53 protein-coding genes, 2 tRNA genes and 2 pseudogenes are annotated in these 56258 nt (G+C 63.3%); 19 read left to right on the plus strand and 38 right to left on the minus strand.

The window, feature by feature from the left end; translation table 11 throughout:
- Positions 1 to 209: 209 nt before the first annotated feature.
- From Q1K70_RS00415 to Q1K70_RS00425, 3 genes are all read right to left on the minus strand, one after another.
- On the minus strand, positions 210 to 2240 hold the full coding sequence (locus tag Q1K70_RS00415; protein ID WP_300154199.1) for a methyl-accepting chemotaxis protein: 2031 nt from the start codon (positions 2238 to 2240) through the stop codon (positions 210 to 212).
- Positions 2241 to 2704: 464 nt separating this feature from the next.
- Positions 2705 to 3007, minus strand: coding sequence for an SH3 domain-containing protein (locus Q1K70_RS00420; protein ID WP_300154202.1), 303 nt, complete (start codon positions 3005 to 3007; stop codon positions 2705 to 2707).
- A 124-nt stretch (positions 3008 to 3131) separates the two neighbouring features.
- The gene (locus tag Q1K70_RS00425; protein ID WP_300154204.1) at positions 3132 to 3479 is read right to left on the minus strand and encodes a hypothetical protein; all 348 of its coding nucleotides are present in this window, start codon (positions 3477 to 3479) and stop codon (positions 3132 to 3134) included.
- A 253-nt stretch (positions 3480 to 3732) separates the two neighbouring features.
- On the opposite strand from Q1K70_RS00425, the gene Q1K70_RS00430 reads away from it, so the two are divergent.
- The gene (locus Q1K70_RS00430; RefSeq protein WP_300154208.1) at positions 3733 to 4383 is read left to right on the plus strand and encodes a redoxin domain-containing protein; all 651 of its coding nucleotides are present in this window, start codon (positions 3733 to 3735) and stop codon (positions 4381 to 4383) included.
- Positions 4384 to 4654: 271 nt separating this feature from the next.
- The gene (locus Q1K70_RS00435) at positions 4655 to 5698 is read left to right on the plus strand and encodes an acyltransferase family protein (protein ID WP_300154210.1); all 1044 of its coding nucleotides are present in this window, start codon (positions 4655 to 4657) and stop codon (positions 5696 to 5698) included.
- Positions 5699 to 5808: 110 nt separating this feature from the next.
- Here the strand turns inward: Q1K70_RS00435 and Q1K70_RS00440 are convergent.
- The 3 genes from Q1K70_RS00440 to Q1K70_RS00450 all read right to left on the minus strand — a co-directional run bounded on the left by Q1K70_RS00440 (position 5809) and on the right by Q1K70_RS00450 (position 6897).
- A tRNA-Leu gene (locus tag Q1K70_RS00440) sits at positions 5809 to 5924 on the minus strand.
- A gap of 246 nt (positions 5925 to 6170) precedes the next feature.
- Entirely contained in the window at positions 6171 to 6593 is a 423-nt protein-coding gene (locus Q1K70_RS00445) for a type II toxin-antitoxin system MqsA family antitoxin (RefSeq protein ID WP_300154213.1), read from the minus strand.
- Position 6594: 1 nt separating this feature from the next.
- Complete coding sequence (locus Q1K70_RS00450) at positions 6595 to 6897, minus strand: type II toxin-antitoxin system MqsR family toxin (RefSeq protein ID WP_300154216.1); 303 nt, start codon at positions 6895 to 6897, stop codon at positions 6595 to 6597.
- 516 nt (positions 6898 to 7413) lie between these two features.
- Between Q1K70_RS00450 and Q1K70_RS00455 the strand changes: the two genes are divergently transcribed.
- The 3 genes and pseudogenes from Q1K70_RS00455 to mobC all read left to right on the plus strand — a co-directional run.
- Positions 7414 to 7701 (plus strand): transcriptional regulator, encoded by a 288-nt coding sequence (locus Q1K70_RS00455; protein ID WP_300154219.1) that lies wholly within the window; start codon positions 7414 to 7416, stop codon positions 7699 to 7701.
- Positions 7698 to 9089 carry a DUF3987 domain-containing protein gene (locus Q1K70_RS00460; protein WP_300154221.1) on the plus strand — a complete coding sequence of 464 codons (1392 nt, stop codon included), beginning with the start codon at positions 7698 to 7700 and terminating at the stop codon, positions 9087 to 9089. The genes Q1K70_RS00455 and Q1K70_RS00460 overlap by 4 nt, the downstream gene beginning before the upstream one ends.
- A 346-nt stretch (positions 9090 to 9435) precedes the next feature.
- Positions 9436 to 9516 (plus strand): annotated as a pseudogene (gene mobC / locus Q1K70_RS00465) (plasmid mobilization relaxosome protein MobC); the annotation flags it as partial.
- A 17-nt stretch (positions 9517 to 9533) separates the two neighbouring features.
- Here the strand turns inward: mobC and Q1K70_RS00470 are convergent.
- The gene (locus Q1K70_RS00470) at positions 9534 to 9971 is read right to left on the minus strand and encodes a hypothetical protein (protein WP_300154335.1); all 438 of its coding nucleotides are present in this window, start codon (positions 9969 to 9971) and stop codon (positions 9534 to 9536) included.
- Between Q1K70_RS00470 and Q1K70_RS00475 the strand changes: the two are divergent.
- The 6 genes and pseudogenes from Q1K70_RS00475 to Q1K70_RS00500 all read left to right on the plus strand — a co-directional run.
- Positions 9885 to 10292 (plus strand): annotated as a pseudogene (locus Q1K70_RS00475) (relaxase/mobilization nuclease domain-containing protein); the annotation flags it as partial. The gene Q1K70_RS00470 and the pseudogene Q1K70_RS00475 overlap by 87 nt on opposite strands.
- A 100-nt stretch (positions 10293 to 10392) precedes the next feature.
- Positions 10393 to 10923, plus strand: coding sequence for a hypothetical protein (locus Q1K70_RS00480; protein ID WP_300154223.1), 531 nt, complete (start codon positions 10393 to 10395; stop codon positions 10921 to 10923).
- Positions 10924 to 10926: 3 nt separating this feature from the next.
- Positions 10927 to 11205, plus strand: coding sequence for a hypothetical protein (locus Q1K70_RS00485; protein WP_300154226.1), 279 nt, complete (start codon positions 10927 to 10929; stop codon positions 11203 to 11205).
- A gap of 229 nt (positions 11206 to 11434) precedes the next feature.
- Complete coding sequence (locus Q1K70_RS00490) at positions 11435 to 13441, plus strand: AAA family ATPase (RefSeq protein ID WP_300154228.1); 2007 nt, start codon at positions 11435 to 11437, stop codon at positions 13439 to 13441.
- Positions 13434 to 14102, plus strand: coding sequence for a hypothetical protein (locus Q1K70_RS00495; protein ID WP_300154232.1), 669 nt, complete (start codon positions 13434 to 13436; stop codon positions 14100 to 14102). Before Q1K70_RS00490 ends, Q1K70_RS00495 begins: the two co-directional genes overlap by 8 nt.
- A complete protein-coding gene (locus Q1K70_RS00500) occupies positions 14095 to 15180 on the plus strand; it encodes a hypothetical protein (RefSeq protein WP_300154234.1) in 1086 nt (361 codons plus the stop codon). The genes Q1K70_RS00495 and Q1K70_RS00500 overlap by 8 nt, the downstream gene beginning before the upstream one ends.
- A gap of 34 nt (positions 15181 to 15214) precedes the next feature.
- Here the strand turns inward: Q1K70_RS00500 and Q1K70_RS00505 are convergent, their stop codons facing one another.
- The 6 genes from Q1K70_RS00505 to Q1K70_RS00530 all read right to left on the minus strand — a co-directional run bounded on the left by Q1K70_RS00505 (position 15215) and on the right by Q1K70_RS00530 (position 19852).
- On the minus strand, positions 15215 to 16522 hold the full coding sequence (locus Q1K70_RS00505) for a hypothetical protein (protein ID WP_300154237.1): 1308 nt from the start codon (positions 16520 to 16522) through the stop codon (positions 15215 to 15217).
- 489 nt (positions 16523 to 17011) lie between these two features.
- On the minus strand, positions 17012 to 18037 hold the full coding sequence (locus tag Q1K70_RS00510) for an integrase (protein ID WP_300154238.1): 1026 nt from the start codon (positions 18035 to 18037) through the stop codon (positions 17012 to 17014).
- 25 nt (positions 18038 to 18062) lie between these two features.
- On the minus strand, positions 18063 to 18686 hold the full coding sequence (locus Q1K70_RS00515; RefSeq protein ID WP_300154241.1) for an HAD family hydrolase: 624 nt from the start codon (positions 18684 to 18686) through the stop codon (positions 18063 to 18065).
- Positions 18687 to 18751: 65 nt separating this feature from the next.
- Positions 18752 to 19243 carry a hypothetical protein gene (locus Q1K70_RS00520; RefSeq protein ID WP_300154243.1) on the minus strand — a complete coding sequence of 164 codons (492 nt, stop codon included), beginning with the start codon at positions 19241 to 19243 and terminating at the stop codon, positions 18752 to 18754.
- Between the two features lie 53 nt (positions 19244 to 19296).
- A complete protein-coding gene (locus Q1K70_RS00525) occupies positions 19297 to 19641 on the minus strand; it encodes a hypothetical protein (protein WP_300154246.1) in 345 nt (114 codons plus the stop codon).
- 124 nt (positions 19642 to 19765) lie between these two features.
- Positions 19766 to 19852, minus strand: a tRNA-Leu gene (locus Q1K70_RS00530).
- An 83-nt stretch (positions 19853 to 19935) separates the two neighbouring features.
- Here Q1K70_RS00530 and Q1K70_RS00535 point away from each other — a divergent pair.
- The 6 genes from Q1K70_RS00535 (at position 19936) to Q1K70_RS00560 (ending at position 27077) form a co-directional block, all read left to right on the plus strand.
- Positions 19936 to 21261 (plus strand): alkaline phosphatase family protein, encoded by a 1326-nt coding sequence (locus Q1K70_RS00535; RefSeq protein ID WP_300154249.1) that lies wholly within the window; start codon positions 19936 to 19938, stop codon positions 21259 to 21261.
- On the plus strand, positions 21240 to 23411 hold the full coding sequence (locus tag Q1K70_RS00540; protein WP_300154252.1) for an ATP-dependent helicase: 2172 nt from the start codon (positions 21240 to 21242) through the stop codon (positions 23409 to 23411). The genes Q1K70_RS00535 and Q1K70_RS00540 overlap by 22 nt, the downstream gene beginning before the upstream one ends.
- Before the next feature lie 39 nt (positions 23412 to 23450).
- On the plus strand, positions 23451 to 25604 hold the full coding sequence (locus tag Q1K70_RS00545) for a SpoIIE family protein phosphatase (RefSeq protein WP_300154255.1): 2154 nt from the start codon (positions 23451 to 23453) through the stop codon (positions 25602 to 25604).
- A gap of 13 nt (positions 25605 to 25617) precedes the next feature.
- Positions 25618 to 25791 carry a hypothetical protein gene (locus tag Q1K70_RS00550; RefSeq protein ID WP_300154258.1) on the plus strand — a complete coding sequence of 58 codons (174 nt, stop codon included), beginning with the start codon at positions 25618 to 25620 and terminating at the stop codon, positions 25789 to 25791.
- Positions 25792 to 25906: 115 nt separating this feature from the next.
- Entirely contained in the window at positions 25907 to 26317 is a 411-nt protein-coding gene (locus Q1K70_RS00555) for a response regulator (RefSeq protein ID WP_300154261.1), read from the plus strand.
- A 22-nt stretch (positions 26318 to 26339) separates the two neighbouring features.
- The gene (locus tag Q1K70_RS00560) at positions 26340 to 27077 is read left to right on the plus strand and encodes a DUF2231 domain-containing protein (protein WP_300154264.1); all 738 of its coding nucleotides are present in this window, start codon (positions 26340 to 26342) and stop codon (positions 27075 to 27077) included.
- Between the two features lie 68 nt (positions 27078 to 27145).
- Here Q1K70_RS00560 and Q1K70_RS00565 read toward each other — a convergent pair whose 3' ends face one another.
- From Q1K70_RS00565 to Q1K70_RS00595, 7 genes are all read right to left on the minus strand, one after another.
- The gene (locus Q1K70_RS00565) at positions 27146 to 28822 is read right to left on the minus strand and encodes an ATP-binding protein (RefSeq protein ID WP_300154266.1); all 1677 of its coding nucleotides are present in this window, start codon (positions 28820 to 28822) and stop codon (positions 27146 to 27148) included.
- 194 nt (positions 28823 to 29016) lie between these two features.
- On the minus strand, positions 29017 to 29967 hold the full coding sequence (locus Q1K70_RS00570; protein ID WP_300154269.1) for a UbiA family prenyltransferase: 951 nt from the start codon (positions 29965 to 29967) through the stop codon (positions 29017 to 29019).
- Position 29968: 1 nt separating this feature from the next.
- A complete protein-coding gene (locus tag Q1K70_RS00575; protein ID WP_300154272.1) occupies positions 29969 to 30970 on the minus strand; it encodes a cytochrome d ubiquinol oxidase subunit II in 1002 nt (333 codons plus the stop codon).
- A gap of 29 nt (positions 30971 to 30999) precedes the next feature.
- Positions 31000 to 32373 carry a cytochrome ubiquinol oxidase subunit I gene (locus tag Q1K70_RS00580; RefSeq protein WP_300154275.1) on the minus strand — a complete coding sequence of 458 codons (1374 nt, stop codon included), beginning with the start codon at positions 32371 to 32373 and terminating at the stop codon, positions 31000 to 31002.
- A gap of 19 nt (positions 32374 to 32392) precedes the next feature.
- Positions 32393 to 32995, minus strand: coding sequence for a class I SAM-dependent methyltransferase (locus Q1K70_RS00585; protein ID WP_300154277.1), 603 nt, complete (start codon positions 32993 to 32995; stop codon positions 32393 to 32395).
- 88 nt (positions 32996 to 33083) lie between these two features.
- A complete protein-coding gene (locus Q1K70_RS00590; protein WP_300154280.1) occupies positions 33084 to 33773 on the minus strand; it encodes a ubiquinone/menaquinone biosynthesis methyltransferase in 690 nt (229 codons plus the stop codon).
- 16 nt (positions 33774 to 33789) lie between these two features.
- Positions 33790 to 35172 carry an MATE family efflux transporter gene (locus Q1K70_RS00595; protein WP_300154283.1) on the minus strand — a complete coding sequence of 461 codons (1383 nt, stop codon included), beginning with the start codon at positions 35170 to 35172 and terminating at the stop codon, positions 33790 to 33792.
- 150 nt (positions 35173 to 35322) lie between these two features.
- Between Q1K70_RS00595 and Q1K70_RS00600 the strand changes: the two genes are divergently transcribed.
- Together Q1K70_RS00600 and Q1K70_RS00605 are read left to right on the plus strand one after the other, a co-directional pair.
- The gene (locus Q1K70_RS00600; protein WP_300154286.1) at positions 35323 to 35754 is read left to right on the plus strand and encodes a hypothetical protein; all 432 of its coding nucleotides are present in this window, start codon (positions 35323 to 35325) and stop codon (positions 35752 to 35754) included.
- 54 nt (positions 35755 to 35808) lie between these two features.
- Entirely contained in the window at positions 35809 to 36945 is a 1137-nt protein-coding gene (locus Q1K70_RS00605; protein ID WP_300154289.1) for a ParA family protein, read from the plus strand.
- 193 nt (positions 36946 to 37138) lie between these two features.
- Here the strand turns inward: Q1K70_RS00605 and Q1K70_RS00610 are convergent, their stop codons facing one another.
- The 18 genes from Q1K70_RS00610 to Q1K70_RS00695 all read right to left on the minus strand — a co-directional run.
- The gene (locus Q1K70_RS00610) at positions 37139 to 37963 is read right to left on the minus strand and encodes a polysaccharide deacetylase family protein (RefSeq protein ID WP_300154292.1); all 825 of its coding nucleotides are present in this window, start codon (positions 37961 to 37963) and stop codon (positions 37139 to 37141) included.
- A 59-nt stretch (positions 37964 to 38022) separates the two neighbouring features.
- Positions 38023 to 39168 (minus strand): lytic murein transglycosylase, encoded by a 1146-nt coding sequence (locus tag Q1K70_RS00615; RefSeq protein WP_300154295.1) that lies wholly within the window; start codon positions 39166 to 39168, stop codon positions 38023 to 38025.
- Positions 39165 to 40127 (minus strand): hypothetical protein, encoded by a 963-nt coding sequence (locus tag Q1K70_RS00620; RefSeq protein ID WP_300154297.1) that lies wholly within the window; start codon positions 40125 to 40127, stop codon positions 39165 to 39167. Before Q1K70_RS00620 ends, Q1K70_RS00615 begins: the two co-directional genes overlap by 4 nt.
- 16 nt (positions 40128 to 40143) lie before the next feature.
- Positions 40144 to 40623, minus strand: coding sequence for a hypothetical protein (locus Q1K70_RS00625; RefSeq protein WP_300154300.1), 480 nt, complete (start codon positions 40621 to 40623; stop codon positions 40144 to 40146).
- A 112-nt stretch (positions 40624 to 40735) separates the two neighbouring features.
- Complete coding sequence (locus Q1K70_RS00630) at positions 40736 to 41077, minus strand: carboxymuconolactone decarboxylase family protein (RefSeq protein WP_300154303.1); 342 nt, start codon at positions 41075 to 41077, stop codon at positions 40736 to 40738.
- A gap of 118 nt (positions 41078 to 41195) precedes the next feature.
- A complete protein-coding gene (locus tag Q1K70_RS00635) occupies positions 41196 to 41756 on the minus strand; it encodes a lytic transglycosylase domain-containing protein (protein ID WP_300154306.1) in 561 nt (186 codons plus the stop codon).
- A 46-nt stretch (positions 41757 to 41802) separates the two neighbouring features.
- Positions 41803 to 43191 carry a hypothetical protein gene (locus Q1K70_RS00640; RefSeq protein ID WP_300154309.1) on the minus strand — a complete coding sequence of 463 codons (1389 nt, stop codon included), beginning with the start codon at positions 43189 to 43191 and terminating at the stop codon, positions 41803 to 41805.
- Positions 43192 to 43333: 142 nt separating this feature from the next.
- Positions 43334 to 45019, minus strand: coding sequence for a hypothetical protein (locus tag Q1K70_RS00645; RefSeq protein WP_300154311.1), 1686 nt, complete (start codon positions 45017 to 45019; stop codon positions 43334 to 43336).
- A gap of 8 nt (positions 45020 to 45027) precedes the next feature.
- On the minus strand, positions 45028 to 45561 hold the full coding sequence (locus tag Q1K70_RS00650) for a prepilin-type N-terminal cleavage/methylation domain-containing protein (protein WP_300154314.1): 534 nt from the start codon (positions 45559 to 45561) through the stop codon (positions 45028 to 45030).
- A 1-nt stretch (position 45562) separates the two neighbouring features.
- A complete protein-coding gene (locus Q1K70_RS00655) occupies positions 45563 to 46018 on the minus strand; it encodes a type II secretion system protein (RefSeq protein WP_300154316.1) in 456 nt (151 codons plus the stop codon).
- Positions 46015 to 46530, minus strand: coding sequence for a prepilin-type N-terminal cleavage/methylation domain-containing protein (locus Q1K70_RS00660; protein WP_300154318.1), 516 nt, complete (start codon positions 46528 to 46530; stop codon positions 46015 to 46017). Before Q1K70_RS00660 ends, Q1K70_RS00655 begins: the two co-directional genes overlap by 4 nt.
- 67 nt (positions 46531 to 46597) lie before the next feature.
- Positions 46598 to 48715 (minus strand): pilus assembly protein TadD, encoded by a 2118-nt coding sequence (locus Q1K70_RS00665; protein WP_300154320.1) that lies wholly within the window; start codon positions 48713 to 48715, stop codon positions 46598 to 46600.
- 93 nt (positions 48716 to 48808) lie between these two features.
- Positions 48809 to 49183 (minus strand): type II secretion system protein, encoded by a 375-nt coding sequence (locus Q1K70_RS00670; protein ID WP_300154323.1) that lies wholly within the window; start codon positions 49181 to 49183, stop codon positions 48809 to 48811.
- A 79-nt stretch (positions 49184 to 49262) separates the two neighbouring features.
- Entirely contained in the window at positions 49263 to 49646 is a 384-nt protein-coding gene (locus Q1K70_RS22115) for a prepilin-type N-terminal cleavage/methylation domain-containing protein (RefSeq protein ID WP_366521632.1), read from the minus strand.
- Between the two features lie 191 nt (positions 49647 to 49837).
- The gene (locus tag Q1K70_RS00680) at positions 49838 to 51148 is read right to left on the minus strand and encodes a sigma-54 dependent transcriptional regulator (protein WP_300154326.1); all 1311 of its coding nucleotides are present in this window, start codon (positions 51146 to 51148) and stop codon (positions 49838 to 49840) included.
- A gap of 131 nt (positions 51149 to 51279) precedes the next feature.
- Positions 51280 to 52509, minus strand: a complete 1230-nt coding sequence (locus Q1K70_RS00685) for a type II secretion system F family protein (RefSeq protein ID WP_300154327.1) — start codon at positions 52507 to 52509, stop codon at positions 51280 to 51282.
- 24 nt (positions 52510 to 52533) lie between these two features.
- Positions 52534 to 54240: a type II/IV secretion system protein gene (locus Q1K70_RS00690; RefSeq protein WP_300154330.1), complete on the minus strand. Its 1707-nt coding sequence runs from the start codon at positions 54238 to 54240 to the stop codon at positions 52534 to 52536.
- A 24-nt stretch (positions 54241 to 54264) separates the two neighbouring features.
- On the minus strand, positions 54265 to 56258 hold a 1994-nt coding region (locus Q1K70_RS00695), incomplete at its 5' end, for an AAA family ATPase (protein ID WP_300154332.1).

Below are 56258 nucleotides of genomic sequence, written 5' to 3' on the forward strand. Positions count from 1 at the left end.
GGCCGGGCGGTGCTGGCCGGCTTTGCGGCCTGCGTCGCCCGGCCCATTTCCCAGACCACAACGACCGACGCCCCGCCGCCTGCCGTTCCCACCTGCCTCCCCGCCCGCTCCGTCGGGGGGGACCGGGGGGGATCATCCCCCCCGGCCGCCGGAGGCATGCCTTTCTCCCCTCGCCTCGCCTCGCCACACCACGCCCCCGGGGCGCGCCGCTAGGCGTTTCGCAGCTTGGCGATGATCTGGTCCATGTCGCCGGAGAGATCGGCCAGGGCGTGCACGGCCTGGGCGGATTCGTGCATGCCGGAGCTCGTGGTTTCGACCACGTCGCTGACCTCGTTCATGGCCCGGTTGATCTCCTCGGCGGCGGCCGACTGCTGTTCGGCGGCGGCGGCGATGCCGGCCACCTCGCGGGCGCTGGCCTCGGCCAGGGCCAATATTTCGCGCAGCACGTCGCCGGACTTGCCGGCCAGGGAGGTGGCCTCGGACACGGCCGAGGCGGCCTGGTCCACGTTGTGGATGTTGCCGGCCACGGACTGCTGGATGCTGACCACGGCCTGGCCCACTTCCTTGGTGGCGGTCATGGTCTTTTCGGCGAGCTTGCGCACCTCGTCGGCCACGACCGCGAAGCCGCGCCCGGCCTCGCCGGCCCTGGCCGCCTCGATGGCGGCGTTTAAGGCCAGCAGGTTGGTCTGGTCGGCGATGTCGGAAATGACGGACATGACGCGGCCGATGGCCTGGGTCTGGTCGCCGAGGGCCCGCATGGCCTCCTTGAGGGTGGTGGACACGGCGTTGACCCGGTCGATGGAGCGCATGGATTCCTCGACCACGTTCGCGCCGGACGAGGCCTTGGCCTTGGTGTCCTCGGCGGACTGGGCGGCGCGGGAGGCGTTTTTGGCCACATCGAGGACGGTGGAGGTCATCTGGGCGATGGCCTCGACCACTTCGCGCAGGCGGTCGCGCTGGTGGTCGGCCCCGTCGCGCACGTGCTCGACCTGGTTTTCCAGCTGTCCCGAGGCGGCGATGATGCTTTCGACCACGAGCCCCAGGTTCTCGGCCGCCTCGAGCATGCCCTCGCGCTTGGCCGCCTCGGCCATGCCCCGGGCCTTCTCGGCCTCCTCGCGGGCCACCTGGGCGCATTTGGCTTCCTCGCCCGCCTCCTGGCTCATGGCCTCGGCCTCGGCGATCTTGGTCTTGAGGCCCAGGACCATTTTTTCCAGGGCTCCGGCCAGATCGGCCATTTCGCCGGAGAACCTGCCCTCGGGCCGGGCGTCGAGGTCGCCGCGCGAGACCTTGCGGGCCACGTCGATGATGCGCCGCAAGGGCGAGGTCATGCCCCGGGCGGTGAAGAAGCCGACCACCAGCACCACCAGGGCCACCACGCTCGAGGCGGCCAGGGCGGAATAGAGGATGGTGCGCTCGGTGGCGGCGATGGCCGCCCGGTCGCGGCCGATGAAGAGCATGCCCGCGATCTTGCCGTCGGCTCCGGTCATGGGCCAGTAGGCGGTGTTGTAGTCGCGGCCGAGGATCTTGTTGATGTTGAGGAAGCGGGAGCCCTTCTGCAGCACGGTCTCCAGGACCAGGGGATTGTCCATGCGCGTGCCCACGGCGCGCTTGCCGTCGCGTTCGATGGTGGTGGCCACGCGGGTGTCGCCGTAGAAGATGGTGCACTCCACGTCGAGCACCTTCTTGATCTCGTCCACGAAGGCGTTGCTGGAGGAGAGGTTGATGCCGGCGGTCACGCTGCCGACGATCTTGCCGCCCTCGGACACGGGCGCGCCGGCGCGCAGGGAGAACTTGACGGCCGTGCCCTCCTCCATGCCGATGGATATCTGGCCCTTGAGGGCCTTTTGCACGTTGATCTGGTTTTTCACGGAGTCGCCGACCTTGTCGGAATGGCTGCGGGCCACGACCACGCCCTCGGCGTCGGCGATGGTCACGAATTCGATCTTGAGTTCCTGCTGGGCCTGCTTGGCGATCTCGGTCAGCTTGACCCGGTCGCGGGCCACGATGGCGGCGGCCACGTCCGGGCGGGAAGCGAGGAGGAAGGTAACGCCCTTGACCTCCTGGCTGGTCTCCTTGAGCATGTAGTCCACCGCATCGGCTTTGCTGTTGATCTCCTGCTGGCTCATGTGATTGAGGCCTTCCGAGAGGTACAGGTGGACGGTGAGGGAGATGGCCAGGGTAAGGAGGCCGACGGTGAAAAGGAGCAAGGCGATGATCTTGCCGGTCAGCGTCAGTCGCATGGGCACCTCCGAATTCCCGGCACGACAGTCGGGAATGTTTTGTGAAAAAAAACACTTGCGGCGAACGGTTACAAATTGACAACATTATACGTAAAAATCAAACTCATGCCTAGCATTGGAGGCCTGGAGAATCGCGATTTTTGATAATTTTCAGAAAGAAAATTTTTTTTTTCACAAACCGCGGCCGGCCGGCCGCGTCACAAGAAGGAAACCCTGGCCGCAAGCTCGCCCGCCGCGAGCCCTCCGATTGCCGGGAGGGCTCGAGCAGGAAGGCCGAGGGGACTCGATCCGTCTGGAAATAAGGAAAATTGCCGCGGCGGTCAGACAGAGATCAGGAGAAGGCAGCCGGCGACGCCACACTCGCCTTGCCTCGCGCAACAAATACGACCGTGTGTTTCAAGAAAAACTAGTCATATTATTCTGGTGTCCTCGAACAACGCATGCGCTGCCTCGAGGACATGACGCTAGCGCCCGACGAAGCGGGCCAGCACGTAGCCCCGGCGGCCCGTGGCGAGATCGCGCACCTCGTACCAGCCGTTGATCTCGGGCGTGAGCACGGCCACCTTGTCTCCGGCGTGGAGGTCTTCCACCACCGAACAGGACTGGCTCGGGCACTCCAGCAGGTTGAGCAGCGCGGCCCGCACCGTCTGGACCGTGGCCGCATCGACAGGGGCGTCGGCGCGCTCGCGTCCGGCGCAGCCGCCCAGCAGGCCCAGACCGGCGACCAGGAACAACGCCATGGCAGGGCGGCGCATCTTGCCAATCATATTCCCTCCTTGGCTCGCCTTGCCGGCAGGCGGCAAGGGATTGCGACATTTCCGAGAACAGGAATCATTCTTATTGCCGAACGGGATAAAAAAGATCATATTAGGCCCAGGATCGGCCCGACGGCTAGTTGCCTTCGTAGGTGCGCATGCGCTTTTCCCGCTCCCGCCGCGCGTCCTGGGACGGGCATTGGCATACGGCCCGGGCGGCGTCGTAGGGGCTGTCCGCGGACACGCCGCCGGGGCCGATGTAGACGAGCTTGGCCGGGTCCGGCTGGCTCAGGGGATACTGGCCCGGATTGGCGGCGCACGAGCCGCAGATGACGGTCCAGGCGTTGTACGCGTTCATGGCCACGCGGGCGACGCAGCAGTCGCCGTAAGGATCGACCTGCTGGGCCGGCGCGGGCGACGGCCAGAGGCAAACGGCGGCGGCCGCGACCGCGATCGCCAGGTGAATACGGACCGGCTTGAGCATGTCTCCTCCCTACGGGCGAGCCCGGGATACGGCGTGTGTCAAGGCTACCGGGTCCGGCGTGGCTTGTCCATACGGCGACGCGCCAACGGACCCGTGCGAAAAAACGGCTTGATCCGGCTCCAAACGGCCGGGGAAGGCCGCTGCCGGAAGAGGCGTGCCGCGCGTCTTGCCTTTTGTACCCGGGCGGTCCATACACTGGTGCAATGCCCCCATCGGGTTTTGCCCGACAACCTTAACAACGAGGTCTCACCCCATGCACGATCACGATCATGAATACGACGAGGAATGCTGCGTCGAGGTGACCGAGGCCGCCGTCGGCCAGGAAACCGTCGACTTCACCATGAAGGTCTACGATCCCGCCGAGGGCTTCTTCGGCGAGATGTCCACCGAGGAGATCAAGAAGGCCGGCAAGTGGATCGTGCTGGTCTTCTATCCGGCCGACTTCACCTTCGTCTGCCCCACCGAGCTGGCCGACCTGGCCACCAGGCACGAGGAGCTGGACAAGATGGGCTTCGAGATCTTCTCCGTGTCCACGGACACCGAGTTCGCCCACCTGGCCTGGCGCAACAGCGAGAAGCTCCTGGAGAACGTGCGCTTCAAGATGGCGGCCGACCCCACCGGCCAGATTTCCCGCTATTTCGGCGTCTACGACGAGGAGACGGGACTGGCCCTTCGCGGCACGTTCATCATCAATCCCGACGGCGTGCTGGTTTCCAAGGAGGTCAACTTCTACAACCTCGGGCGCAACGCCGACGAACTGGTGCGCAAGTGCCAGGCCAGCGTCCACCTGCGCGAGCACCCGAACGAGGCCTGCCCGGCCAAATGGACCCCCGGGGCCAAGACCCTCACGCCCTCGGAAAAGCTCGTGGGCAACGTCTACGAATCCTTAAGCGGAATGCCCTAGCGCGGCCTCCCTTGGGCGGCGCGGCCGCGTCGTTCGAGAGAAAGCCGTCCGGCGGATGCCTCGGCGGCGAAACATGCCCGCGCGTGTTTCGCGCCATGGCCCCAAGGCAAAGCCCGACTTCACCAAAGCCCCGCCCCCGCCACGCCGGGGGCGGGGCTTTTTTCGGTACGCGCCGGCGCGGCCGTTTGACCGCGAGGCCGCGATGGACTAGTGCACGGCCGGATACGGCGCGCCAAACGGCCGCGGCGACGCGGCCAGGGCGATCGGCTCCATGGAACGCACTCTGCCGCTCCCCGAAGAAAAGCGCGCCCTCCCCGCCATGTCCCATGCATCGCCCCGGCACCACGGCATCGACCTGCTCAAGGTCGTCTGTTGTTTTTCCGTCGTCCTGCTGCATGCCCTCGTCTACAGGGTCGAGAACTACGACGGCTCGCCGTCGTGGATCGTAGCCAACGTCCTGAGTGCCGCCACGCGCGAAGCTGTTCCCGTCTTCTTCATGATCAGCGGCGCGTTTCTGCTGCGCCGGGACGTCGTTTCGCTCAAAAGCTACTTCACCGACGTCGCCAGGCGGTACGGCATGGCCCTGCTCGGCGGCCTCGTCGCCTACAAGCTGCTGGCCCTGGGCCAGGGCGACGCCAGCCCGCTGCTTTCCGGCGTATTGTACAACGTCCGGCTGAGCATCGGGTTTCATCTCTGGTTCATGTGGACCTTCCTCGGACTGGCGCTGGTCGCGCCGCTGCTGCGCCCCATGGTGGCCGCGCCGCGCAACCTGTGGCTTTTCCTTTGCCTGTGGCTGCTTTTCTGCTTCGCCGAGCCCTGGCTGCACGCCATCGGCTGGAACCTGCCCGTGGACAACATGCTTTTCGTGCGCCACACGGGCTACTTCGTGGCCGGCCACGCCCTGTTCCGGCAAGCGCGCCGCCTGCCCTGGGAACTGCTCGCCTCCGGGGCCGTGGCCGGCGTCGCGGTCACGGCGGCCCTGACCGCGGCCGCCACGGCCGCGCGCGGAGCCCTCGACCTGCGCTTCTACGAAGGCCCTTCGCCGTTTCTCGTGCTCTACAGCGCCTGCGCCTTCCAATGGGCGCGCCAACAGGAGCGCGTTCCCTTGCCGGAGACGTTGCGCCGCCTCTCCGGCGCGACGTTTACCGTCTACATCTACCACGTCCTGGCCCTGTCCCTGCTCTCGCGCCTTATCGGCCCGACGACCTTGCCCATGCGCATCTTCGTCCACACCCCCCTGGCCTTCGCCGCCTGCCTGGCCCTGCACTTCCTCGGCCGACGCACGCCGGGGCTGCGCCTGTTCTTCAAGGGGTAGCGGGCGAAGAGGAGCGACGGAGGAGACTTCGCCGCACCCGCTCGTAATGCAACAACTTGCGTAGTGCATAAAAAAAGGGCTGCCGAACGCATCGACAACCCATTGATTCCTGGTGCCCGAGGCCGGAATCGAACCGGCACGCCCCTCACGGAGCAAGGGATTTTAAGTCTCAAAAATCGCTCAATTTTAACCATGCGTTACCACAAATATTCAAATAATATCAGGCAGATGAACACTCACGAATTTTCATGGAAATGCACGTTTTTCCAGACCGAGTGGAGCAAAATTGGAGCAAATTGGAGCAACTTTTTTTGCTCCACCGACGAGAAATTTGCATTGCTTCCGGCCTTGGCGGAATGATCCTCCAATCCCGGGGAGAGCTCGCGGCTGGCCGGCAAGCACACTCCGTAGTGTGCACTGCGACGCCGTTCCCTTTCTGCAGGAGGATGAAAAAGGAGGACGCCAAGAAGCATCAGCAGGAAGGGCGCCCCTGATTTTCCCGAAGGATCGTGAGCGCGTCAGGCACGGCGTCCAGCACCTTCAACAGGTTGGTCACGGCCCGGCTGGTCAGGGCATCCCCCTTCTCATACTTGGTGAACGCTTTCGGGCCGCCGCCGATGAGGTCGCCGGCCGCCGCCTGGGTCAGCCCGAGCTTTTTGCGGATGCGCTTGACCTGCGGGCCGTCCAACAGCCCCTCGCACCTCGCCTTCATGGCGTTCAGTGCCCGGTCGGAGACCTTCATGTCCGCACGGGTATAGAGGCCTTCCCCGCATGTCGGGCAATACCATCCGGGCATGGCGACAGTCATTGCCTGTCCCTTGTAGGAAAATTCCACCGGCCTCACGTCACGGACCATTTCAGTTCCGTCCTCGTGGCACATGGGATTGGTTTCCATGCTATTTCTCCTTGAAAGAGAGCAGATCAAAGGCCGAAATTCTTCCAGCCATAAATTTCACGTACAAAATCCCGGCGGATGTCGGCACATGATACACATCCTGCCAGGCCGCGTTGTCCGCGTAGGCGGTCATGGATTTGTAAAAGTGCCTGCGGCTCATGCTCTCAATGACCGCCATCATGCCATCGTAATCGAAGCCGAGGCGTTGGGCTGCCTGGGCGGCGGTTCTCGTCACGGCGACCTCGCCCCTTCTCGCCGCATCCTGGAAAGAGCCCAGGTCATACGTCGGCTTTCGCTTTTCCATGAGGAAAAGTTACCATAAAGGTACTTTCTGTCAAGGCCATCGGCCTCGGCCGGGGCAGGGGCATTGTCGCCGCAGCCTCCCCCCGCGCCCGCGCAAATAACGACTCCTGACATTGGCGCGTAAACCGTCCCAGCCACCTCGCAGCCTGAAGCCTCCAAAGGCGCACGTCTGACATCCGCAAGGGGGGGGGTAGTCTCCGCTGTTTCAAAACCAGCCCCCTCCTCCCCGTCGGCAGGCATCCTGACGAGCGAGAATAGATCTAAATTATTTAAATAAAAGGAAAATAAAATTCAAAATTTTCCCCTCACCTCGCTATCCATCAGAAATATTTAACTTTCCGAAAACGACTTATACGGCAATCACCTTCAACTATACCATACAATGACATTCAGTGACACAACTACACTCTACGTTGACATACATTGACATAACTGCATTTCAGTCAACTTGACACTATTTTCAGAATCGTGTTTATGCCTGGGTACTCACAATTTGCACAGACACCGAGGAGTACTCATGGTCAAAAAAATGTTTTACTACATCGAAGACATGTCCATAATTCTTGGAAAAACTCCAGCATCAATCCACGGGCATCTCGCCCGAAAGCAGTTCGACGCTGTGCCGCAGCCTATAAAGTTGGGTCGCCGCCTCGCCTGGAACCCAGCTCTCGTTGAAAATTGGATCCAGGAGAAGACCGATCGAGCCGGCGGAAAAGCGAATCCCCAACGCAACCTCGAAAAGCCCCCCACTAAACGGCGCGGACGACCGCAAAAATCGGAACGGAAAAATGGGGATGAGCAATGAGCAGCGCAATCCGGGGGCTGCCCCGGGCTCAGCTGCAGATCGGTGCCACAACCGACGATCCTGATGACCTTGCCCTCAAGGAATGGCCTCGATTCTCGTTTGACGCCTGCCCAGGCATCCTGGGCGAGTTCGTGCGACTGGCGACACGCGACAGCGAAGCCGATCCGGCGGCGGTCTGCATCACCGCGTTGGTGCGCTTCGGGGCGGAGGTTTACGGCTACGCGCCCAATCGAGGCCCACACCTCTATGTGGGCGAAACCATCCACCCACCGCGACTCTTCGCCGTCATCTGCGGCAATTCCAGCAAGGCCCGCAAAGGGACCTCCCGGCATCCCGTGACAAAGCTCTTTGAGCGGAAACACTGCCTGCCCATCGACCTGAAGACATGGGGCGTCCCTTTGCCCGCCAGGGAGAGCGGCGGCCCGCTCTCCACAGGGGAAGGCCTGGCCCACCATGTGCGCGACGAAAGCGACGAGGAGCGGGAACGAAGGCAGCGACAGAACCCCGCCGAACCGGTCCGCGAAAAGGGAGACAAAAGGCTCGTCATCATGGACGAGGAGTTAGCAAGCGCCTTTGCTTGCATCAAACGGGAAGGCAACACACTCTCCATGGGCATCCGTAGTTTCTGGGACTCCGGCGACTATGCCCCCCTGACCAAGAACAATCCCGTCCTGGTGCGCGGCGCGCATATCAGCATCATCGCCCACATTACCATGCAGGAACTCGCCGTGTGTTTGGGCGAGGTGCAGGCCGTGAATGGCTTCGGCAACCGTTTCCTCTGGATATGCGCCCGGCGCTCGAAACTGGTTGCCCTGCCTTCACGGATGCCGGACGCCGAGCTTGCGCCCTTGCAGCGTGAGCTCTGGCGGTGCGTGGGGCATGCGCAGCAACGCGGCGTCATGACCATGACAACAAACGCCCTGGAGCTCTGGCGACACGTCTACCCAGAGCTCTCTCAGGAGCACACGGGACTGGCCGGGAGCATAATCAACCGGGCCGAAGCCCAGACCCTCCGCCTAGCTCTCCTCTATGCGCTCTTGGATGCTCAGGGGAAAATCGAGGAGCCCCATCTGCAAGCGGCCCTTGCCATGTGGCGCTATGCCCAGGATTCGGCGCGCTACATCTTCGGAGACCGGGCGACGGACCCGCTGGAAGATAAAATCCTGGAAGCGCTCAGGGCCGGCCCGCTCACGGCCACCGAACTGAGCAGCGTCCTGAGCAGGCATGTCCCCCGCGACCGCCTCAAACCCCTGCTGCAGCAACTCGAAGCACAACAGCGCATTACCATCACCAAGGTCAAAAACGCGGGCCGTCCCCGGATCACTCTGGCCCTGCGCGAATTAAGCGAAAAAAGCGAATTAAGCGAAAAAAGGCGGAGTCTCGCGTGAACCTTATTTCGCTTATTTCGCTTTATTCGCCATCAGTATGTTGCTGCGGAAAGCCCGCGCACATCGGCGGCATGTCCGCACCGCCAGCCTACCCTCTGGGGCCACACGCTGTCGCGGTGCCCCCAGCGGGGCTGGCGGGTGGGCTACACCCCCCTCGACCCCTGCCAAAGGCATCAAGGCCGGTGACGCCATGAAAGGAAAAGCCCCAAACCGCACAGCCTGGATCAAGCTTCGCGTCACCCCGGCTGAGAAGGAAGCGATCACGGCTAAGGCGCAAGCCCAGGGCCAGACCGTGACGGATTTCATCCGCCAACGCGTCCTGGATTACCGCCTTCGCCAAACACCCATGGAGAAGGAGCACGTTCGCCAGCTCGCCCGGGCGGGGGCGAATCTGAATCAACTGGCCAGGTGGGCCAACACGTACAAAAGCCGGGCAGAGGCCATTCAGGTCTTGGCAGTCCTCTTGAGCATCGAGAGGTCCCTCAAACGCGGCCCAGATGCGGGAGAAGACGAGCGGCAAAAATCCTCTTCCTCCATGGAGTCAAAAGCTTTCAGGGAGACGCCATGTACATGAAGGTCTTCCCGCACGGGCAGGGGGCCGGGGATGGGCCGACACGCTACCTGGTGCGTCTGGACTACCCGGACCGGGACAAGCATCCGCCCGTGGTGCTGCGCGGCGATCATGAGCTGACCCGAGACCTGATCGACTCCCTGGACACCAAATGGAAGTTCACGGCCGGGGTCCTTTCCTGGCATCCGGACGAAGTCGTGACGCCCAAGCAGGAAACGCGCGTCATGGACGACTTCGAAGCCGTGGCCTTTGCCGGTCTGGAGCCGGACCAGCGCAACATCCTCTGGGTGAGGCATCACCATGCTGGGCATCATGAGCTCCATTTCGTCATCCCACGCGTGGAACTCTCAAGCGGCAAGGCCTTCAATCCCTGCCCGCCCGGCTGGCAAAAACACTTCGACGTGTTCCGGGACCTGCACAACCACCGCGAAGGTTGGGCCAGGCCGGACGATCCGGCCAGAGCCCGCCTGCGAACGCCGGAACACGCGGACCTGCACAAAGCCCGTCTGATTCGGTGGGGGGCTACGCCCGGCAAGGACGAACGCGCGGAGGCCAAGGACGCCGTTCACTCCTTCCTGCTCATGAAGATCGAAGAGGGACAGGTCACAAACCGCTCCGAGCTTCTTGCGGCGCTTCGGGAGGCCGACCTGGAGATTAACAGGGCGGGCAAGGACTACATCACCGTCAAAGACCCAGCCAGCGGCGAAAAGCTTCGCCTCAAAGGGGGAATCTATGCCGAACACTGGCAACTCGCTGGCCTCCCTGGCCGAGCGCATGCGGGCCAAGACCGAACAGGACCGGCAGGAGCTCGAAGCCCTGACCCGGCACCAATTCGACGCCTTGAGCAAGAGCTTGCGGCAGTCGTCGGCCGCCGCGCTCAATACAACCGAAGCCGCTATCCAGGAAAAGCTTGGGACGTTGGAAGAGAGCATCGTCTCACGCTGCCAAACCCTGAGCTGGACCTTCGGCCGAAAGTGGCTGCAAGCTCTGCTCTTGAGCATGGCCCTACTGGCCGGGGCGGCCTTGGGCGGCTGGGGCGTGATGGCTATGCTCACACACAGGCTCACGGCATTACAGGACGAGATTCAGAGCCTCAATGCGAACAAAGCCGACCTGGAGAACACCGTCGGACAACTGGAAAAGCGGACCTGGGGATTGAAACTCCTGGAGAACCAGGATGGACGGTTCATTGTTCTGCCGCCGAAGACATCGGCTCACACAGGCTGGACGGTGGGAAAACAGCAAGCTGTGAAAGTGGAGTAGACTATGACCGAGATCGAAAGCATACTCACCGCCACATTGATCGCGTTGGAACAGGAGATTCGCCAGAAACAAGAAGCGCAGGCAAAGGCTATTACCGAACAGGAGCTATCACTGACGGCTCACACAGACACCTTACGCCTCCTTCAGAAACAGGTCAGTCATTTAAGCATTCAGCAACAAGAATATACACAGCACTTAGAACGCTTGATCGATATATACAAGAACTTTGGGCAGCTATTGAGGTGGTTGGAAAAGATCAACTCCAGAGAGAAAAACGATTAGAAATGCAGATTATTGAAAACACCGAATATCATTAACATTTTAAAAACATGCCAAAAGATAGAAAGCACAATCGGAAGGCAACCCGTAATAGGGGAGCATATTTTTTGTTGACCAGAAGAGAACATAGGATTAGCCTATAAGCAATTATTGATTTACAATGACGAGCACACTGGGCGAAAAAGGATACATAAAAGCCGGTGCCTACCATTTACAATGAAGGAATGGGAAGATGATTAATTTCCCCGTTTTTGAGCAATTAGAGGTTAGCAACTATGGGCTATACCCAGGCACGGAGACACAACAAGGCATCAATATTAATTTCAAACCAGGATTGACGTTAATTCTTGGCGCAAACGGCTTAGGAAAGACAACACTAATTACCATCCTTTACCGCATGCTGTCTGGCACACATGATTTGTCTCGTACAGCTCTCGATGCCACCGAATTGGGCGGCGCATCTTTGGAGGTAAAACCGTTAAATGCTGTTGATGTCGCCATGTTTGCAAACCGCGTGCAAGATTTGGCAACCAATGCATTCGCCACAGTAAGACTTTCTATAGGTCAAAAAAGATTGACAATTAAACGGCACCTTAAAAACCTTAAACTTGTTACTTTTCACTGTGACAAAGTCGACATTGGGACAGATGAGACCGTATACCAACAAATGCTGCCAGAAATTTCAGGCATGTCTAGCTTTGGCGACTGGCTCCTCTTGCTACGGCACATGGTTTTCTACTTCGAGGACAGACGCGAGTTAGTTTGGGATCCTTCTGCACAACGACACATTTTTCGAATGATGTTTCTCTCTCCGGAAGAAGCTCAAAATTGGTATAAGAAGGAAAGGAATATTTTAGCATTGGACAGCCGCTACCGAAACGACACGGCTTCACTCAACCGACTAAGGAAACGTATCACAACCAACAACAAAGCTCTTGGTGACGAAGCTTCATTGCGTACTGAACTAGTTTCATTGACAAAGCTTCAAGAAGAAGACGAAAGAGCGTATACAACGCTTGTTTCCGATATCGACTATCTGGACAAAAGGCGACATGCACTAAGAAAAGACTTGCTAGCTGCAGAGATGGCTGCCGACAACACCGCACGCATTATTGAATCAGAGAAACTGGCGCTACTCAAGAATTACTTTCCTTCTGACAAACAGACGGCGCTATACCTCTACTCGGTACTCCTTGCACAAGACCAATGCGCTGTCTGCGGGAATGAATCAAAGTCAACGGCAGAGGAGCTATCAACACGCATTACCAATCTTAAGTGTATTGTGTGCGGAAACGATTTAACGACTGAACCAGAGCATGACAATGTAGTTTCCTTCTCAAAAGAAAAAATACAAATTCAACATAAAAATTTTATACTAGATACAGACCGAGTAAATAATTTGAAATCAGAACTTAGCAACATTTCTAAACAATATGATTCCGTAGCAACTCGCCTCATTGAAATACGCGCTGCCATCGCAGAAAGGTCTAAGCACATCAGCCGCATCGAGAAGGCTTTACCCAAAGGTGATGAGAAGCAGGCCGAGGCGCATAGGGAACTTTCTGCTCTCAACGAGGCATTAACTGGTGACAAAGCTACATTAAACATGCTTTCAGACTCATTTAAGGAGTTAGTTGACCAAGCAAACACTCAAATACTTCAACATGCTGAAGCGATCAAAAATGCGTTCTCAGAATATGCAAGTGGCTTTCTTTTTGAGGATGCCCAACTGAAATGGTCACCAACAAAAACGAGGCTGGGCCAAATAGGAATAGCTTCTGTTGCTTTCCCTGCATTTAATCTCGAAATGAGTGGCTCAGATTTTACAGGTAGAACACCTCGAAACGGGCCGGAAACCGTATCAGAGAGTCAAAGAGAATTTATCGATCTGGCGTTTCGTATGGCCTTGATTCAGGTTGCCGGCGACGGAGCCGGAGGATCACTGGTAATCGATGCGCCAGAATCTTCGCTAGATGCATTCTTCGTAAAAAGAGCTGCCAGCGTACTTTGCAGATTTGGCAAACATGACTCGAATAACCGTTTAATAATTACATCAAATTTGATTGATGGGCAGTTAATACCAGAAATGATCAAGAACGGCATCCCTTCAGACGACCACACACAACGCCTCATAAATCTCATGAATATTGCCACTCCGACTGCAGCTGTGCGCAACAATCGACTTGAATATGAAATGGAGCTAAAGAAGATACTCATGGCTGGAGGGATTGATGGATAGGCTACCTATCCCCAGGGTGCTAGGGCCTGTTGACGATCTCAGACGCTGGTTGAGAATATTATCAATACTTGATGCTTGTCATTGGGTAGGATTAGCACCCATCATAACCACATCTTTGCATGTAATAGTATATCTCGCTGAAGCCTTATCCCCAGCCTGGAATCTCAAAGCAATGGACGGGAAAGTTCTAAAACAATCGACCGCCCCTTACTATCCACTCCTACAGAAAGATACCAATCGACTCATCGGGATGGGGCTCATTCGAGTTAACGCACTGGAAAAAGGATTTTCCGACAAAGGGGATCCAGTATTTTTACCAAAAATCAGTCTAGAGCTACAAAAAACTGATCAAATCCTAAAAACTTTGCGCGAACTCCCTGATGAAGAACTAATGTTCATATTTTTCCGTGAGGTTGTGCAGGCATTTTCGCGATTATCCGACCAACAGGTCCCCACTTCGATGAAAGAAGATGCTACTTACGGGGACCCTGCCGTGGATATTGGTCAAGTAATCGACCTTGGAGAGTGGTTAAGCACTGACAACACCGCAACTTCACAGGCCATTGACCAAATACGAAATTTCTCCGGCTACAGTATAAATCCAGCTGAAACAATTGATATATATGTTGACCATATCTTTAAACGAGTAAGCCATGGATAACATAAGACTAGGCCTTTGGGGAAGTGACGATTTGAATGCAACGGTAAAAAATTATATCGGAAACCAATATTATCAAAACCTTCCTGAGGAAGCACATTTCCTCCATAGCGTCGCAAAAATCCTTGGCCTCCGATACGCCAGGGACAAAGAAGGCCTCCATTCAGCGCCCTCCATGTACATTCTTAATCGCCCCCCTATTGATAGTGGTGTAGAGTTTAAACGGGAGCATACTTTTAGCCTTGGAGTTGTCGATGTCTCGGGGAAAATATGGTTTGGCTCTTCAGCAATGAACTCCAGCAACGGAGCCTCTATTCCTGAAGGCATAGACATCGACTCACTATTTACCTACGTTTCGCGAACCTTAAATTCAGGAGAGCAACCAGCTATCTATTACGATGTATCTGCGAGCGAAAAAACTTTTCGCTTTTATCCTAAAGGGGTAGAGAACCCGGACAACTGCACAGACATTCGTTTCGTTGGACAGATTATAGACGAAAGAAGTCTAAAATCATTTCTAGACCGAATCCACAACAGACATCTATTGACACCAACTGCATCATTTGCATCGAACGATCTTTGGGAAAACAAAATAAAATGTTATCCAATAAAACAAGCCGAGAGAGGTGTTCAAAGCATCTTACAGATTTGTCTCGCTGAAGCGCTAGGAAATATTCAAGTTAAATGCGAAGGAACTGGCGTATTCGGAAGATATGATCTATCTATTCTTGAACAAGACCCACTTGAGCCATCAAAATTTACAATTCATGCCATACTAGAGTTGAAAGTCGTCAAAAAATTTACTCATACTGGTCATGAAATCTCGGACAACATGAACAAAAAAGCTGTGTTAAAAGGTTTTAAACAAGCATTTGCCTATCGACATGAGCATCACGCAAAATTTTCAGCCCTATGCTGCTATGACATGCGACCAAGCCCAACTCTTCATAAACACTCAGAAAAAAAATGCAAAATCGCCATAAAACTTGGCATTGAATTCTGGGCCTGGCCATTATTTTCTACACCAGATGCCGCTCGAGACTGGCTGGTGGAAAATACATCACCAAAGGAGCCCTCGTAAGGGTACCTTCTTACCATTCAAGGCTACCTGGTGTTCATTTTTTCCTCAGTACAATCAATGCTTCATCAAGCTTCTCCTGCCCCCCTTGCTGGGCAGACGCTCTCATAGATCTAAATGATTCAATATTGACAACCGCATACCCCATCGTCGGCGCTAGTTCCGCAAGAATAGTCGCTGTTGGAATGAGAATGCCGGCATATTGACTGTCGCCAACGACGGCCCATACTTCCCCTTCTGATGCCAACTGCGCGTGAAGTCCTTCGAAGATCAGTTTTATGTCGTAAAAATAACCTCCGACCATCTCAGGGATCCATGGGTTCCAAAGATCACCACGAACACTAGTCAACCGCTTGAGCGCCATCGTTAATTGATTGGATTCCGCAGGGGCAGATGGAAACTCTCGTCTCACCTGTACATGGGAACAAAGTGTTGATTCTCGCAGCGCGCGATTTCCATGCGCACTACTCAAATAGCCAAGAACCCATAGCTCTACATTATAGACATCAGTATAATCGAACGAATTGGGATACGGTGGCGAAAAAATTGCCCCATCGATCTCCCCAATCGCAGCAACAGCCTGCCTACTGTCACCCCTAATTAATGTATAATTTTTTTCCTTCCGAAAACGATGTGCATGAACCTCAACAATAGCTTTTTGTGAACGTTCACAAAAAATTTTATCAAACTCTTCCACTGAAATAAATCGCGTACTCCATCCTTGGCGATAACGACGTCCCTTGCCATTAACAACAACATTGCTAATATGAATCAACATCCCTCCCAATTGCATACGAAAAAAGCGGCGATGAACAGGGTTCGACAATCCATCAATTGCATCGAGGCAAGCCGCTATTCTATTTGCAATTGGTCTGTCAAAAATCCATCTATCCTTATTTTCAGACTCGATAAATGTCGAGGGCAGACCGGCCAATCGTTTACATGACGCCTTGGCAGAATGCATGAAACGTACTATTCTTCCAAGACTACGCGCTAAATTATCACTATCATATACACAAAGTTTTGCTTCGATTAGATCGGCTAGATATGGATTAACTTCAATAGTCACGGGCTCAATACCCAGAAATTGGCAAGTCAAGGCTGTCGTGCCTGATCCCCCAAAAGGATCGACACAGCGCAAGAGATCGCGCTTAGAGCCCACCACAGCCTTTGCGACCAGTTCTGGTGTATACGCTTCCTTGAAGTGGTGCCATGTTTGAAACGGTAGTTTTTCAGAACCAACGTTTGAACCTAGTGTCGAAACCGCCCTCTTTTGTGTCCACGATTCGAACGATATATGCAGGGAGCTAATATCTTTATTCGAATATATTTGACGAGTTGACATTTCTAAAAACCACCACCTAGAGTATTATAGCCAAGCAAACTATATATAAATATTTTACAATCCACAAGACAATATATTAATTTCACCACCATAGCTTTCCACCATTCGGCCACAACTCGCCGACAATAGAACTTAAAATATCAATCTCAATTAATGTTAAAAAAACATTGACCGCACATCATCTGCGCAACACCTCTATAAGTATCTGATATAAACACAAAATCATCCCTGACGTGCAGCTTAAGAGCCTCCTCGCTGACTCACCAAACAGAGAAACACCCAGCTCAATACCATAGCGATGATGCAGGCAACGCGATGCGCCACGTTATCCACAACTTCATAACATTGATCCATCCACTCATGAATCTCTGTAAATGGATTTCCCAACTCCCTCAAGCTATGACGCTCATGCTTAGTGATAAGCATATCGCTCTCCTAGCAATACCTTTCCAACAATCGCAGCCCATGCCCCCAGGTTATTGGCAGCCTTCAGCCGACGATGATGCGATCATTTCTCGTTACCCCCCGCTTCATCCCCGCCAGCCTATCTGCCAGTCGCGCCGTCCGTAAATGCGTGTACCGCGCCAGCATCTGCAACGTCTTATGCCCGGTAATAGCCTTTATCTCCATGACGTCCAAATCCGTGAGCTCAAAAAAACGGCTGGTAGCCTCGTGCCGTAGGTCATGAAACCGCAAGTTTTCGAGCTTTGCCCGCTTACACGCATATCTCATTGACGCCGTAATCTGGTCCGCCGTCAGGCCAAACACAGGTCCCTGATCAAAGTTCCGTGGCAGTTCACGCAGGACAGCCAACGCTCCTTCCGCAAGGGGGACTGTCCGGGCCTCGTTGTTCTTGGTTTCAGGTATGAGGACGTATCGGCCTAGAAGATTGACATTTTTCCTGTGTAGGCTGGCGATTTCCTCCCGGCGCATGGCGGTTTCCAGGGCAAAAAGGATGACCGGCCTGAACCTGGGCGCAGCCGCAGCCAGCAACCGTTCTTCCTCCCCTTCTTCAAGGCGTCGGTCGCGGCCTTTGGCGGGCCTGGGCTTGGCGGCCAGCTCCACGGGGTTTTGCAGGCTTTCCATGCCCCAATCCGAGCGGGCGTAGTTGAAGAGCTTGGAGAGCAGGGCGAAATCCAGACGGATAGTGTTGCCGCTCACCCCTTCGGCTTCGCGTTCCCGCCGAAAGTCGGCAATATCACGGGCGCGGATGGTGGCCATGATCCGATGGGCGAGGGTCCGCTTTTGGAGGAACCTGGCCCGGTCGGTTTCCCGCTTGGCATGCTTGAGGCGCGGGATATACTCCTCGATGTAGCGCTCAAGGCACTCGCTAAGCGTATATTGCTCGGCCTCCTTGGCGGACACGAAGAGGCTCTTGTTCATGGTCGTTTCGATGTCCTTGGTCCAGGCCTCGGCTTCCACTTTGGTGTCAAAGGTCTTGCACGTCGTTGGATAGCCCCGCTTGCGAATACGGGCTTCCCACTGCGATGGACCGCGCTTGCGTATGGTTGCCATGCTGCCTCCTTGGAAAAGTCGAATCTCAACCGATCCCCAGGTAGCCAAGAATGCCCTGAAGGGTATGGACAACATGCCCATTTTCGCCCTCAAGCGAGTCGGCCTTTCGATTGAGCCATAAAGCGGGAAGCCCAAGATCGCGGGGAGCCTGATAGTCGTTTTGCAGCGAATCGCCGACCATGAGGAGTTCGCCGGGGGCACAGCCAAGCCTCTCCCAGGCATAGCGGTAGATCGGCGCCTCGGGCTTGCGCGCGCCAACTGCATAGGAAAAAGCGCAAACATCCAGCTCAAAGGGCAGGAGCTCAAGGCATGGCGCGCCGTAGGGCTGGGCGAGGTTGGAGACCACCGCGATCTTGACGCCTTGCCTACGGAGCGTCTGGAGCGTTTGCGGCACCTCGGGAAAAAGACGCATGGAGTCCGTTTCCTCGGCCACATGCGCTTCAAGGAGAGCGGCTTCCTCCCGGGACAACCCGGCTTCCCTGGCGAGCTCCGCCAAGGAAGCATCCCGCGTCATGATGGCTTGGTAGCAATCGGCCGCTCCGCTCCCCCACCGCTTCATGATCGAACGGTAAGGGAGCCGGGGGGATTCGATGCGGCACAAGGTGCCGAAAGCGTCGAAGAGCACGCCCTTGATTTGTCGTGGCTCCATACACGTCTCCTGGGTTTCAGCCATCAGCGGAGGGACCAGCCGGGCGAAGCTCCTCAAGTTTTCCGTTAGGGCGATTGGAGATTTCGCAACAGCATGGCAAAGCGTTCCGTCTTGGGCATGGCACACCAAGGGCACTGTCCTACGCCATCCAGTGTCGGCCCTTTAAAGCCGCAGGAACATTTGAACATGGGAGCATGCCAATCGGTCACCCAGGTGCGGCTGAAGTCCGGCGCATATCCCAGCAAGGCCAGCATGTCGGCCTCCATGGAGCTCTCCTGGCCGGATTTAGGGAGGAAGACCTCCTGCGCCAGGAACCACTCCGGGCCGGTAGGTAGCAGCCCCCAGAGATCATCACGGATATGGAGCCGGGCCGCCTCCTTAGCGTCAGGACCAAATTCCAGGCCCACAACCTCCACTCCCAGACGGTGATGCAGAATCATTCGATGCGCCATGCTCATGCAATATTTCGAGGCGAATTGATCGAGAAAATGATGTACCTTGGTGAACGGCTTACCAAGTTCCCGCTTGCAACGCTTTTCGTGTTCGGCAATGCGCATAATAAATTCCATCAATCGGTAATTAGACTATTGTCAATAAAAACAAAGAAAGGTTATTTGGCTTTAGGGAAAAGATCTTCACGCATTGCCTGGACAAGTGCATTCACACTATCACGAGGAGAATCTGGAGGAGTATTAGAAACTATATTTAACAATTCTACAACATTATCACTTCCACATAATTTAATACGTTCAATTGCCGACGTCCTTGCCCAAATCGCTTCTGTTTCCGGCATTATTTGAGAGCGCGCCGCAATATCAAGGTAACTTACATAAGCATCTCTCTTTTCGTCAAAAGCACGCTTTGAAAGGATTTTTTTATTGTCAAAGTACTCTTTCAAAAACAGCGTGAGCACGCTTCCGATCCCTAGTCCGCCTACCAAACTGGCTATGTCCATGGGGTTGCTCCTCGTCAGACTTTTTGCTCCACTTTTTTCTGGAGCGAGTGGAGCAAAATTGGAGCAAAAAATCAATATAACGAAAAATGGGTTACTGACCGAGTCAGTAACCCATTGAAATTTTTGGTGCCCGAGGCCGGAATCGAACCGGCACGTCCCGAAGGACAAGGGATTTTAAGTCCCTGGCGTCTACCAATTCCACCACTCGGGCACGCAGCGCCTCTATTGCCCCAACGGCCCCCGGCGCGTCAATCCGCGTAGCCTTCCGGGGGCGTTTCTGCTAGAAGCCCGCCCATGCCGCATCCCCGCAAACGCCTCGTCGTCCTCGGCCTCGACGGACTGCCGCTGCCCCTGGCGCGCGCCCTGGCCGCCACAGGCCGGCTCCCCAACCTCGAACGCCTGCTGACGCAAAACGCCTGCGGCATCGAGGCCGAGCTGCCCGAACTCTCGCCCGTCAACTGGACCTCGGTCGTCACCGCGACCAACCCCGGCCGGCACGGCGTCTTCGGCTTCGTGGGCATCGATCCGGCCACCTACACCCTCGGCCCCATCGACGCCTCGGCCATCCGCGTGCCCACCCTCATGGACCGCCTGACCAAGGCCGGCCTTGTCGCCAAGATCGTCAACCTGCCCTGCGCCGCGCCCGTCAAGCCCCTGTCCGGGGCCATCGTGGCCGGATTTCCCGAGACCGACCTCGACCGGGCCGCGTCTCCGCCGCAGTTCGCCCAAAACCTGCGCCTGGCCGGCTACCGCATCGAAGCCGACACCAGCCGGGGCGCGGCGGATTTCGACGCCCTGGCCAGGGGCCTGCGCCAGACCCTGGCCTCGCGCCGGGCCGCCATGGAAATGCTCTGGGCCGGCGGCGACTTTGACCTGTTTATGCTGGTTTTGACCGAAACCGACCGGCTCTTCCACTTCTTCTTCCCGGCCGTGGCCCGGCCCGAGCACGCCCTGCACGGCGCGGCCCTGGACCTGCTCGCCGACTGGGACCGCCTCATCGGCGTGGTCCTCGACCGCTACGACGGCCTGGACGGGCCCAAGCGCCTCATCGCCCTGGCCGACCACGGCTTCGTGGAGCTCGAAACCGAAGTGGACATAAACGCCTGGCTGGCCCAAAAGGGCCTGCTCCTGACGCAGCCGGGGGCGCGAAACGAATGGGACGCCCGCATCGCCCCCCACCAGACCGCCGCCTTCGGCCTGGACCCCGGGCGCATCTACATCAACGTCAAGGAGCGATTCGCCCGAGGCGTCTTCCACGAGCACGTGGCCGAAAAGCTCGCCCTGGAGCTGCGCGAGGAGCTTCTCGGGCTGACCTACGAAGGCGAGCCGGTCATGGAGGCGGTGCACCTGGCCGGGGAAATCTACGACGGCCCGCAACTGCGGCGCGCGCCGCACCTCGTGTGCGTCGGCCGGCCCGGCATGAGCCTCACGGCCAAGTTCAACCGCGAGGCCATCTTCGGCCGCCACGGCCGCGCCGGCTGCCACAGCCCCCACGACGCCCTCTACTGCGACACCGACGCCGCCCGCCCCGCCACCACCACCGGGGCCGGGCGCGAGATCGCGGCCTATTTCGACCTTCCCGAACAAAACGAGCCGGCATGGATTTCGAGCGCGACCTGAACCCCGCCCAGCTCCAGGCGGTCATGACCACCGAGGGCCCCGTACTCGTCATCGCCGGAGCCGGCTCCGGCAAGACCCGCACCATCGTCTACCGGCTGGCCAGGCTGGTCTCGAGCGGCGTGGACCCGGCCTCCATCCTCCTTTTGACCTTCACCCGCAAGGCCGCCCAGGAGATGCTGACCCGGGCCGGCATGCTGCTGGCCATGGGGCCGGACGGCGTGTCCGGCGTCTCGGGCGGCACCTTCCACGCCTTCGCCTTCGCGACGCTCAGGCGCTACCACGCCGCCGCCGGCTATCCCGACGGCTTCACCGTGCTCGACGCCGCCGACTGCGAGGACATCCTGGGCCAGGTGAAGGACAGCCTCGGCATCGGCAAGGGCGACCGCACCTTTCCCCGCAAAAGCGCCATCCTGGGCATGCTCTCCAAAGCCCGCAACAAGGAGATGGACGTGGCCGACGTCATCTCCCGCGAGGCCTTCCACCTGCTGCCCCATGCCGGCGACATGCAGCGCCTGGGCGAGGGCTACGCGGCGTTCAAGGCCGAGCACCACCTCCTCGACTACGACGACCTGCTCTTCAGCCTGGAGCGCATGCTCGTCGAGCACCCGGACCTGGCGGAGTTCTTGCGCGAACGCCACCGCTACGTCATGGTGGACGAGTACCAGGACACCAACCGCGTCCAGGCCAGGCTCACCCGCCTGCTCGCCCCGGGCTCGGGCAACGTCATGGCCGTGGGCGACGACGCCCAGTCCATCTACGCCTTTCGCGGGGCGAGCGTGGACAACATCCTGGACTTCCCCAATCTTTTCCCGGGGACGCTCCTCGTCAAGCTGGAGCAGAACTACCGTTCCACCCAGCCGATCCTGACGCTCACCAACGCCATATTGGATAACGCCGCCCGCAAGTTCGACAAACGCCTGTTTTCCGTGCGCGAGGACGGCCCGGCCCCGGAGCTGGTGCGGCCCTTTTCCGACCTGACCCAGGCGGCCATGGTCACCTCGCGCATCCGCGAGCTGTCCGGCCGCTATCCCCTGCACGAGATCGCCGTGCTCTTCCGGGCCGGCTACCAGTCCTACGCCCTGGAGGTGGAGCTCGGCAAAGCCGGCATCCCCTTCCAGAAGTTCGGCGGGCTGCGCTTTTCCGACGCCGCCCACGTCAAGGACGTGCTGTCCTACCTGCGCCTGGCCCGCAACACCGCCGACTTCCCGGCCTGGAACCGGGTGCTGGCCTTCGTACCCGGCATCGGGGCCAAGACCGCGAGCAAGATCTTCGCCGCCATCCAGGCCGGGGACAGGGCCGTGCTCGGCAAGATGGCGGCCAAGTCCGCCGAGTTCCGCGCGCTCATCGAATTTCTCGATGTCCTGCGCGCCTCGCCCCCCTCGCCGGCGGACCTGCTCGAAAAGGTCGTGGAGGCCTACGCCCCGCTTCTGGCCGAGAAATTCCCCGAAGACTACCCGCGCCGCCAGGCCGGCCTGGAGCAGCTCCAGCAGATCGCCGCGGGCTACGCCGACCTCGACGCCTTCCTGGCCGACCTCGTCATCGAAAACCCGGACGAGGACCGCAAGAAGACCCGCGAGGACCACGTGGTCCTCTCCACCGTCCACTCGGCCAAGGGCCTGGAATGGGCGGCGGTGCTGGTGATCGACCTGGTGGACGAGCGCTTCCCCTCGCGCCACGCCCTGTCGCGCTCCGAGGACATGGAGGAGGAGCGCCGGCTGCTCTACGTGGCCTGCACCAGGGCCCGCGACGCGCTCACCCTTTTCGCGCCGGAGACCGTGTACCAGCGGCAAGGCGGCGGCTGCGCCCCGGCCCTGCCGAGCATCTTCCTGCGCGAGCTGCCGCCCGGCCGGCTGGCCGAGCGGCGGGAGCGCCTGGGCGGTCGCGCGCCGTCGAGCCTGGCCGCCTGCGCCGCGTCCGGCCCGTCCTTCGCCGCCCGGCCGGCGCGCCCGGCCGCAGCCGCGCCGCCCGCCTCCAAGGCCGTGCCGCTCCCGGCGGTCCCGCCCGGCAAGCTCGGCTACTGCCGCCACAAGATCTTCGGCCGGGGCAAGATCATCGCGCAGCTCGACGGCGGCAAGGTCCGGGTCAACTTCCCGGACTTCGGCCCCAAGGTCATCCTTGCCGATTTCCTGCAAATGGAGGATGCTTCCTAGGCCGTTTCATGCCGTCGACCGCCCGGACCGGGGAACCTCGTGCGCATCCGCTGGAAACTCTTCTGGCTCTTGGCCGCCATTTCGCTCGTGCCGCTGCTGGCTTTGCGGATCAACAGCCAGTTCGCCTACGGCCGCCTGGCCGAAAAGCTGTCCGCCCGCGTGTCGGCCCATCTGGTGGCCGAGGCCGAAACGCGGCTGGCGCGGCTGGTCGAAGACCACGCCAAGCTCCTGGACGCCCGCCGCCAGGTCCTGTCCCTGGCCGTGTCCATGCAGGCCATGGCCGTGGCCGACGCTCTGGCCCGCAACCCGCCGCCGCCGCGCGTCCCGGACGCCGTGGTTCTGGCCGCCGACGGGTCGGGCATGGGCATGGGCCGCGCGCCGTCCGCAGCGGGTTTCGACGAAACGCCCGGCTATTTCCGCCTGTCCATGGACGGCGCGACCGCGCCCCTGCCCATCGATCCCAACCGCCTGACCCTGCGCCTGCCCCAGGGGAGCGCGGCGGGGGACGTCCGCATCGACGCCCTGGCTTCGACCCTCGGCGCTTTTCGCGAAACGGCGCGGCTGGCCGGCCCCCTGGCCCATTTCCAACTGGCCGCCCTCGCCGACGGCCTGACCGCCATCCATCCGGCCACGCCGGCCGCGCCCAGGCGTTTCGATCCCCGGCTCGCCCCCTGGTACCAGGCGGCCCTGGCCGTCTCCGGCCCGGTCTGGGTCTCGGCCCAGATCGAGCCCGGCACCGGCCGGGTGTGCGTGGCCGTGTCCCGGCGGATCGAAGGACGAAACGGCGCGACGGCCGGGGTGGCGGCCATCCTCACCCCCCTGGACGACCTGCTGGCCTCGGTCACGCCCGCGCGCCACCTCGCCGGCGACGTGGAAGCCCTGCTCGTCGTGGCCGCGCCCGCGGCGCCCGGCGCGGCGCGCCTGGAGGCCCAGGCCGGCGACGGCTCGGCCGGGCACGGGCACGGCTGGCACGCCTTCGTCGCTCCCGCTCCCCTGGTCTCCCCGGACGTCGCGGTCCTCGCCGCCATGGCCGACGACGTGGCCAAGGGCGTCTCCGGAGTGCGCCGCCTCGGCTACGCCGGGCGCGACTGTCTGGCCGCCTACGCCCCCACGGCCCAAAACGAGGCGCTCCTGCAGATCGTGCCCGTGGCCGACGTGCTGGCCGAGGCCAGGGAAGTGGCCGCCAACGTCGGGGAAAGCATCCGGCGGCTCCTCTTTCTCGGTTCGCTCATCGTCGGCGGGGTCATGGTCGCCCTGGTCTTCCTGTCGCTTTCCGCCTCGCGGGCCGTGACCCGACCGGTGCTGGCCCTGACCGGCGCGGCGCGAAAGCTCGCCGACGGAGACTTCACGGCCCGGGTCGAGGCAAAGGGTTCGGACGAGATCGGGGAGCTCGGACGGGTGTTCAACGAACTGGCCCCGCGCCTGGACGCGCACCTGCGCCTTTGCGAATCCGTGGCCCTGGCCAGCGAGATCCAGCGCAGCCTCCTGCCGACGACCCCGCCGGACGTCCCCGGCCTGGCCCTGGCCGGGGCCAGCCGCTACTGCGACGAAACCGGCGGCGACTATTTCGATTTCCTGTCCTTCGAGGGGCCCAAGGCCGGCATCCTCGGCGTGGCCCTGGGCGACGTCTCGGGCCACGGCCTGGAGGCGGCGCTGCTCATGACCACGGCCCGGGCCCTCCTGCGCCCGCGCGCCGCCGGACCGGGAACGCCGGGCGAAATCCTGGCCGACGTCAACCGCGAACTGGTGCGCGACGTCTACGGCACGGGCCGGTTCATGACCCTGTTCTACCTGGAGGTGGACCCGGCCGCGGGCAGCGCCTCCTTTGCTCGGGGGGGCCACGATCCGGCCCTGCGCTTCGACCCGGCCACGGGGCGCATCGACGAACTGACGGCCAGGGGCATGGCCCTCGGCGCGGCCGCGCAGGCGCGCTACGAAACCGGCTCCGTGGCCCTGGCCCCGGGACAGACCATCCTCATCGGCTCCGACGGCCTGTGGGAAGCCGAAAACCCGGCCGGAGAAATGTTCGGCAAGGCCCGCACCCGGGAAATCCTGGCCCGTCACGCCTCGCGCGGCCCCCGGGCCGTGCTGGACGCCCTTTTCGCCGCCCTGGACGCCTTCCGGGGAGAACGACATCTCGACGACGACGTGACCCTGGTCGCCGTCAGCCTGACCGACGTCCCAGCCCGCTGAAGGAGGAACCGCCATGCCCGTGTCCGAGAAGGAAGCCAAGTTCAAGTACTGCCCGCTTCTGACCACCCACGACGACAAGCTCAAGTTCTGCCAGGGGACCATGTGCATGATGTGGCGCGCCGCCGGTCCCGAGACGGGCTTTTGCGGCCTGGCCGGCCGGCCCGAGGTCCTGGCCGCCAAGGCCTGAGGCCTTGCCCCGGCCGTGGGACAATTCCCGAGCGCGGCGGGAATGTGTTGACGCGGCGGGTTGTTGTGTTAGGGTCGCCGCGGGTTGGGGATCGCCCCCCCCCCCCGAGCACCCCATGCTGCGAGCACTCATCGTCGACGACGATCCGGTTAACAGCCGGTTCCTGCTGGAAATCCTGTCTCCCTACGCCGCCTGCGACACCGCCGGCAACGGGCGCGACGGCCTCGACGCCTTCGGCCGGGCGCTCACCGCCGGCCAGCCCTACGACGTCATCTTCGTGGACGTCATGATGCCCGGCATGGACGGCCACCAGGCCCTGGAAGGCATGCGCCACCTGGAGCACGAACGCGGCGTCACCTCCTCGGACGCGGCCAAGGTCATCATGATCTCGGCCCTGGACGACACCCGCGCCGTGTACCGCGCCTTTTTCCAGGGGCAGGCCCTGTCCTTTCTGGCCAAGCCCTTCACCAGCGACGCCGTGCTGGGCGAACTGCGCAAATTCGACATCATCGGGCGGCATCATTGAAACGCCCCCCAAGGAGCGACGCATGAGCCAGACCCCGGACAGACGCTTCACACCCCAGGAATTGGCAGGCTTCGACGGCGCCGAGGGCCGGCCGGCCTACGTGGCCCACAAGGGCGTCGTCTACGACATCACCGGCAGCCGCCTGTGGAAGGCCGGAAAGCACATGAACCGCCACCACGCCGGCGCGGACATGGGCCTCGACCTGGCCCAGGCCCCCCACTCCCCGGACGTGCTGGAACGCTTTCCCCGGGTGGGCGTGCTCGAAGCGCCGGCCAGGGCCCCCGAGCCCGTGGCCGACCGGGTGCCGGCCTGGCTTTCGCGCTTCATGAAGCGCTACCCCATGCTCAAGCGCCACCCACACCCCATGACCGTGCACTTCCCCATCGCCTTTTGCGTGCTGATCCCCCTGTGCCTGCTCCTGGCCCTGGTCACGGGCTGGGCCGGCTTCGACGCGGCCATGCTGGTGCTGCTCGGCGCGGCCGTCCTTTTTACACCCGTGGCCATCGTCACCGGCCTTTTCACCTGGTGGCTCAACTACGCCTCGGCCCGCATCCGGCCCGTGGTGGTGAAGCTCGTGGCCACGCCGGTCCTGTTCCTGGCCGTGCTGTGGGCCTTCGTGGCCCGGCTTCGCGCCCCGGACTTCCTGGCCCACCCCGGCGACCACCTGGGACTGGTCGTCGTGGTGCTGGCGCTTTTCCCGCTGGTCTCGCTCATCGGCTGGTTCGGCGCGGCCCTGACCTTCCCGCCCCACGACGATTAGGCGCGGCGCGTTCCCATCCGCCTCAAACGGCCCGCCGTCCGGTGACGGCGGGCCGTTTCGTTTCCCGGCTATTCCAAGGGAAAGGTCACGTGGAAGGTGGTGCCCCGGCCGGGCGTGGTGACGAAGCGCAACGTGCCTTTGTGCTTTTCGGCGATGGCCAGGGCGATGCCGAGCCCCTGGCCGCCGCCCTTGCCCACGTCGCGGGTGGTGTAGAAGGGATTGAAGATCTTGTCCTGGATCTCCGGCGGGATGCCCGGCCCATGATCGATGACGGACACGGTCACGTTGCCCCCTTCCAGCCGGCTCTCCACCCGCACGCAGGCATCGGCGCGACCGGCCTGCTCCGTGGCCTGGGCGGCGTTTAAAAGCAGACACAGGAGCAGCTGGTTGAAGTCGCCGGGCACGCAGCACAAAGGCGGCAGCGAATCGGCCAGGTCGGTCTCCAGGCAGACCGCGAACTCCTGGGCGCTTCTGGCCATCTCCACCGTGGCCAGGATGGCCTCGTTGACGTCGATGGCCTGCCGACCCATGCCCTCGGCCCGGGCGAAGCGCTTGATGGAGCGCACGAACCCGGCCACCCGCTCCGTGCCGGTCAGGCTCTCCTCCAGGGCCTGGGGCAGTTCGGCCAGGACCGTCTCCAGGTCGTTGTCCCGGCGATATTCCTCGATCTCCCTTCGTTTGGCCTCGAGTTCCGGCCCGCCCTGGGCCAGGCGCAAGGCGTCCTCGTACCTGTCGATGAGGGAAAGGATGCGCGGGGCGTTGTTCCTGGCGAATTCGAGGTTGCCCGAGACATATTGCAGAGGGGTGTTGATCTCGTGGGCCACGCCGCCGGCCAGGTGGCCGATGGCCTCCAGGCGCTTGGCCGTGGCCAGCCGGCTTTCCAACTGGCGCAGGCGCGTGACGTCGGTATAGACCTCGAGGCTGCCCTGGTAGTCGCCGTCCGGGCCGACGATCGGCGAAGGCGAAGCCATGACGCAAAGGGGTCGGCCGTCCTCGCGGCAAAGTCCGATCTCGTAGGGATCGGCCAGGCCCCGGCGGCGGCCGGCCAGGGCCTCCAGGAACCGCTCCCTGTCCTCGGGGCGCACGCTGTCCGCAAAGGGACGGCCGACGATGTCCGCAAGCGGCCGGCCGAGCAGCTCGCCCAGGGTGTCGTTGGCAAAATCCACGCGCCCTTCGGGCGAAAGCACGGCCAGGCCCTGGTGCATGAGGTCGATCAGCGTGCGGTAGCGCGCCTCGCTCCGGGCCAGGGCGACGCCGTGCTCCTGCCCGGAAAGCTGCGCCCAGCGCAGGACGAAGACGTACTCCATGCGCTCGAAGCAGGCGGCGGCGAAGGCGGCCGCGCGCCGCTCCTCCTCGCCCGGGGGGAAACGCGCGGCGATCCATTCGAGGTAGGCGCGCCTGTAGTATTTGAGCAGCCCCCAGAACATGGCCAGGGAGACCCCGCGCTGGCGATGCCGGGCGGCCTCGGCATCGGCGAAGGCGGCGATAGGGTCGTCTCTTGCCGGACCCGACTGGGGGTATTCGACGACGGATCGCTCGGGAAGGGACAGGGCGTCGAGGATGGCGACGGTCAGGCCCGCGATGGAAGCGCGCCAGGCTTCGACCAGGGAGGAGGTATAGGCCGCGTAGCCATGCGTCGCGGCGTAGGTCCGCACGCGCTCCATGAGCCAAGCCTCGCCGGCAGGCAGGAACTCCTGCAACGCTTCGCGCCAGGACGACGCGGAAGATCGTGTGGGGGACTCCATGGAGCCTCCTGAACAGGCCGTGAACGCGACGCAATTCCGGCTAACGTTTCAATCATCGCTCAAAGGCCAGCCTGCGTCAACGCCCCTCCTTCGTTTGGCCTCCTTGTAATCCGCCTGTGCATTTCCCGACACCGGATCGCAAAAGAACTATCCATTCCTGGACAAGTACCGGCAAACCGTTACAGACCGTAGCGCTAACGGACAAGAAGCTGGACGACGAGCACGGCCAGAACCAGGGCGGGATAGAAGCTCGCCCGGTTGAAGAGCGACGAGGCGGCCTCGTCCCTGAGACTCGTGGCCAGGCGAAAGGCCGGCGGCAACAGCAGCCAGGCTCCGCCGAGCAGCGCCGCCAGCCACAGCGGCGCGGCAACGGCCAGGGGCGAGGCGGCCAGAAGCGGCCCGGAAACGACCAGCGCGGCCGCGAGACAGACCACGGCCAGCCGGCCGGCCCTTTTGTAGCCGATGACCACGGGCAGGGTGCGCGCCCCGGTGACCGCGTCGCGCACCGCGTCGTGCCAGTCGGCCGGGATGTTCTGGCCGCCGATCTCCCAGGCGAACACCCAGGCGAAAAGCCCGGCCAGGAACCAGGGCGAGGGGTCGGGCGCAACGGCCAGGGCGGCGGCCAGGGGGCCCAGCGACTTGACCACGCCGTTTATGAGCGCCCGCAGGTGGGTGACGGTCAGAAGCAGGCAGTAGGCCGTCTCCAGCAGGCAGCCGGCCACCAGCAGCCAGGCGCACAGGGGATTGAGGGCATAGGCCCCGATGAAGGCCGTCACGGCCCAGAACAGGAACCAGGCCACGGCCGCGGGCAGCGACAGGCAGCCGTGGGCCAGAGGATGGCGGATGAACGCCGCGTCCAGGTAGTTGCAGCGGGCGTCCTGGCCGCTTTTTTCCACCTGCCGCTTGTCCGAGCGGTAGTCCACGATGTCGTTTAGGGCATAGACGGCGGTGTAGCCGGCAAAGACGGTAACACAGCCCAGGGCGACGACGGAAAGCGGCGGCAGGCCGCCCCGGCACAACAGCGCGGCGCAAAACGGTCCGGCCAGGTCCAGAATGCCGTGGGGCGTGCGCGAAAGGGCCAGGTAGACGGTCAGGGCGAAGCGTCCGGGGACGCCGGGCCGCGGCGACGAAGGAAGTTGCGACAAGCTAATGGACCTCGTCCTGCGGCGCGGCCTTGCCGCTGAAAACCCGGTACTGGTAGGCGTTGTAGAACACGAGCACGGGCAAAAGCCCTCCGACCACGGCCAGCATGACGCGCAGCATGGGCGCGGGCGCGGCGGCCATGGCCACGGTCACCCCCGGCGGCACGACAAGCGGATACAGGTTCCCGCCGAAGGCCGCGAAGACCAGCGCCAGCAGCACGGCGCAGTACAGGAGCGGCCGCCGCTCCCAGCCCTTGCCGAGCGCCCGGAAATAGAGCGCCGCGCACAGCACGGCCGCGACGATGGTCAACACGAAGGCGGGCGACAGCCCCGACTGGCCGGGCCGGCCCACCAGAAAGCCCAGGCGGCCGTCGAGGAGGATGTAGCCGATGACGAGCACCAGCATGGCCACGGCGGCCGAGCCGTAGCGGATGCCCCAGAGCCGGGCCTGGGTCTGCAGGTCGCCGTCGGTCTTGAGCACGAGCCAGGCCGCGCCGAACATGGCGTAGAGGCAGGCGAGGGTCAGCCCGACCAGGATGGTGAAGGGCGAAAACCAGTCGAAGGCCCCGCCGACGAAACGGCCGTCGGCAAAAGCCATGCCCTGGAGGATGCCGCCGAGCAGGAAGCCGTGGGCCAGGGTCACGGCCAAGCTCCCCCAGCCGAAAACCAGCGACCAGGGCCGCTTGTCCTCGGCCTCGGCCCGGTATTCCAGGCCGATGCCCCGGGCCATGAAGGCGAAGAGCAGGAATCCGGCCGGCAGGTACAGGGCGGCCAGCACCGTGCCGTAGACCAACGGGAACGCGCCGAAGAGCACGCCGCCGAGCATCACCAGCCAGGTCTGGTTGGCGTGCCAGACCGGGTCGATGGAGGCGGTCATCCGGTCCCGCCAGGCCTCGTCGCCGGTGTGCAGGCACAGGATGCCCACGCCGAGGTCGAAGCCGTCGGTGAAGACGTACAGCCACAGCAACAGGGCCATGATCCAGTACCAGACGTCGGCGATGTCCATAGGCATGTCCTTGCGGCGGACGTTGCGGTCTAGCCCCGGGCGTGGGCCGGGGGCGGCAGCTCTTCCATGTTCGGGCCTTTGCGCAGCTGCTTGGCCATGAAATGGAGGAAAAGCGTGAAAAGGACGGCATAAGCCGCGACGAAGCCGCCAAGCGACAGCCAGACCGCGCCCGCGCCGACCGGGGAATGGCCCTCGCCCGTGCGGATGAGGCCGTAGGCCAGCCAGGGCTGGCGGCCCACCTCGCGGGTGATCCAGCCCATGAGCACGGCCAGGTAGGCCCCGCCGGCCATGAGCCCCCAGGCCAGAAAGAGGTTGCGCCGCCCCGGGGCGCGCTCGGGGGTCAGGCCGCCGCGCCGCCACTCCCAGATGGTCCAGGCCATGACCGCCATCATGGCGAAGCCCACGCCCACCATGAGGCGGAAGGCGTAAAAGGGCAGCACGATAGGCGGGCGGTCCGCCTTGGGAAAATCCTTGAGCCCCGGCACCTCGCCCGTGGGCGAGTGGGTGATGAGCAGGCTCAGGGCGTAGGGTATCTGAATCTGGAAGACGTTGTCCTCGGCGGCCGGATCGGGCCAGGCCAGCATGTTCCAGGGCGCGCCGGTCCCGGGCGCATTGGTGTCCCAATGGGCCTCGATGGCCGCCACCTTGGCCGGCTGGAGCCGGCCGATCTCCTGGCCGTTGGCGTCGCCGACCAGGGCCTGCAAGGGGGCGACGACGATGGCGGCCAGGGCGGCGAGCTTGAACGACTTGAGAAAAAACGGCACGTTGCGGCCAAGCAGAATGTTGGCCCCCGAGACCGCGCCGATCACGAACAGGGAGAGCTCCAGGCAGGCCAGATACATGTGGGAAAAAGCCAGGGGCAGGTCCGGGGAAAAGACGGCGGCGAGGTAGTCGGTGACGACGAACAGGCCGTTTTCGATGTGCCCGCCCGAGGGCGTCTGCATCCAGGAGTTGGCCACCAGAATCCAGAAGGCCGAGAGCGACGAGCCGAAGGCCACCATGCCGGTGGCGAAAAAGTGCATCTTCGGCCCCACCCGCTTCCAGCCGAAGAGCATGATGTAGAGGAAGGCCGATTCGAGCATGAAGGCCATGGTGCCCTCGAAGCCGAGGATCTGGCCGAAGAAGTTGCCGACCGTGGCCGAAAACGGCCCCCAGTTGGTGCCGAACTGGAATTCCAGCGGAATGCCCGAAACCACGCCCACGGCGAAGTTGACCGCGAAAAGCCCGGACCAGAAGCGGAACTGGCGGAAGTAGACCAGGTCGCCCGTGCGCAGCCACTGCCATTCGACCAGGACCAGATAGAGCGCCAGGCCGATGGTGAGCGTCGGGAAGGTGATGTGAAAGGCCGTCGTCAGGGCGAACTGCACCCGGGACAGGAAGACGGGGTCGGTCAGCACGTCCACCAGCGCCTCCTTGGCCCCGTCAGGGGCGGGGGGTCTTCACGGCCACGGCCAGGATGAAAAGCCGCGATTCGTGCCAGCCCGGCAGCAGGGAAAGCCCCGCTTCGTCCAGGGCCTGCCGGAACTCCGGGCCGTGGAAACGGTTTTCCCGGGGGTGGGCCAACATGACCCGGAACACCGGATTGGCGTAGAGCGGCGGATAAATTTCCTCGAAATAGAACGTGCCGCCCGGGCGCAGCACCCGGCCGACCTCGGCCACGCCCCGCCGCCAGTCGGGCAGGTGGTGGATGATGCCGAAATTGACCACCACGTCGAAGGCTCCGTCGGGGTACGGCAGGCGCTCGGCGTCGCCGAGGACGAAGACGCTTCGCGCCAGGGGGCCTTTTTTCGGCCGCCGGGCCGCGATCCGCACCATGGCCGGGTCGACGTCCAGGCCGTGGTAGACCGAGGGGGCGAAGGCCCGGGCGAAGATGCCTGCCCCGCCGCCGTCGCCGCAGCCGATCTCGAGCACTCTGGCCCCGGGCGGAATGGGTTTCGTGGCCCGAAAATAGCGGACTTCGCGCCACTGGGCGATCTTTCGCGCGAAGCTGCGGCAATAGAACCGTTCGGGCCAGTTGACTTCCATGCCCCCCCCTTTGATGCCGACCGGGCGTCAGTCTCCCATGTTGCACCAGACAGCCGGGGGCGCTGTCAAGGAAAATCTCTATGCACGACTACGGCTTGCGCCCGGTGAAGATCCGGGCCAGGCCGAAGGTCAGGTCCGTGACCGCGCATTCGACGAATCCGGCCTCGGCCATCTGGGCGGTGAAGGCCGCGTCGGACGGAAAGGCGTCCACGGACTCCACCAGATAGCTGTAGGCGTAGTCCGTGCGCGACAGAAAGTTGCCGATGGGCGGCAGGAAGCGGTCGAAATAGAAGCGGTAGAGCGCCCTGCCCAACTCGCTTCGGGGCATGCCGAACTCCATGACGTGCATGCGCCCGCCCGGGACGAGCACGCGATGAAATTCCCGCATGACCGCCACCCGCTCGGCGATGTTGCGGATGCCGAAGGCCATGGTCACGGCCGAGACGCTCCCCGCCTTGACCGGGACGTCCCGGCAGTCGGCCACGGCCAGGCGGTAGCCGGCCACGCCCCTTTTTTTCACTTTTCCGGCGGCCTTTTCCAGCATGGCCGGGGAGAAGTCGAGGCCCAGCACCCGCAGTCCGGGCCGGCGGCGGCGGATGGCCAGGGCCACCTCGCCCGTGCCCGTGGCCGCATCGAGCACCAGTCCGTAGCCCGGCTCGATCATGTCCACCAGCCGTCTGCGCCAGTAGATGTCCACGCCCAGGGACAGGGCGCTGTTCTGGAAGTCGTAGGAAAAGGCGATGTCCTCGAACATCCGCCGCACAAGCACGTCACGCATGAGGGCTCCCGGGGCTTCAGGGGTTGGCGGCGGCCGGCTCCACCAACCGCAGCTTCTGCCACGCCCCGCCCTTGTAGCGCAAGGCCAGCACCACGGCCAGGGTCAGGGCGTAGAGGGCGAAAAAGCCCCACAGCGGCACGATGCCGATGTGCAGCCAGTGCACGGCGGCCCAGGCCGGGGCCACCAGGGCGAAAAAGGAGACGCACCCGGCCGAGAGCATGAGAAAGCGTGTGTCCCCGGCCCCGCGCAGCACCCCGAAGCAGGTGTGCAGCACGATGTCGCAAGCCCCCAGCGCCACGCCCCAGGCGAAAAGCGGCCGGCACAGGGCGATCACCGAGGCGAAGTCGGCGTCCGCCTCGCGCGGCGCGAAAAACCCGGCCAGGGTCTCGGGCAGGCCGAGGTAGAACACGGCCATGACCGCCATGTAGACGGCCATGAGGCGCAGGGCGCTGCCGGCGGCCCGCCGGGCTTCGTCCGGCCGGCCCGCGCCCATGGACTGCCCCACCACCACGGCCAGGCCCGAGGACAGGCCCAGAAGCGGCATGAAGGCCGGGGTGTTGGCCGAAAGCACCAGGCTCGTGGCGGCAAGCTCCGTGACGCCGAGCCGGCCGGCCAGGGCGATGAACACCGTGACCGCGAACACGTCGAGGAAGATCTGCGCCCCGCCCGGCGCGCCGAGCAGCGCCAGCTTCTTGAACAGCGCCCAGTCGGGCCGGTGCGAGCGGCGCGTGCCGAAGAGCCGGTCGTTTTGCCGGGTGAAGATCAGCACGGCGTAGGTCCCGGCCATGGCCGCCCAGGCCGCCACCGTGGCCAGGGCCGAGCCGGCGACGCCGAGCGGCGGCAGGCCGAACTTGCCGAAGATCAGCACGTAGTTGAGCGGGATGTTGAGCAGCGCGCCGCCGAAATTGACCAGCATCACGGCCCGGGTCAGCCCCCGGCCGCTGAAGAAGGCGGCCAGGCTCGCCTCCAGCACCATGAGCCCCGCCCCGTACATGAGCACCCGGAAATACACGACCTCGATGCGCCGCACCTCGGGCGCGTGGTCCATGGCCGCGAAAATGTCCTCGGAGAAAAGCGCGATGGCGACCAGGGCCGCGAAGGAGGCCAGGGAGAAGTAGATGCCCTGCCACAGCACCGCGCCGATGGCCTGCGGCCGTCCCGCGCCGACGTTCTGGGCGATGAGCACGCCCACGTAGCCCACGGTGCCGAGGAAAAAGGAGGTGAAAAGGAAAAAAGCCGCGCCCGACGGCATGGCCGCGGCCAGGGCGTCCTTGGAATACCAGCCGAGAAAAAGGCGGTCGGTCAGATGCATGGCCGTGATCGAGCCCATGCCGGCCAGAAGCGGCAGGCCCACGCGCAGGACGTGGGCATAGCCGCCGGGGCCTTGCCAGCGGTTCATGGCGTGACCTCGTCGGCCCCTCGGGAACGGGGACCGGGTTGGGACGGCCCAGCGACAGGCGGCCATCCGGGAGGTTGGGGTTTGTGGCAGAGTTTTTGCTAGACGTCAAGGCGCGAATCCGTCGCCAATGCCGGAACCGAGGAGCCGACCATGGGTACCGATGCCGAGGCCGCCACCGTGGACATCCTGGAAGCGCTGCTTTCCGCGCCGCCGGCCGAATCGCCCGCCGCAAGCGAAGCCTTTCCCGATCCGTCGTGCCTGGCCCGGCTCCTGCGCCCCGCCCCGGCCCCCAGGCCGGCCAAGCCCCGCCTCGTGCCCGCTTCCGCCGCGCCGGCCCCGCCGCCGGCCGCCAGGGCCCGGGCCAAGCGCAAGGCCACGCACTATTTCGAGGAAACCGTGGCCGCGCGCCTGGACGCGGCCCGGGATGCCCTGACCGGCCGCGGCCCCGGCCGCGTGACCAAGTCCGGCATCGTGGAGGCCGCCCTGGCCCTGGCCCTGGACGCCTACGAGGCCGAGGGGCAGGACAGCCCCCTGTGCCGCCGCCTGGGCCGGACAGCCGTCGCCGGCCGCCATCGCACCTGAGGATCGCGCCCCGGAAAAACACGCCCGCGCGACTCGAGCCAATCGGAGGGCCTCATGCTCGCCATCTGCCCCTTCTGCCGCGCCCGACAGGACGTTCCCGACCCGGCCCCGGCCGGCGGCGTGACCTGCGCCAGCTGCCACCGCCGCTTCGCCGCCAGGCGCGTCGCCCAGGTCCCGGCCGAGGAAGCCCCGGCTTGGCTTCGCATCGAACGCCCCCACGGCGTCTTCGACCGACCGGCCGTGGTCGCCCGGCAGATCGCCGTGGCCACGGCCGCCGCGTCCGTCCCCGAGCCCGTGCCCGAGCCCCGGGACGCTGCCGCGCCGCCGGTCCTGGCCGAGCCCGACGCCGCCGAGGAGCGCGCCGCGGCCGCCGCCCTTTCGGCCATCCGCCGCCAGATCGCCGCCGCGCCCGAACCCGCGCCCCGGCCGGCGACGGCCCAGGCCGTCCCGGCCGCCCGGCGCATCGGCGTCATGCTCAGCAAAGGCGGCGTGGGCAAGACCACCACGGCCGTGAACCTGGCCGCCGCCCTGGCCATGGCCGGGCGCAGGACGCTGCTCGTCGACGCCGACACCCAGGGCCAGGCCGCCTACGCCCTGGGCGTTTCGCCCAAGGTCGGGCTGGCCGAGCTGGTGGAGGGCATCGCCTCGCCCGACGAGGCGCTCTTCCCGGCCCGGGAGGGTCTGTGGCTCCTGGCCGGCGGCAAGGCCCTGGCCGGGCTCAAGCGGCTGATCACCCGCAAGGATTTCGGCGGCGAGCGCACCCTGGCCGACGCCCTGGCTCCCCTCGACGCCCGCTGCGACGTGGTGGTCGTGGACTGCGCCCCGGGCTGGGACGCCCTGTCGGTCAACGTGCTCTTCTACGTGACCGAGGTGCTCGTGCCCGTGGCCCTGGAAGCCATGTCGCTCCAAGGCTTCTCGGAATTCCTCCAGAGCTTCGCCGCGGTCTCGCGCTACCGGCCGGAGCTGACCCTGTCGCACATCGTGCCGACGTTCCTGGACAAGCGCGTGCGCGGCCCGGCCGCCCTTTGCGACGAGCTCGCCACCCTCTACCCCGAGCGCATCTGCCCGCCCATCCGCTACAACGTGAAGCTCTCCGAGGCCCCGGCCGAAGGCCGGACCATCTTCGAATACGCCCCCCGCTCCCCCGGCGCCCGCGACTACGCCGCCCTGGCCCGCCATGTGGCGGGGTGAGGGGAAGAGGAGGGAGGGGGAGGCCTCCGGCGGCCAGGAGGGGGTGACCCCCTCCTGGACCTCCCCACCTGGGGAAAAATGGGAGGATAGTGGGAAAACGGTCCACGGGGGGTGGAAAAGGGGGCCAGGGGACGGAAGCGGAGGCGAACGGTTACGGCCGTGATGGCGGCCGGTTGGCGCGGAAAAGGGAAAGCTATTCCACGTTGTGTGGAATGGTGCCGGCCGGCGGCGTGGCGCTCAAAAGCGGCCCCGCCGATTCCGGCGCGGTCTTCATCTTGGCCAGCACCGCCTCGTGGCCGCGCAGCACCGAAGCCAGCACCGGCAGGGACAGGCGGTGGGCGGCGATGCGCGGGATGGCCCCGGGGCGCGTCTTGCCCGAGACCGGATCGTCGCCGGTGCGGAAGAGGTAGACGAACCCGGCCTCCCCGAGCATGCGGGTATAGGCCTCGCTGTGCGCGCCGTAGGGATAGGCGAAATACTTGGAATCGTGCCCGACCACCTCGCGGAAGCGCTCCACGCTCTTGCGGATGTCCTCGCGGGCGAAGGCCTCGTCCCGGGCCAGGCGCGGCGAATGGCTGAAGGAGTGGTTGCCGAAGGTGACCTTGGGATAGGCCTTGAGCGCGTCGATGTCGGCCTGGGACAGGGTGGCCGAGCAGTACTTGTTGGCCACGTAGGCCATGGGCAGAAACAGCGTGAAGGGCAGGTCGCGGCGCTTGAGTTCGGGAAAGGCCTGCATGACCGTGGCCCAGCCGTCGTCGATGGCGATGACCACGGATTTTTCGGGCGGGTTGCGGCCCTCGTCCAGGCAACGGGCCAGCTCGTCCATGGAGATGACCTTGTGCCCGGTCTGTTCCAGGTAGTCGAGCTGGGCGGCGAAAGCGGCCAGGGAAATGGACATGGAGGACCGCACGCCGAAGCTGTGGTAGACGAGGATGGTCGTGGCGAAGGCCGGGGCCGCCGTCAGGATGAGGAAGCATAATCCGGCCAGAATGGCAGCGTGGAGCCTGACGGCGCGCATGGGCACCCTCCGGGAGCGACGTTCGCCCGCGACTCTTGCGGCCGCGTGCGGGCGACGGGTTAAGGTTTGACCGTACCAGAGGCGTCGGCGGCGCGCAAACGCTCGGCCGCGCCCATGATCGTGTTCACGTACACCTGGCTGTGGTTGTAGCCGTAAAACACCTTGCGCATGGCCTCCTCGCTCATGGGCTGCTTCCAGCCCATGGCGCGCAGGATGTTGCCGAGGCTCATGAGCGCGTCGTCCACGTTGAAAAGGTCCGCCTTGCCGTCGCCGTCGCCGTCCACGGCGTACTTGAGGGCGTTGGAGGGCATGAACTGGCAGATGCCGATGGCCCCGTAGATGGAGCCCGGCATGGACAGCGGATCGATCCCCTGGGCGTCGGCGTAGCGCAAAAGGGCCTTGAGCTCGCCGTAGGCCCACTCGCCCTTCTCCCGGGCCTTCTGCTCGAGCCAGGCCTGCCGCTTGGCGTCGGGCCGCTCGTAGGCGAAGGCCGAGGCGGTCAGGGCCGGATTCTCGGCCGCGACGAGGCTCGACAGGTTGACCACGGCCACCACGTCGCCGAGGTAGTGCCCCACCCGGGTCTCCACGGCCAAAAGCGCCACCAGGTATTCCTCGGGCACGCCGTAGCGTTCGCGCACCCTGGCCAGGGCCTTGCGGTTCCTGGCGTAGAACTCCTTGGCCTCGGCCAGCCGCTCGGGGCTCAGGACCACGTCGTGGACTTCCTGATCGCTGAAATCCGGAAAGGCGATGCCCGCCGGCGCGTGCTGGGGACGCCTGTCGAGCTCGGCCAGGAGCGCCTCGGAAGCAGCGGGGTTGGGCGGCAGGCCCACGGCTGTCTGGTAGGCCTTGATGGACCACTTGGTCATGCGGTCGAGCCGCCCGTCCGCCGGGCCGGGATACCAGCCCAGGCCGGAGAGGCGCTGCTGCACGTCGGCCACCAGGCGCAGGCCGTACTTGCGCATGTAAAGCGCGGTCAGCTTGTCGGCCATGGCCTTCTGGCTGAAGACCATCTCGGCCCGGGAGAAGAGCCGGCGCAGCTTGGCCTCAGGAAAGCCGTCGGCCGCCAGCCGCGACACCACCGGCTCGAAGGCCGGGTCCACGGTGGAGGCGGCCACGGCCGCGCCCACGCCCAGCGCCGCCAGGCCCACGACCAAGGCGTAGCCGCACCAGGCCCACGCCCGCTTGACGAACGGTTTTCTGCTCATTGCCGCACCACGGCCGGTCTGGCGGCCAGTACCTGGACGATCCGGGTCAGAACCGCCACCACGGCCAGGGAAAAGACCAGCCGCCCGACGAATGTGCCCCACAGGCTCGCGCCGATCAAGTACATGAGCAGCGTATCCTCGATGAGCGCGTGGGAAAGGCTCATGAGGCTCATGGACGCGAACACGTCGCGCTTGGCCACCTTGCCCTGGCGCACCTCGAGCAGGATGAGCCCCGAGCCGTAGGCCAGGCCCATGACCAGGCCGACCACGGTGAGCGTGGCCGCCGCGCCGCCGATGCCCATGAGGCGCAGAAAGGGCAAAAGCGCCTTCTCGAAAAGGCGCGTCACCCCGAGCTTGTCGAGCGCCCGCATGAGGCCGACCAGCGCGGCGATGACCAGGTAGATCATGCCGAGGTTTTTGACTTCGCCGAGCGCCCAGGTCCCAAGGCCCGCGTCGCCCTGGGGCGGGGCGAAAAGGAGCGTGGCCGGCTGGGAGAGCGTGCCGGTCGCGGCGAAGGTCGCGTGCAGCAGCGCCCCGCAGGCCAGCGCGCCGCCAAGGCGCAGCGCCGCCTGGCCCCAGAAGCTCACGCCGCACTTTTGCGCGATGGCCCCTTCCACGAAGATGTTGTGGCCGATGAGCATCATCGTGCCGAGCACCGTGGCCTGGGCCGCGGTCAGGGCGGGCATGGAGGGGACCAGGGCCGCGTGCACGGCCAGGGCGGCGTAGAGGTTGTTGGCGATGGCCGTGGCCCAGGTCAGACCGCATTCCGGCGGCAGGCCGACGAGTTCCATGAGCGGTGCCAACGGCTCGGCCAGGTAGGTTATCCAGCCGAGCTCCTTGAAGATCTTCACGCCGATGAGGATCGGCACCATGATCTTGAAGAGATCCAGGCAGATTTTGGCGGCATCGACGGCCACGGCGCGCGCCGCGCGCGGCAGACTGGCAAGGATGGTGCTCATGGGCAAGCGGCGAAGGTCAGGGGACGACCTTGCCCCCCTGGCTCATGGCCATGTAGCCGGTGAAGGCGGCCTCGGTCATGATGCCCGAGCCCACGTACACGGCGCGCCAGTCCTCCGGGGTCAGCGTGGTCCCCTCCATGGCCGTGCGCAACTGGATGTCGTAGACCATGATGGTGAGGTACTGCCGGGCCGGGTCGTTGCCGGCCTTGGCCAGGGCCAGGGCGGCGTCGGTGGTGGCGGCGGCGGACCATTTGCCGGCCCAGGAGGCCACGTAGACCTGACGGGCGTAGGTTCTGTAGTCTTCGGGAGCGGCGGACTTGGCCTGGGCGGCGGCCTTGGCCTTGGCCACGGCGTCGCGCACCTGGGCCACGTTGTCCGCGGTCAGGGGCATGGCCTGGGGGCCGGCCGGCGGCGCGGGGGCCTTGTCGGCGAACGTGCCGCAGCCGCAAAGCAGCAGGGTCATCAAAAGCAGTGCCGACGCCGTCCTGAGCGCCATGTTCGCCTCCGCGATGGAATGCCCGGGCAAGCCGGGCCGGAGGCGAGAAAACCATGTTCCGCCGGATTTGTCCATTGCGGCGGGGCGTTCGGGCCGCCCCGCCGCGCCCGGCTTACTTGCCGAGCGTGTCGAAGGCGCTCAGGATGTGCGAGGAGTAGACGAAGGCCGCTCCGGCGTTGAGGCCCACGGCCACGGCCAGGGTCTCGAGCAGTTCCTCGCGGCTGGCCCCGGCGTCGGCCGCGCCCTTCGCGTGCACGGCGATGCAGGTGTCGCAGCGCGTGGTGGCGGCCACGGCCAGGGCGATGAGTTCCCTGGTCTTGGCGTCCAGCGCCCCGTGGGCCGCGCCGGCCTTGTCCAGGGTTTCCATGGCTTGCATGAGCTTGGGATTGCCCTTGGCCAACGCGCCCATATCCTGCATGGCGGCGCCAAGCAGTCCCTTCCAGTCCGTACCCATGTGCCGTCCTCCTTGGGTTTGGCCGCGCGAGGCGGCCCGATGGGCGGGAACGCGGACCCCATCCGCTCCCGCATCCATGGGTGCTGTCGTAAACCGGCGTCCAGGTCAAGGCGCGCGGTCAGCGAAGCCCCGCCCGGGCCATGACCTTGGCCACGTAATCCCGGGTCTCGGGGATGTCGGGGATGGGGCCGGCCCGGGGCACGCGGCCCGGGCCGGCGTTGTAGGCGGCCAGGGCCAGGCGCACGTCGCCGTAGGCGTCGAGCAGCGAGCGCATGTAACGTATGCCGGCCTCCAGGTTGGAGGCCCCGTCGAAGGCGTCGGCCAGGCCCAGGTCCTTGCCGGTGCCGGGCATGATCTGCATGAGTCCGGCCGCGCCCTTGGGCGAGACGGCCCTGGCCTCGAAGCCGGACTCCACTTCCACCATGGCCCGCACCAGGTTGGGGTCCAGGCCGTGGCGGCGGCAGTAGTAGCGTATGAAGGGCACGACCTTGTTCTGGTCCGTGCCGGCGGGCAGGCGCATGTAGTCGAAGGGCTGATAGTTGTCGTCGAGCTTTTTGTTGCTCAGGTGGATCTGGCCTTTGGCGTCGCGGTACTGGTAGATGGCCTGGGCCGCCGCCGCGTCCGTGGTCGTGGCGGCCAGGGCGGCGGCGAGGAGCAGGCAGGCGACGCTTTTGAACATGAGCCGACTGTGCTTCGCCCGGGCGGATTTTGCAACTCCCGCCGCCCTACTCCCGAAAGCGCAGGGAGAAGCCGTGCACGGCCACGTCCTGGGTGACGGCCGAACTCGTGGCCTCGGTGAAACCGAAGCGCACGGCGTCGAGCCCGGCATGGTTCGTCGCGTCGAGGGAAACGGCGGAGACGACTTGCGGCGTCTGCGCCGTATAGTCCAGGCTCACGTCGCTTTTGCCGACGCCTTCCGGATCGATCCAGACCTTGAGCGTGTAGCTGCCGCCGCCGGACGCGGACGTGCGCAGCAGTTCCAGGCGCAGGCTGTGCTCCTCGCCGTCCTCCAGCCATTGGGGGCCGCCGGAGGTCGCGGCTTTTTCGTAATAGCCGCCCTTGGCCAGGCTGGGGTTGACCGGGTCCGTTCCCGCGCCGTGCACGTTGTCGTCGTAGGAGGTGGCCGTATCGCCCCAGTAGACCACGGCCACGTGGTTGGCGTTGCTGGCGTCGCGGCGGGAGTTGGTGGATTTGGGATCGCCGCTGCCGCGATTGGGGTAGGTGTCGATCTCCACGGCCATCTTCGGGGGCGCGATGCCTTTGCCGCTGGGTCCCGGCCCGGCGTAGCCCAGGTATTCGCCGCCCGTGGCCGCGGCCGGTCCGCCGGCGGCGGTGGCCGGGTCGTTGGCGGCCGTGATCACGGCGAAGGTGAAGCCGTCGCCGTAGGTCTTGGATTGTGCATGGGTGTCGTAGCCGGAGAAGGCGAAGCCGAAATAGGCGCGAAACCCCGTGCCCAGGGCGCAGGCTCCGGCCTGGCACGAGCCCTTGTCGCCGGTGTACCAGACCGCGCCCGTGGTCTCGGCCGCGCCGCCGCCCAGGCGCACCCAGCCGCCGGCGTAGCGCGAGGCGTTTTGCGCGAAAAGCGACGTCCATTCGGCCGTCGTCAGGGTCGCCGGGGCGTTGTCCACGTCCTTGCCGTAGACCTGCACGGCGCTCCCGCTGTTGGTGGTCTTGCCGACGACCGGGGTCTTGAAGGCATCTATGTCGTCGTCGAAGGTGATGGTGGAGCCGGAGCCGCCGCGCCTTGCCGTGACGGTGGCGCTGGTCTGGGAGGACGTGCCGGCGCGCACGGTGCCGGTGCTGGTCACGGCGTAGACGCCGCCGCTGTCAGGCCCGAGCTGGCCGATGGTGATGGCGTCGACTCCGAGGGTGAAGGTTCCTGTGGTTTCCGGGGTCCAGAGGTTGAGGCCGGACAGGGCGAGGTAGCGGGCGCGCAGCGCGTCCGCCCCGGCTTGCGGGGTCTGGTCGGCGGAGGAGCTTATGGTGGCCAGCGCGGCGGCTATGGCGGAGAGGGTGGTCAAAGCGAAGACGGTGAAAAGGAAGGTGTAGCCGGCGGCAGCGGCGGCACGGTGGTGAAAAATCGTTTTCCGTAGTTCGCCTCGGCCATGATCCATGACAGCCACTCGGCGGAAGCAGGATGGTGCTTGCGGCGACAGGAGAGGAAATATTGTCGCCGCAGACTATTGGACATTATACATAGCCTCCTACATGGTGGCAAAATGTTTTAACGAAACAAGTATATAAATATAGGTTTATTTACCAATTTGCCAAAGCATAATTTGCAGGTACATACACGATATTAGCACTCCAGTCGATATTACTCATTGTTCCTGAGGTAACGAGCGCACCAATAACATTATTATTTGCTCCCCCGAGATTGATCGTCTTCGCAGTAAACATGGTTCCAAACCAATTCGTTCCCCATCCCAGTGTGCCATTGCCATGACTTTCCCAGTAAACTTTGGCCGCATACGACGTGGCGACACCCGTCATATCCGACCAAGTCGATCCATTTGTCGATACATTCATATTTGAAGATCCACCTATCGATATATCATTCGTCACAAATATTAAAATATCTCCACCCGAAACATCATAATTGATTGTGGTTGCCCAGCCTAAACTCACAGAATTAAAATAATATGTTCCAGCCTTGAACGTAATCGTCACAGAATCACCGCTCGTCAGATTCCTATAACTTCCAGGCTGCAATGGATTATTTTTTCCATACGTCGTATCGGCCCACGGAAGATAAACATCTTTCGTACTTGTATTTGTAAATGATTTTTGCGGTGGGTTTGAATCTTGCCGACATGTTGTAGGAGCTGTTGGCTTGATATTTGGCGGATAGCTCGTCGTTTCCGTATATGAACCAACAGAGCTTCCTCCAACTACCGTGACTTTTTTCCCGATCGCTTGACCAACAATAGTTGTGCCCCACGACAATGCTATCGTGCCCCCGGAATAGACGCTCCCTGCCACCTGCTCCGAGCCACCTTGAAAATTAATATTCCCATTTGCATAAGCATTCTTAGAAAGCTGCGCAGCCCATCCAGTCGTTATATACTGCTGTGCATTCACATCACCGAGAAACTTCACACTCCCGTCTGTCTTCACATAGCCGCCACTATAGACATTCCCACCTGCCGTGGAAGCATACTTCAAATAAACATTGCCAGCCGCATTGATGGTGCTTGAAACACTCGACTGGTCCAACGTCACGTCTCCACCGGAACAAAGCGAACCTTTTATCGTCGTAGCAAAACCAAGATTGGCATCTCCGACCGTAATAACATTTCCATCAATTTCCGCTTGGCTAACAGTCAGCGTTTTAGCATAAACATCGCCAACGACCTTTGCCGCTCCGCCAATCGTAACCGCAGCATTTCCCGAATAAATAACATAATCCGCTGGGCTAGTTGTATTTGTATTCCCACCTGGGTTATAAGGCACTCCATTTGCACCACCAGTATAACTTCCCTTCGATCCACCATACAACACATATCCATAAACACCTCTTCCAGAACTATCGTAAGCTGTTCCAACCAAATTTGTAATTTGATAGTCTCCGCCAGCACCATTATAATTAAAATTTCCAAGCTGGTACGAGAACGAACCAAGTGCACCAACATTATATATTACAACTCCCCCTCCTCCCATATTTCCAATAAAACCTGAGAGATTTAAATTGGAACTCTGCGCCGCCTGCTGCATTCCCAAAATATAATTGAGGCCGGCATTGGCGTTGTAATACGCCCGCATACCGGCTTCCTGCTCCAACTTCGATTGCAATGCCGCCGGACTCATGAGTGCCACCGTCGCGCCGGCGACGCCCAGCACCACAAGCGCGCCGATGGCCCATAGCATGGTCGAACCGCTTTTGCCGCCGGGCAACGCCTGCCGCAGTCGATCGATCACTGGGCGCAAGAACGATGGTGCCATGAAATCACCTATTTGACCTTGTTCACCATCACTCGGGTCGCATAATTCTGTGACAATCCTTGACTCGTGTCGTCCCCGACCATGGTGTACGAAAAGCCAACAATACTTGTCGAAGAACTAATCGACGTAAGCGCAGCCGAATCATACGTATTGAAATAAGAAAATGTTAAGGAATTCGCCTGCACGCCATCCGTCAACGTATACCCCGTGCCGTTGACCGAATACGTGATCCTGTTCCCCGACTGGGCGATGGTCACATTCGACGTATTCGCCAACGACATGTTGTAGGTCAACGTGCTGGCCGTGCCCGTCGACATATTGGGCCGCAGGTAGGTAAAATCGATCGTCATGCGCTGCATGGCATTTTGCGCCTTCTGCACCGCCGCGTCGGAATTGCGGGCCAGCACGTAGCCGCGGATCATGTTCGTAAACATCCGCGAGCTCACGAGCGCCGTCAGCCCGAGCAAAACCAACACGCAAACGATCTCGATGAGCGTGAAGCCGGCGCATCGCGCACCATGTGTCCGTTCTTGCCGCCTCATGTCAGCTGCCGCCAAAGGTGTTGCAGGTGTTGTTTGACGAATTGAACAAGTAGGTGAGACTCACCCCGGAATTGGCATCCGGCTTGATCGTCACCATCAGAAATTGATTCGAACTTGGATTGGCCACGAACGACCCACCGGAAGGACAGACGAACTGCTTCTGCGTAATGACATAACTCGAACCACTTCCATACTTTGTCGACACTACATTGGCATTACCAATATTTGCGTTAAAAGCAACGAGTTGATTGTTATAATTCAACCACCAATTAGAAATCATATTCTCTAGCACCAGCTGCAACTTCGCGTCCGTCTGCAACTGCTTGACCGGCACGTCCGTCCGCGTCACGCCGCCGGTGAAGGACGAAACCGCGACGACGCAGACGATCGCCAGGATGACGAAGGTCATGATGACTTCCAGCAGCGTGAAGCCGCGCGAGACGAATCGGCGTGTCATGGAACGAATCCCGTGTACGGCGTGACTGTTATGCCGGCGGAGCCGCCGGATTCCGTGGCCGTGATGTTCTGATAGCTCGTGGCCGCCGTGGCCGAACCGCCGGCCGTGGTCACGTAGCCGGTCACCGGCTGGCCCCGCCAGTCGAAGATGATGGGCGACGTGCCGCTGAGCGTCACGCCGGACGTCAGGGTGTGCGTGCTGCTTCCCTGGCCCGGGAGGGCATGGCCAGCCTGGCTGGGATTGTTGGAAAAAAGCGAATAGCTCGTGGAATTGAACGACACGCCCCAGGTGTAGACGTCGGCCATGGCCCGGGACTGGGCGTAGCGCAGGACGGAGCGCATGGCGTCGGCCTCGGCCGTGGCCTTGGCGTTGTTGCCGCCGAGCTTGACGGCCGCGACAACGGCCAACAGCCCGACCAGAAGCAGCACCGCCGCCACCTCCAGAATGGTGAAGCCCCTGGCGGACAGGCAACGCCGCCCTGCCGCCTCGGCCCGATCTTCGGCCGTCCCCATGCCGTTTCCACCCCCTACCGAGTCCTTACACCAACCAAGCCCCCCCGTGAAGCCCGGGGCTCCCCGGCTACCCGTCCGCCGCCGGCATCATCCCCAGGAGCGACTCGATCTCCTTGACCTTCTCGGCGTCCTTGTCCGTGGCCCGGGCCAGGGCCATGGAGAGAAGCAGCCGCCCTTCCCGCGCCCTGCCCGAGGCCACGGCGGCCATGCCCATGTCGTAGGCATCGGTGAACGACGTCGCGGGGGCCATGGGATTGATGACCGACTGCAACGCCTCGTAGGCCTTGTCGAACTGCTTGAGCCGCGCGTAGGTGGCGTAGAGGTTGCGCACCACCATGGGCTTCTCGCCCGGCATGGCGCGCGAAAACGCTTCCTGGTTGTATTCGAGGGCCTCGGCGTAGCGCTCCTCCTTGAACGCCGCCAGCCCGGCCAAGGCATAACCCATGTAGCGGTCCGGATAGACCCCCATGAGCCGGGCCGCGATCTCCGCCGCCTGCCGCGTCTCCCCCCGGGCGAGCAGGATCTTCGCGACCACGGTGTTGACCACGAGCCCGTCCGGCGAAACGGCCAGCATGCGCCGGCACTCGCCGAGAACAGCCTCCCGCTTGGCGTCCTCCATGGCCTCGTAGTCCTCGGTGACGCAACCGGCCGGATCGAGGGCCGCCAGCTTGAACCGGGCCACGAGGTCGGGATGACGGTCCGCGTCCGCGTAAAGGACCAGCACGTCGTCGAAAAAGACCGGCGCGAAATGCCCCAGCCCCTCCAGGCGCTTGGCGAAATCCTTGTCGCGGATGTCGGCGGCCACGAACCCGGGCTCGTACTTGGCGATGGCCCGGCCGAGCACCTGCTTGTCGCCGAACCCGGCGATGCTCGTGAACAGATCGAGGCTGGAGAAGAGCATCGTCTGCATGTCCATGAAAATCTTGTACTTGGGATAAAGCCGCCATTCCAGGTAGCCGCCGGGATTGGGCACGTTGAACACCCGCCCGCCCGGCCCTTCCTTCATGAGGAAATCGCACACGCCCACGGGCAACCGGGCCAAGTCCAAGGGATAGCGCTGCCTGGGGCCGAGAAAATCCGACAGGCACCAGACCGTGGCGGCGACGACCACCAGGCAGCCGGCCAGGGCCGCCTTCCAGGGAATGGCCCGAAGCCGCCGCTCGGCCAGCAGCCTTGCCGCGTCGCCGGCCAGGGGCAGGCATAGGAGCAGGAATTCATAAGTGAAGCGCCGGGACTGGGGCAACAGGAACAGTCCCCCGGCGAAGAGGATGACGCGGCTTACGCGCAGCCGCCGCATCCAGGCCAAGGCGAGCATGGCCGCGACCAGAAACATGACGAGCACGTTGCTGGACGTCTCCACGAATATGCCGCCCAGGTAGAACGAAAAGGAAAGAAACGCCCCCAGTTCCCGGGGCATGAGTTCGTTGACCACCCGCTCGTGGAAAAACGGCGGCGAAAAGGGCTTGGCCAGGAGCGAAAACCCGGCCGGCGTGGCCAGTATGGCGTACAGCGACAGGATGAGCGGCCAGCGCAGCAACCGGGCCGTCTCGGGAACCGGCCGGCGCAGGAGCTTGGGCGCGAAGAACTCCGCCAGATACGCCCCGCCCACGAGCAGCAGCACGGGATATTCCACGCCGTGGACGTTGGTCCAAACGACAGCCAGCACCGGCAGCGCCCAACGCAGGCCGGGCCGCCTGTCCACGATCCAATGGAAGACGACGATGAAAAGGTACGTCACGATGTGGGGCCGCAAGATGAGGTCGCGCGGCACGATGGCTAAGGCGTAGGCGCTAACGAGAGTCACCACGAGGACGAAGACGCCGTTGTCCGCCGCGTCGTCGGCCTCGCGCAAATAGATGCAGACCATCCAGACGGTGGCCAGATAGAGGGCGCTGCGCAAGACGACGAGGCCGACGTAGCCGCCCAGGCGGTATACGGCTTCCACCAGCACCTGGAAGAGCCAATAGTAGTCCACCCAACCGCTGGACGGTTCGAGAAACGAAAAAAACGGCGTCCCGGGCAAGGCCCGATGCTCGAGGATATAGGAACCGCCCAGAAGGTGGTACCAGATGTCGAAGTCCAGGGCGGCGATGGGGAAACGCAGGATCAGCCAGCCAAGACCCAGAAAAAGCGCCCAGACCGGCCAGCTCCGCCAGTCAGGCCGCAGGGCGCGCGTATGCGTCATGCAGGCTCCGAAATTCGGGAGACGGCCTTGGTGCAGCCGACTACGGAAGAAGATTGCCAGTTCAGAAAAAACATCGGCTCAACGCGCACGAAATCATGAACCTGATTGAGGGCTGACCCAGTTAACGTTGATGGACTGACCATCCACAGTGGCAGTGATGGATATTTCCTCATCGGAGAGACTGCCCAGACAAATTATGTTGGCATTTCCACTACTTGCAGACAGAGAAACCATATCGCAGACATCCTGGGAAAAAACTGCAAGAGAGGTGCCTGTAATTACGCGTCGAGAATATTCCAGCGACAATTGAGATTCTGCCGCAGCGCCTAAACTTTTTGCGATCTGTCGACGCGAGTCGTCGAGCATGGAGTTGTATTTTGGAATGATAGCGATAAAAAGAATGGCAACCAAACAAGCTACAGCAATGACCTCAATAAGAGTAAAACCTGCCCTGGAATGATGCATCATTCCTCGCTTCCACCATCTCTACGAAAGGCGGCAGACAAAAATTCGCCAACCGCCTTTCGATTCTCTATTTTGAAAGGGCTTAACCTTCTGGATTATTCCAAACTCCAGAATTGTTCACTCCATCGACATAACCTTGTATCGTGGCACCATTGTTCGAACCCGCGTCACACCTGATATAAGCGTTTCCGCTGACGGACACTTTCTGACATTCCGCGTTGAGGGCTGTCGCAGTCGTCGCAAATCCATATGAACTATTCAGCTTCTGGTTGGCGTAACCGAGGCTCAACTGAGATTGAGCGGCGGCAACGAGGCCTTGGGCGGCCGCCCTACGGGCATCGTCCTGCAGACTGAAATATTTGGGCACGGCCACCACGGCCAGGATGCCGAGGATGACCAGCACGGCGATGATTTCGATCAGCGTGAAGCCCTGCTGCCCCGGGCTGCCAATTCTTGCCTTAACCATTTTCCTTTCTCCTCCGATAAGGGTGTAGCCGCCCCCTGGCGACTGTTGCCAAAACTAGCAGGAAACATGCCGGCCGGCCCTGGTGGGACCGGTTTCCGGCGGCCTTGGCCTTTTGCGGCCGCGCCTTATTCCCGGCGCGACCAATATGCTCCAAAATTTGATGCCTGCCGCATCAAATTTTGATGACACTCCTATTTCCCGCCTGATTCCTTGAATGCGCCGGGTTCGATGCCGAGTTTCTTCACCCGGTGCCACAGGCTGCGTTCCTTGATGCCGAGCATTGCCGCGGCCCGGGCCTGCACCCCGGACGTGCGCGCCAGGGCCGCCTCGATCAGCGACCGTTCGTAGCCGGCCAAAAGCGTGTCGAGGTCGCGATCCTGGCCGGCGGCGCAGGCGTTCTGGCTCGTGCCTCCAACCAAAGCCGGCAGATGCGACGGCTCCACCGGACCGTCGCCGGCCAGGACCGAGGCCCGCTCCATGGCGTTTTTAAGCTCCCGCACGTTGCCCGGCCAGCCGTGGGCGAGCAGCCCCTGCAACGCCTCCACGGACAGCGTCGCCCCGGGCCGCAGGGCGTCCAGGAAGCGGCCGGCCAGCAGGGCGATGTCCTCGCGCCGTTCCCGCAAGGGCGGCAGGCGCAGCGGAAAGACGTTGAGCCGGTGGTAGAGGTCCTCACGAAAGCGTCCGTCCGCGATCATGGCCGGCAGGTCGCGATGGGTGGCGGCCACGATGCGCACGTCCACGGCCAGGCCGCGCCCGTCGCCGCCCACGCGCTCCACCAACCGCGTCTCCAGGACGCGCAGGATCTTGGCTTGCGTTTCAAGCGGCATGTCGCCGATCTCGTCAAGCAGGAGCGTGCCGCCGCCCGCCTGCTCGAACCGGCCGCGCTTTTTGGCGTGGGCCCCGGTGAAGGCCCCCTTCTCGTGGCCGAACAGCTCGCTTTCGAGCAGCCCCTCGGGGATGGCGGCGCAGTTGACGGCCACGAACGGCCCCTGCCCCCGGGCGCTCTTGGCGTGGATGGCCCGGGCCACGAGTTCCTTGCCCGTGCCCGACTCGCCGAGCACGAGCACCGTGGCGTTCGTGGCCGCGACCTTGAGGATGCGCGAAAAAACGCCGCGCATGGCCCGGCTCTCGCCCACCATGTCGGGGAACTGCACCCGGGCGTCGAGCTTGCCGAGGACCTCGGCCATCTGGTCGGCCACCAGGCCCAGGCGGTCGAATTCCCCAAGGGGCTTCGGCGGCGCGGTGGCGGCGGTCGCGGGCAGAACCGGCGGCGTGGCCGAAAGCAGCCGCCTGATGGGGCGAAGGGCCACGAGCACGAAGACCGCAGCCACGCCGGCCACGGCCAGCCCGGCGGCCACGGCCGGAACGAGGATGCCGTGAGGAGCGAAGGTTCCAGGGAAAAAGCGGGGAAGCCAGTCGGCGCACAATACGGCCAACGTGGCCACGCCCCCCAGGATGACGGGCACGAGCACCGCCAGACTCGGTTCGAATCGCCGCCGCATGCCGCCTCGCAGCTTGACGCCTCGCGCAAAAGCCCAACGGGGCACGCCAACCATATGACTGTCGCGAAAGAATGCATCCGGTTACACGGCGAGGTTCAAGCACTCACCGCCGATGCGGTCGAACGGCCGCCTCAATGCCGCAACGCCACTTGCGACATGTCCCACATGGGAAGGAAAATGGCCAGCGCGAAAAAGCCCACCACTCCGGCCAGCCCCACGATGAGGATCGGGCCCAGGGCGTCGGACAGGCGCTTGACCGCATAGCTGACCTCGGCGTCGTAGTGCTCGCTGATGGCCGAGAGCATCTCGTCGAGGTTGCCCGACTCCTCGCCCACGGCCACCATGGTCACCACCATGGGCGTGAAGTACTTGGCCCGGGCCAGGGGCGCGGCCAAGCCCTGGCCGGTGCGGATGAGGTCCTGGATGCGGCGGAACTCCTTGGCGATGGCCGCGTTGCCGATGGTGCCGACGAGGATGTCGATGGTGGTCAGGACCGGCACGCCGCTGGCCTGCAGGATGGAGAAGATGGAGGCGAAGCGCGACATGGCCGCCTTGCGAAAGAGCATGCCGATGACGGGGATGTGCAGGAAGAAGGCGTCACGAGTGACTTTTCCGTTCTCGGTCTTGAACCAGAAGTACAGGGACGTCACCACGGCGGCGCTTACGGCCAGCAATACGTACCAGTATTTGGTGATGAGGATGTTGAGGTCGATGGCCACCTGCGTGGGCCAGGGCAGGGCCACCTTGGCGTTGGCGAAAATCTGGGCGAAGACCGGCACCACGAAAGTCAGCAGCACGAAAAAGGCCACGGCCAGGGCAATGACCACGGTGATGGGATATTGCAGGGCCGAGCGGATGTCCGAGTGGACCTGGTGCTCGTGGGAGATGATGTAGATGAGGCGGTCAAGCACCTGGGGCAGCGCGCCGGCCGCCTCGCCGGCCCGCACCATGCTCACGTAGAGGTCGGAAAAGACCTTGCCGTGCCTGGCCAGGGCGTCGGAAATGGTGGAACCCTTCTTCACGTCGTCGGACATCTGCGTGCAGATGTGGCGCAGCTTGGGATTCTCGGTCTGCTGTTCGAGAACGCGCAGAATCTCCAGCATGGACAGGCCCGCGCCGAGCATGGTGCGGAACTGCTTGGTGAAAAGGATGAGCTCCTGGGTCTTGACCCGGCCGAAGGAGAATCCGGGGGAGGCGCTCGCCCCGCCGCCGGGGACGGCGCCCCCGCCGCGCTGGACCGAGACCGGAATGTAGCCCATGGCGGCCAGGCGGTTCTTCGCCGCGTCCGGGCTTTCCGCCTCGAGTGTTCCGGTCACGGTGTTGCCGGCTTCGTTGATGGCCTGGTAGCTGTACTGGGGCACGAAAGCTCCTTTACGGGCGACGGCTTACAGCATGACCGCCGAGGAGGCCTCCTCGAAGGTGGTCTTGCCTTCGAGGATCTTGAGGCGCGCGTCGTCCTCCAGGAGCTTGAGCCGGCCGGTGTCCGCGGCGAAACGGCTAATCTCCCGCGAGGTGGCCCGCTTGTTGATCATCTCCTGGATTTCCTCGTCGATGACCAGGATCTCGTAAAGCCCCACGCGCCCCTTGAAGCCCGAATCGCCGCACAGGTAGCAGCCCCGGCCGCGCATGAAGGTGGCCCCCTGCGCGCCCTCCAGGTTCCAGAAGCGCAGCACCTCGGGCTTGGGGGTGTAGGGCTCGGCGCAGTTGGGGCAGATGCGCCGCACCAGGCGCTGGGCGATGGATACGTTGAGCACCGAGGCCACGAGAAAGGGCTCGATGCCCATGTCCATGAGGCGCATGACCGCGCCGGCGGCGTCGTTGGTGTGCACGGTGGAGAGCACCTTGTGGCCGGTGAGCGCCGCCTGGGTGGCGATGGCCGCGGTCTCGGCATCGCGTATCTCGCCCACGAGCACCACGTCCGGATCCTGACGCAGGGTGGAGCGCAGGGCGCTGGCGAAGGTCATGCCGGCCCGGCGGTTGAGCTGCACCTGGCGCACGCCCTCCATGCGGTACTCGACCGGGTCCTCCAGGGTGATGACGTTGATATCCGGCCGGCTGATCTCGCGCAGGAGCGCGAAGAGCGTGGTCGACTTACCCGAGCCCGTGGGGCCGGTGGCCAGGAACATGCCGTAGGGCTTGTCCACCACCAGCCGGATCTTGGCCAAGTCCTCGGCGGAAAGGCCCATGTCGGCCAACAGCATGCCGCCGGCGCTCATGTCGAGCAGACGCAGAACCAGGTTCTCGCCGTGGATGGTGGGCAGGGTCGAGACGCGAATGTTGATCTCGCGCTTGTCGATGGCCACGGTGAAGCGGCCGTCCTGGGGCACGCGGCTGACGGCGATGTCGAGGTTGGCCAGGATTTTTATGCGCGAGACGATGGGCAGGATCATGGGCTTGGGCGGCGAGGGCACGGCCTTGAGCTTGCCGTCGATGCGCATGCGGATCTGCACCTGGTCGCGCTCGGGGCTGATGTGCACGTCGCTGGCCCCTTCGCGCACGGCCTGGGAGAGCAGAGAATTGACGAAGCGCACCACCGGGGCCTCGCCGGCCATGTCCTCCAGGGAGCTGACCTGCACGTCGCCCGAGCGGTCCTCGGTCTTGACGTCGTCCTCGCGCATGTCCTCGATGCTGTCGAGGACGCCCTCGATGCCGAGCCCCATGCCGTAGATGGCGCTGGTCAGGTAGCCGAGCTCGCGCTCGGTGCAGATGACCGGCTCCACCTCGCAGTTCTTGTAGATCTCGATGTCCTCGATGGCGCTGATGTCCAGCGGATCGGGCATGGCCACGCGGATGAGGTTGCCGGACTTGGAAAGCGGCACGAGCTTGGAACGCAACGCCATCTCGGCCGGGATAAGCGAGGCCAGGTGGCTGTCCACCGGAAAGCGTTCCGGGGTGTACTTGGCCAGGCCCATCTGCCGGCTGATCAGGTCGACGATGTCGGATTCCTTGACCGTGCCGTCGCGCACGAGCTGCTGGCCGAGCTTGAGCCCGCCGCGTTTGCCCGCGGCCAGGGCCTGGCGCAGCTTGTCCTCGGAGACGAGTCCGGCGGCGACGAGCATCTCGCCGAGCCTGAGGCGTTTTCTTGGCTCCATGGTGCGTTTCCGACCTTTTCCCGCCTACTCGCCAAGTGAAAGGGCGTCCGCCGGGACGGCCGACCGGGCCACGAGTCCCCGATCGGGACGGCTCTCGGCCACCTGTCGGCCGGGCAAGGGACGAAACGCCGGCGCGACCACGCCGTCGGCCTCGCCGAGGTCCGTGTAGTAGACCGTGCCCTCCGGGAAGCCTCCGAGCAGCACCGCCCGGCCGGAGAGTTCCGGCGGCAGCACGGTCATGGCCGCCTGGGCGCTGGCCTGGCTGGGGAAAAGCGCCGCGATCACCACGTCGAAGCGCGTGCCGGATTCGGGGTGGCTGGTGCAGAAAAGCGACAACGACAGGTTCTGACGATCCTTGACCGTCGATATGAGCGCGAAGCCCTTTTCCAGGCTGTCCACGGAGCCGACCTTCACGAGGTACGACCCGGCGGGCGGGGCCTTGGTTTCGATGACCGGATAGACGATGGATTCGCCGGCCCGGACGCGGGTGATGTCCAGGCCGGGGTTGGCCTTGGCGAGCCTGGCCAGCACGGTCCGGTTGCCGCTGCCGTAGACCCGGGCCGCCAGCCGGCTCGCCGACCAGCCCGGGCGCACCACCGAGGCGCCGAGGCGACCGTCCGCCTCGGGCGCGACCTGGACGGCGGCCGCCTTGGCCGCGCGGACGCCGGGAAGCGGCGCTTCGGGCAAGGTCGGCGGCGCGGCCGGCGCGCCGGCGGGCAGGGGCAGGGCCGGCAGTCCGTCCTCGCTGGTCACGACGATGACCTGCTCCCTGGTTTCCGGGGCCACGGCGGCGGCGGCCAGGTCCAGGGCCGCGCCGAGGGCCTCGTTTTGCGGCATGGGCGCGGCCGACGCGGGCGCGGCCGGCCGGGCGGCAGGCGAAGAAGCATGGGCGGAAGCCGGCGTGGGCGCGACGACCGGGCGCGCCTTGGGCGCTTGCGTGGCGGCAGCGGCGGCAGACGCGGCGGCGACAGTTTCCGGCTCGGCCGGCGCGGCGACGACTGTCGCGGCTAAAGCCGACGCTTCCGGCACGACCGGCGCGGGCGTTTTGGGCACGACCCCGGCGGCGGCCACGGGCTTGGAGGTCTCCTCGGCCGCCTCGGCCAGTGACGCGGCCTCGGGCGCGGCCGGGCTGGGCGCCACAGCCGGGGCCGGAGCCGACGCGGCGACCTCCGGGGAGGCCGGCGCCACGGTCAGGCCGAGGGGCGCCCGACCCTGCCGGGCCAGGTCCAGAAGCCTTTGGGGCATGGCGGAAAAGTTCGGGCCGGAAAGGCCGTAGCCGGCCGCGCCGACGAGGGCGGCGCAGGCGCAGGCCGCCGCCGCGCGGCGCAGCCACACGCCCGTGGCCCCCCGGGACTCCCGGGCGGCCCGGCCCACCAGGCCCCAGCCGATGCGCCGTTTGCTCAGCCCCACGGCCAGCAGCATGGACAGGTGGCAAAGCCGCACGATCTTGCGGGGATAGCCCTTGGTCAGGCGGTGGATGCGGCGCATGGCCAGGGGGGTGAAGACGTTCGGGGCGACGCCGTCCGGCGCGCACCGGGCCAGGCGCGTCTCGATCATGCGCCGGGTCTGCCGGCGGTCCAGCGGCAGCAGGCGGTAGCGGAAGTTCACCCGGTCGTCGAGGTTGGGTCGGGCGGCCAGCACGTCCTCGAACTCGTTCTGGGCGAACATGACGATTTGCAGCAACTTGTGGGTGTTGGTCTCGAAGTTGAGCAGCTCGCGCAAAAGCTCCAGACATTCCGGGGTGATTTTTTGCCCTTCGTCCACGATCAGCGCCACGATGCGGCTGCCGTCGGCGCTTTTGACCAGAAGCGAGGCCTTGAGCGCGTCCTTGATCGGGCCGGCGTCGCGGCCGAGCCCGGCCGCGTCCACGCCGAAAAGCCGGCACAAGGCGAGGAGGAACTCCACGGGCGTGGGGTGGTAGGGATCGTCGAGGAAATAGACCTCGATGGCGGGGTCGGCGGCGAGAATGCGCGTGAGCTCGCGACCGAGCGTGGTCTTGCCGGTGCCGACCTCGCCGA

This window comes from Solidesulfovibrio sp. (assembly GCF_029978005.1).
Classification (GTDB): Bacteria; Desulfobacterota; Desulfovibrionia; order Desulfovibrionales; family Desulfovibrionaceae; genus Solidesulfovibrio.

Bases quoted from the DNA above. Each gene is read 5' to 3' on its own strand.
- Q1K70_RS00415 (WP_300154199.1), bottom strand. From the start codon at position 2,240: ATGCGACTGACGCTGACCGGCAAGATCATCGCCTTGCTCCTTTTCACC.
- Q1K70_RS00420 (WP_300154202.1), bottom strand. From the start codon at position 3,007: ATGATTGGCAAGATGCGCCGCCCTGCCATGGCGTTGTTCCTGGTCGCC.
- Q1K70_RS00425 (WP_300154204.1), bottom strand. From the start codon at position 3,479: ATGCTCAAGCCGGTCCGTATTCACCTGGCGATCGCGGTCGCGGCCGCC.
- Q1K70_RS00430 (WP_300154208.1), top strand. From the start codon at position 3,733: ATGCACGATCACGATCATGAATACGACGAGGAATGCTGCGTCGAGGTG.
- Q1K70_RS00435 (WP_300154210.1), top strand. From the start codon at position 4,655: ATGGAACGCACTCTGCCGCTCCCCGAAGAAAAGCGCGCCCTCCCCGCC.
- Q1K70_RS00445 (WP_300154213.1), bottom strand. From the start codon at position 6,593: ATGGAAACCAATCCCATGTGCCACGAGGACGGAACTGAAATGGTCCGT.
- Q1K70_RS00450 (WP_300154216.1), bottom strand. From the start codon at position 6,897: ATGGAAAAGCGAAAGCCGACGTATGACCTGGGCTCTTTCCAGGATGCG.
- Q1K70_RS00455 (WP_300154219.1), top strand. From the start codon at position 7,414: ATGGTCAAAAAAATGTTTTACTACATCGAAGACATGTCCATAATTCTT.
- Q1K70_RS00460 (WP_300154221.1), top strand. From the start codon at position 7,698: ATGAGCAGCGCAATCCGGGGGCTGCCCCGGGCTCAGCTGCAGATCGGT.
- Q1K70_RS00470 (WP_300154335.1), bottom strand. From the start codon at position 9,971: ATGCCCAGCATGGTGATGCCTCACCCAGAGGATGTTGCGCTGGTCCGG.
- Q1K70_RS00480 (WP_300154223.1), top strand. From the start codon at position 10,393: ATGCCGAACACTGGCAACTCGCTGGCCTCCCTGGCCGAGCGCATGCGG.
- Q1K70_RS00485 (WP_300154226.1), top strand. From the start codon at position 10,927: ATGACCGAGATCGAAAGCATACTCACCGCCACATTGATCGCGTTGGAA.
- Q1K70_RS00490 (WP_300154228.1), top strand. From the start codon at position 11,435: ATGATTAATTTCCCCGTTTTTGAGCAATTAGAGGTTAGCAACTATGGG.
- Q1K70_RS00495 (WP_300154232.1), top strand. From the start codon at position 13,434: ATGGATAGGCTACCTATCCCCAGGGTGCTAGGGCCTGTTGACGATCTC.
- Q1K70_RS00500 (WP_300154234.1), top strand. From the start codon at position 14,095: ATGGATAACATAAGACTAGGCCTTTGGGGAAGTGACGATTTGAATGCA.
- Q1K70_RS00505 (WP_300154237.1), bottom strand. From the start codon at position 16,522: ATGTCAACTCGTCAAATATATTCGAATAAAGATATTAGCTCCCTGCAT.
- Q1K70_RS00510 (WP_300154238.1), bottom strand. From the start codon at position 18,037: ATGGCAACCATACGCAAGCGCGGTCCATCGCAGTGGGAAGCCCGTATT.
- Q1K70_RS00515 (WP_300154241.1), bottom strand. From the start codon at position 18,686: ATGGAGCCACGACAAATCAAGGGCGTGCTCTTCGACGCTTTCGGCACC.
- Q1K70_RS00520 (WP_300154243.1), bottom strand. From the start codon at position 19,243: ATGCGCATTGCCGAACACGAAAAGCGTTGCAAGCGGGAACTTGGTAAG.
- Q1K70_RS00525 (WP_300154246.1), bottom strand. From the start codon at position 19,641: ATGGACATAGCCAGTTTGGTAGGCGGACTAGGGATCGGAAGCGTGCTC.
- Q1K70_RS00535 (WP_300154249.1), top strand. From the start codon at position 19,936: ATGCCGCATCCCCGCAAACGCCTCGTCGTCCTCGGCCTCGACGGACTG.
- Q1K70_RS00540 (WP_300154252.1), top strand. From the start codon at position 21,240: ATGGATTTCGAGCGCGACCTGAACCCCGCCCAGCTCCAGGCGGTCATG.
- Q1K70_RS00550 (WP_300154258.1), top strand. From the start codon at position 25,618: ATGCCCGTGTCCGAGAAGGAAGCCAAGTTCAAGTACTGCCCGCTTCTG.
- Q1K70_RS00555 (WP_300154261.1), top strand. From the start codon at position 25,907: ATGCTGCGAGCACTCATCGTCGACGACGATCCGGTTAACAGCCGGTTC.
- Q1K70_RS00560 (WP_300154264.1), top strand. From the start codon at position 26,340: ATGAGCCAGACCCCGGACAGACGCTTCACACCCCAGGAATTGGCAGGC.
- Q1K70_RS00565 (WP_300154266.1), bottom strand. From the start codon at position 28,822: ATGGAGTCCCCCACACGATCTTCCGCGTCGTCCTGGCGCGAAGCGTTG.
- Q1K70_RS00575 (WP_300154272.1), bottom strand. From the start codon at position 30,970: ATGGACATCGCCGACGTCTGGTACTGGATCATGGCCCTGTTGCTGTGG.
- Q1K70_RS00585 (WP_300154277.1), bottom strand. From the start codon at position 32,995: ATGGAAGTCAACTGGCCCGAACGGTTCTATTGCCGCAGCTTCGCGCGA.
- Q1K70_RS00590 (WP_300154280.1), bottom strand. From the start codon at position 33,773: ATGCGTGACGTGCTTGTGCGGCGGATGTTCGAGGACATCGCCTTTTCC.
- Q1K70_RS00595 (WP_300154283.1), bottom strand. From the start codon at position 35,172: ATGAACCGCTGGCAAGGCCCCGGCGGCTATGCCCACGTCCTGCGCGTG.
- Q1K70_RS00600 (WP_300154286.1), top strand. From the start codon at position 35,323: ATGGGTACCGATGCCGAGGCCGCCACCGTGGACATCCTGGAAGCGCTG.
- Q1K70_RS00605 (WP_300154289.1), top strand. From the start codon at position 35,809: ATGCTCGCCATCTGCCCCTTCTGCCGCGCCCGACAGGACGTTCCCGAC.
- Q1K70_RS00610 (WP_300154292.1), bottom strand. From the start codon at position 37,963: ATGCGCGCCGTCAGGCTCCACGCTGCCATTCTGGCCGGATTATGCTTC.
- Q1K70_RS00615 (WP_300154295.1), bottom strand. From the start codon at position 39,168: ATGAGCAGAAAACCGTTCGTCAAGCGGGCGTGGGCCTGGTGCGGCTAC.
- Q1K70_RS00620 (WP_300154297.1), bottom strand. From the start codon at position 40,127: ATGAGCACCATCCTTGCCAGTCTGCCGCGCGCGGCGCGCGCCGTGGCC.
- Q1K70_RS00625 (WP_300154300.1), bottom strand. From the start codon at position 40,623: ATGGCGCTCAGGACGGCGTCGGCACTGCTTTTGATGACCCTGCTGCTT.
- Q1K70_RS00630 (WP_300154303.1), bottom strand. From the start codon at position 41,077: ATGGGTACGGACTGGAAGGGACTGCTTGGCGCCGCCATGCAGGATATG.
- Q1K70_RS00635 (WP_300154306.1), bottom strand. From the start codon at position 41,756: ATGTTCAAAAGCGTCGCCTGCCTGCTCCTCGCCGCCGCCCTGGCCGCC.
- Q1K70_RS00640 (WP_300154309.1), bottom strand. From the start codon at position 43,191: ATGGATCATGGCCGAGGCGAACTACGGAAAACGATTTTTCACCACCGT.
- Q1K70_RS00645 (WP_300154311.1), bottom strand. From the start codon at position 45,019: ATGGCACCATCGTTCTTGCGCCCAGTGATCGATCGACTGCGGCAGGCG.
- Q1K70_RS00650 (WP_300154314.1), bottom strand. From the start codon at position 45,561: ATGAGGCGGCAAGAACGGACACATGGTGCGCGATGCGCCGGCTTCACG.
- Q1K70_RS00655 (WP_300154316.1), bottom strand. From the start codon at position 46,018: ATGACACGCCGATTCGTCTCGCGCGGCTTCACGCTGCTGGAAGTCATC.
- Q1K70_RS00660 (WP_300154318.1), bottom strand. From the start codon at position 46,530: ATGGGGACGGCCGAAGATCGGGCCGAGGCGGCAGGGCGGCGTTGCCTG.
- Q1K70_RS00665 (WP_300154320.1), bottom strand. From the start codon at position 48,715: ATGACGCATACGCGCGCCCTGCGGCCTGACTGGCGGAGCTGGCCGGTC.
- Q1K70_RS00670 (WP_300154323.1), bottom strand. From the start codon at position 49,183: ATGATGCATCATTCCAGGGCAGGTTTTACTCTTATTGAGGTCATTGCT.
- Q1K70_RS22115 (WP_366521632.1), bottom strand. From the start codon at position 49,646: ATGGTTAAGGCAAGAATTGGCAGCCCGGGGCAGCAGGGCTTCACGCTG.
- Q1K70_RS00680 (WP_300154326.1), bottom strand. From the start codon at position 51,148: ATGCGGCGGCGATTCGAACCGAGTCTGGCGGTGCTCGTGCCCGTCATC.
- Q1K70_RS00690 (WP_300154330.1), bottom strand. From the start codon at position 54,240: ATGGAGCCAAGAAAACGCCTCAGGCTCGGCGAGATGCTCGTCGCCGCC.